Annotated in this window: 62 protein-coding genes and 1 tRNA gene (2 of these 63 running past the window's edge); 29 read left to right on the plus strand and 34 right to left on the minus strand. The window is 59.1% G+C overall.

Annotated elements, in window-relative coordinates; translation table 11 throughout:
• Window positions 1-866 carry the 5' portion of a glycosyltransferase family 2 protein gene (locus NBG89_RS04190; RefSeq protein WP_088704480.1) on the minus strand. Its footprint begins 151 nt before the window's first position, so 866 of the gene's 1017 nt are visible here — the first part of the coding sequence; the start codon lies at window positions 864-866; its stop codon lies off the left edge, out of view.
• Window positions 867-935: 69 nt separating this feature from the next.
• On the opposite strand from NBG89_RS04190, the gene NBG89_RS04195 reads away from it, so the two are divergent.
• Window positions 936-1898: a lysylphosphatidylglycerol synthase domain-containing protein gene (locus NBG89_RS04195; protein ID WP_431321849.1), complete on the plus strand. Its 963-nt coding sequence runs from the start codon at window positions 936-938 to the stop codon at window positions 1896-1898.
• Here the strand turns inward: NBG89_RS04195 and NBG89_RS04200 are convergent.
• From NBG89_RS04200 to NBG89_RS04215, 4 genes are read right to left on the minus strand one after another with little or no spacing between them, the layout of a single operon-like run.
• Window positions 1866-3110, minus strand: coding sequence for an RNA polymerase sigma factor (locus tag NBG89_RS04200; protein WP_431321850.1), 1245 nt, complete (start codon window positions 3108-3110; stop codon window positions 1866-1868). The genes NBG89_RS04195 and NBG89_RS04200 overlap by 33 nt on opposite strands.
• 3 nt (window positions 3111-3113) lie before the next feature.
• Window positions 3114-3473 (minus strand): YciI family protein, encoded by a 360-nt coding sequence (locus NBG89_RS04205; RefSeq protein WP_431321851.1) that lies wholly within the window; start codon window positions 3471-3473, stop codon window positions 3114-3116.
• A gap of 4 nt (window positions 3474-3477) precedes the next feature.
• Window positions 3478-3837, minus strand: coding sequence for a YciI family protein (locus NBG89_RS04210; RefSeq protein WP_431321852.1), 360 nt, complete (start codon window positions 3835-3837; stop codon window positions 3478-3480).
• A gap of 10 nt (window positions 3838-3847) precedes the next feature.
• On the minus strand, window positions 3848-4207 hold the full coding sequence (locus NBG89_RS04215; RefSeq protein WP_431322773.1) for a YciI family protein: 360 nt from the start codon (window positions 4205-4207) through the stop codon (window positions 3848-3850).
• Between the two features lie 237 nt (window positions 4208-4444).
• On the opposite strand from NBG89_RS04215, the gene NBG89_RS04220 reads away from it, so the two are divergent.
• On the plus strand, window positions 4445-4579 hold the full coding sequence (locus tag NBG89_RS04220; RefSeq protein ID WP_431321853.1) for a hypothetical protein: 135 nt from the start codon (window positions 4445-4447) through the stop codon (window positions 4577-4579).
• Between the two features lie 9 nt (window positions 4580-4588).
• On the opposite strand, the gene amn is transcribed toward NBG89_RS04220, so the two are convergent.
• Both amn and NBG89_RS04230 read right to left on the minus strand, forming a co-directional pair.
• Window positions 4589-6085 (minus strand): AMP nucleosidase, encoded by a 1497-nt coding sequence (gene amn / locus NBG89_RS04225; protein WP_431321854.1) that lies wholly within the window; start codon window positions 6083-6085, stop codon window positions 4589-4591.
• Window positions 6086-6184: 99 nt separating this feature from the next.
• Entirely contained in the window at window positions 6185-6361 is a 177-nt protein-coding gene (locus NBG89_RS04230; RefSeq protein WP_189637183.1) for a hypothetical protein, read from the minus strand.
• Between the two features lie 154 nt (window positions 6362-6515).
• Between NBG89_RS04230 and NBG89_RS04235 the strand changes: the two genes are divergently transcribed.
• Window positions 6516-7214 carry a glutathione S-transferase N-terminal domain-containing protein gene (locus tag NBG89_RS04235; RefSeq protein ID WP_431321855.1) on the plus strand — a complete coding sequence of 233 codons (699 nt, stop codon included), beginning with the start codon at window positions 6516-6518 and terminating at the stop codon, window positions 7212-7214.
• A 59-nt stretch (window positions 7215-7273) separates the two neighbouring features.
• Here the strand turns inward: NBG89_RS04235 and NBG89_RS04240 are convergent, their stop codons facing one another.
• Window positions 7274-7612: a DUF2147 domain-containing protein gene (locus NBG89_RS04240; RefSeq protein WP_431321856.1), complete on the minus strand. Its 339-nt coding sequence runs from the start codon at window positions 7610-7612 to the stop codon at window positions 7274-7276.
• Between the two features lie 434 nt (window positions 7613-8046).
• Between NBG89_RS04240 and NBG89_RS04245 the strand changes: the two genes are divergently transcribed.
• Complete coding sequence (locus NBG89_RS04245) at window positions 8047-8313, plus strand: SEL1-like repeat protein (protein ID WP_431321857.1); 267 nt, start codon at window positions 8047-8049, stop codon at window positions 8311-8313.
• Between the two features lie 134 nt (window positions 8314-8447).
• Here the strand turns inward: NBG89_RS04245 and NBG89_RS04250 are convergent, their stop codons facing one another.
• Together NBG89_RS04250 and NBG89_RS04255 are read right to left on the minus strand one after the other, a co-directional pair.
• Window positions 8448-9560, minus strand: coding sequence for a pyridoxal phosphate-dependent aminotransferase (locus NBG89_RS04250; protein ID WP_431321858.1), 1113 nt, complete (start codon window positions 9558-9560; stop codon window positions 8448-8450).
• A gap of 95 nt (window positions 9561-9655) precedes the next feature.
• Complete coding sequence (locus NBG89_RS04255) at window positions 9656-10051, minus strand: PilZ domain-containing protein (protein ID WP_431321859.1); 396 nt, start codon at window positions 10049-10051, stop codon at window positions 9656-9658.
• A gap of 378 nt (window positions 10052-10429) precedes the next feature.
• On the opposite strand from NBG89_RS04255, the gene NBG89_RS04260 reads away from it, so the two are divergent.
• A complete protein-coding gene (locus NBG89_RS04260) occupies window positions 10430-10876 on the plus strand; it encodes a host attachment protein (protein WP_431322774.1) in 447 nt (148 codons plus the stop codon).
• A 53-nt stretch (window positions 10877-10929) separates the two neighbouring features.
• Here NBG89_RS04260 and NBG89_RS04265 read toward each other — a convergent pair whose 3' ends face one another.
• Window positions 10930-11262, minus strand: coding sequence for a hypothetical protein (locus tag NBG89_RS04265; RefSeq protein ID WP_431322775.1), 333 nt, complete (start codon window positions 11260-11262; stop codon window positions 10930-10932).
• Between the two features lie 336 nt (window positions 11263-11598).
• On the opposite strand from NBG89_RS04265, the gene NBG89_RS04270 reads away from it, so the two are divergent.
• Entirely contained in the window at window positions 11599-12039 is a 441-nt protein-coding gene (locus NBG89_RS04270) for a glyoxalase superfamily protein (protein ID WP_431321860.1), read from the plus strand.
• A gap of 64 nt (window positions 12040-12103) precedes the next feature.
• Window positions 12104-13471 carry an MATE family efflux transporter gene (locus tag NBG89_RS04275; protein WP_431321861.1) on the plus strand — a complete coding sequence of 456 codons (1368 nt, stop codon included), beginning with the start codon at window positions 12104-12106 and terminating at the stop codon, window positions 13469-13471.
• Window positions 13472-13515: 44 nt separating this feature from the next.
• Here NBG89_RS04275 and iolB read toward each other — a convergent pair whose 3' ends face one another.
• The 5 genes from iolB to NBG89_RS04300 form a co-directional block, all read right to left on the minus strand.
• Entirely contained in the window at window positions 13516-14313 is a 798-nt protein-coding gene (iolB, locus tag NBG89_RS04280; RefSeq protein ID WP_431321862.1) for a 5-deoxy-glucuronate isomerase, read from the minus strand.
• A gap of 44 nt (window positions 14314-14357) precedes the next feature.
• The gene (gene iolE / locus NBG89_RS04285; protein WP_431321863.1) at window positions 14358-15275 is read right to left on the minus strand and encodes a myo-inosose-2 dehydratase; all 918 of its coding nucleotides are present in this window, start codon (window positions 15273-15275) and stop codon (window positions 14358-14360) included.
• 62 nt (window positions 15276-15337) lie between these two features.
• Window positions 15338-17188: a 3D-(3,5/4)-trihydroxycyclohexane-1,2-dione acylhydrolase (decyclizing) gene (iolD, locus tag NBG89_RS04290; protein WP_431321864.1), complete on the minus strand. Its 1851-nt coding sequence runs from the start codon at window positions 17186-17188 to the stop codon at window positions 15338-15340.
• 23 nt (window positions 17189-17211) lie between these two features.
• Window positions 17212-19146: a bifunctional 5-dehydro-2-deoxygluconokinase/5-dehydro-2-deoxyphosphogluconate aldolase gene (locus NBG89_RS04295; RefSeq protein WP_431322776.1), complete on the minus strand. Its 1935-nt coding sequence runs from the start codon at window positions 19144-19146 to the stop codon at window positions 17212-17214.
• A 104-nt stretch (window positions 19147-19250) separates the two neighbouring features.
• The gene (locus tag NBG89_RS04300; RefSeq protein ID WP_431321865.1) at window positions 19251-20114 is read right to left on the minus strand and encodes a MurR/RpiR family transcriptional regulator; all 864 of its coding nucleotides are present in this window, start codon (window positions 20112-20114) and stop codon (window positions 19251-19253) included.
• 205 nt (window positions 20115-20319) lie between these two features.
• Here NBG89_RS04300 and NBG89_RS04305 point away from each other — a divergent pair, with 205 nt between their 5' ends.
• The 4 genes from NBG89_RS04305 to NBG89_RS04320 all read left to right on the plus strand — a co-directional run bounded on the left by NBG89_RS04305 (window position 20320) and on the right by NBG89_RS04320 (window position 24514).
• Window positions 20320-21435 (plus strand): Gfo/Idh/MocA family protein, encoded by a 1116-nt coding sequence (locus tag NBG89_RS04305; RefSeq protein WP_431321866.1) that lies wholly within the window; start codon window positions 20320-20322, stop codon window positions 21433-21435.
• An 83-nt stretch (window positions 21436-21518) separates the two neighbouring features.
• Entirely contained in the window at window positions 21519-22736 is a 1218-nt protein-coding gene (locus tag NBG89_RS04310) for an NAD(P)/FAD-dependent oxidoreductase (protein ID WP_431321867.1), read from the plus strand.
• A gap of 80 nt (window positions 22737-22816) precedes the next feature.
• A tRNA-Ser gene (locus NBG89_RS04315) sits at window positions 22817-22907 on the plus strand.
• 566 nt (window positions 22908-23473) lie between these two features.
• Window positions 23474-24514 (plus strand): porin, encoded by a 1041-nt coding sequence (locus tag NBG89_RS04320; protein ID WP_431321868.1) that lies wholly within the window; start codon window positions 23474-23476, stop codon window positions 24512-24514.
• A 98-nt stretch (window positions 24515-24612) separates the two neighbouring features.
• On the opposite strand, the gene NBG89_RS04325 is transcribed toward NBG89_RS04320, so the two are convergent.
• Window positions 24613-25503, minus strand: a complete 891-nt coding sequence (locus NBG89_RS04325) for an alpha/beta fold hydrolase (RefSeq protein WP_431321869.1) — start codon at window positions 25501-25503, stop codon at window positions 24613-24615.
• 59 nt (window positions 25504-25562) lie between these two features.
• A complete protein-coding gene (locus NBG89_RS04330) occupies window positions 25563-27635 on the minus strand; it encodes a lytic transglycosylase domain-containing protein (protein ID WP_431321870.1) in 2073 nt (690 codons plus the stop codon).
• A 213-nt stretch (window positions 27636-27848) separates the two neighbouring features.
• On the opposite strand from NBG89_RS04330, the gene dapA reads away from it, so the two are divergent.
• The gene (gene dapA, locus NBG89_RS04335; RefSeq protein WP_431321871.1) at window positions 27849-28733 is read left to right on the plus strand and encodes a 4-hydroxy-tetrahydrodipicolinate synthase; all 885 of its coding nucleotides are present in this window, start codon (window positions 27849-27851) and stop codon (window positions 28731-28733) included.
• Window positions 28734-28836: 103 nt separating this feature from the next.
• On the plus strand, window positions 28837-29316 hold the full coding sequence (gene smpB / locus NBG89_RS04340; RefSeq protein WP_088694132.1) for an SsrA-binding protein SmpB: 480 nt from the start codon (window positions 28837-28839) through the stop codon (window positions 29314-29316).
• Between the two features lie 60 nt (window positions 29317-29376).
• Here the strand turns inward: smpB and NBG89_RS04345 are convergent, their stop codons facing one another.
• Window positions 29377-29958, minus strand: coding sequence for an NYN domain-containing protein (locus NBG89_RS04345; protein ID WP_088694133.1), 582 nt, complete (start codon window positions 29956-29958; stop codon window positions 29377-29379).
• A gap of 285 nt (window positions 29959-30243) precedes the next feature.
• On the opposite strand from NBG89_RS04345, the gene rpoZ reads away from it, so the two are divergent.
• The 11 genes from rpoZ (at window position 30244) to NBG89_RS04400 (ending at window position 39484) form a co-directional block, all read left to right on the plus strand.
• The gene (gene rpoZ, locus NBG89_RS04350) at window positions 30244-30648 is read left to right on the plus strand and encodes a DNA-directed RNA polymerase subunit omega (protein ID WP_088694134.1); all 405 of its coding nucleotides are present in this window, start codon (window positions 30244-30246) and stop codon (window positions 30646-30648) included.
• Window positions 30649-30748: 100 nt separating this feature from the next.
• Complete coding sequence (locus tag NBG89_RS04355; RefSeq protein ID WP_431321872.1) at window positions 30749-32992, plus strand: RelA/SpoT family protein; 2244 nt, start codon at window positions 30749-30751, stop codon at window positions 32990-32992.
• 184 nt (window positions 32993-33176) lie between these two features.
• Entirely contained in the window at window positions 33177-33326 is a 150-nt protein-coding gene (locus NBG89_RS04360) for a DUF3563 family protein (RefSeq protein WP_081930954.1), read from the plus strand.
• Between the two features lie 141 nt (window positions 33327-33467).
• Window positions 33468-34052 (plus strand): DUF2062 domain-containing protein, encoded by a 585-nt coding sequence (locus NBG89_RS04365; protein WP_431322777.1) that lies wholly within the window; start codon window positions 33468-33470, stop codon window positions 34050-34052.
• A complete protein-coding gene (gene acpS / locus NBG89_RS04370; protein WP_431321873.1) occupies window positions 34049-34465 on the plus strand; it encodes a holo-ACP synthase in 417 nt (138 codons plus the stop codon). Before NBG89_RS04365 ends, acpS begins: the two co-directional genes overlap by 4 nt.
• A gap of 102 nt (window positions 34466-34567) precedes the next feature.
• Entirely contained in the window at window positions 34568-35311 is a 744-nt protein-coding gene (lepB, locus tag NBG89_RS04375; protein WP_088694137.1) for a signal peptidase I, read from the plus strand.
• Complete coding sequence (gene rnc, locus NBG89_RS04380; RefSeq protein WP_431321874.1) at window positions 35308-36027, plus strand: ribonuclease III; 720 nt, start codon at window positions 35308-35310, stop codon at window positions 36025-36027. The genes lepB and rnc overlap by 4 nt, the downstream gene beginning before the upstream one ends.
• A gap of 8 nt (window positions 36028-36035) precedes the next feature.
• Window positions 36036-36974, plus strand: a complete 939-nt coding sequence (gene era / locus NBG89_RS04385) for a GTPase Era (protein WP_431321875.1) — start codon at window positions 36036-36038, stop codon at window positions 36972-36974.
• Window positions 36975-37189: 215 nt separating this feature from the next.
• Window positions 37190-37552 carry a response regulator gene (locus NBG89_RS04390; protein ID WP_431321876.1) on the plus strand — a complete coding sequence of 121 codons (363 nt, stop codon included), beginning with the start codon at window positions 37190-37192 and terminating at the stop codon, window positions 37550-37552.
• Between the two features lie 67 nt (window positions 37553-37619).
• Complete coding sequence (recO, locus tag NBG89_RS04395) at window positions 37620-38378, plus strand: DNA repair protein RecO (RefSeq protein ID WP_431321877.1); 759 nt, start codon at window positions 37620-37622, stop codon at window positions 38376-38378.
• 107 nt (window positions 38379-38485) lie between these two features.
• On the plus strand, window positions 38486-39484 hold the full coding sequence (locus tag NBG89_RS04400) for an aldo/keto reductase (RefSeq protein ID WP_431321878.1): 999 nt from the start codon (window positions 38486-38488) through the stop codon (window positions 39482-39484).
• On the opposite strand, the gene NBG89_RS04405 is transcribed toward NBG89_RS04400, so the two are convergent.
• The 3 genes from NBG89_RS04405 to NBG89_RS04415 all read right to left on the minus strand — a co-directional run bounded on the left by NBG89_RS04405 (window position 39481) and on the right by NBG89_RS04415 (window position 42936).
• Complete coding sequence (locus NBG89_RS04405; protein WP_431321879.1) at window positions 39481-40335, minus strand: MOSC domain-containing protein; 855 nt, start codon at window positions 40333-40335, stop codon at window positions 39481-39483. The two genes, NBG89_RS04400 and NBG89_RS04405, sit on opposite strands and share 4 nt — an antisense overlap.
• A 9-nt stretch (window positions 40336-40344) precedes the next feature.
• On the minus strand, window positions 40345-40989 hold the full coding sequence (locus NBG89_RS04410; RefSeq protein ID WP_431321880.1) for an HD domain-containing protein: 645 nt from the start codon (window positions 40987-40989) through the stop codon (window positions 40345-40347).
• A 66-nt stretch (window positions 40990-41055) separates the two neighbouring features.
• Entirely contained in the window at window positions 41056-42936 is a 1881-nt protein-coding gene (locus NBG89_RS04415; RefSeq protein WP_431321881.1) for a putative bifunctional diguanylate cyclase/phosphodiesterase, read from the minus strand.
• A gap of 451 nt (window positions 42937-43387) precedes the next feature.
• Here NBG89_RS04415 and NBG89_RS04420 point away from each other — a divergent pair, with 451 nt between their 5' ends.
• Both NBG89_RS04420 and NBG89_RS04425 read left to right on the plus strand, forming a co-directional pair.
• Complete coding sequence (locus NBG89_RS04420; protein ID WP_431321882.1) at window positions 43388-43702, plus strand: hypothetical protein; 315 nt, start codon at window positions 43388-43390, stop codon at window positions 43700-43702.
• A gap of 118 nt (window positions 43703-43820) precedes the next feature.
• The gene (locus NBG89_RS04425; RefSeq protein ID WP_431321883.1) at window positions 43821-44336 is read left to right on the plus strand and encodes a superoxide dismutase family protein; all 516 of its coding nucleotides are present in this window, start codon (window positions 43821-43823) and stop codon (window positions 44334-44336) included.
• Between the two features lie 25 nt (window positions 44337-44361).
• Here NBG89_RS04425 and NBG89_RS04430 read toward each other — a convergent pair whose 3' ends face one another.
• The 8 genes from NBG89_RS04430 to NBG89_RS04465 all read right to left on the minus strand — a co-directional run bounded on the left by NBG89_RS04430 (window position 44362) and on the right by NBG89_RS04465 (window position 49035).
• Window positions 44362-44937, minus strand: a complete 576-nt coding sequence (locus NBG89_RS04430) for a hypothetical protein (protein ID WP_431321884.1) — start codon at window positions 44935-44937, stop codon at window positions 44362-44364.
• A 36-nt stretch (window positions 44938-44973) separates the two neighbouring features.
• The gene (locus NBG89_RS04435) at window positions 44974-45510 is read right to left on the minus strand and encodes a tyrosine phosphatase family protein (RefSeq protein WP_431321885.1); all 537 of its coding nucleotides are present in this window, start codon (window positions 45508-45510) and stop codon (window positions 44974-44976) included.
• Complete coding sequence (locus NBG89_RS04440) at window positions 45507-46112, minus strand: YfbR-like 5'-deoxynucleotidase (RefSeq protein ID WP_431321886.1); 606 nt, start codon at window positions 46110-46112, stop codon at window positions 45507-45509. The genes NBG89_RS04435 and NBG89_RS04440 overlap by 4 nt, the downstream gene beginning before the upstream one ends.
• A complete protein-coding gene (locus NBG89_RS04445; protein ID WP_431321887.1) occupies window positions 46109-46942 on the minus strand; it encodes a YgfZ/GcvT domain-containing protein in 834 nt (277 codons plus the stop codon). Before NBG89_RS04445 ends, NBG89_RS04440 begins: the two co-directional genes overlap by 4 nt.
• A gap of 62 nt (window positions 46943-47004) precedes the next feature.
• Window positions 47005-47751, minus strand: coding sequence for a hypothetical protein (locus NBG89_RS04450; protein WP_431321888.1), 747 nt, complete (start codon window positions 47749-47751; stop codon window positions 47005-47007).
• 17 nt (window positions 47752-47768) lie between these two features.
• Window positions 47769-48026, minus strand: a complete 258-nt coding sequence (locus tag NBG89_RS04455; RefSeq protein ID WP_018857413.1) for a hypothetical protein — start codon at window positions 48024-48026, stop codon at window positions 47769-47771.
• 100 nt (window positions 48027-48126) lie between these two features.
• Window positions 48127-48555: a TIGR02301 family protein gene (locus NBG89_RS04460; RefSeq protein ID WP_431322778.1), complete on the minus strand. Its 429-nt coding sequence runs from the start codon at window positions 48553-48555 to the stop codon at window positions 48127-48129.
• Between the two features lie 60 nt (window positions 48556-48615).
• Window positions 48616-49035, minus strand: coding sequence for an NUDIX hydrolase (locus NBG89_RS04465; RefSeq protein ID WP_431321889.1), 420 nt, complete (start codon window positions 49033-49035; stop codon window positions 48616-48618).
• A gap of 82 nt (window positions 49036-49117) precedes the next feature.
• Between NBG89_RS04465 and NBG89_RS04470 the strand changes: the two genes are divergently transcribed.
• From NBG89_RS04470 to NBG89_RS04480, 3 genes are read left to right on the plus strand one after another with little or no spacing between them, the layout of a single operon-like run.
• Window positions 49118-49438: a YnfA family protein gene (locus NBG89_RS04470; protein ID WP_431321890.1), complete on the plus strand. Its 321-nt coding sequence runs from the start codon at window positions 49118-49120 to the stop codon at window positions 49436-49438.
• Between the two features lie 57 nt (window positions 49439-49495).
• A complete protein-coding gene (locus NBG89_RS04475; protein WP_431321891.1) occupies window positions 49496-50257 on the plus strand; it encodes an SOS response-associated peptidase in 762 nt (253 codons plus the stop codon).
• A 37-nt stretch (window positions 50258-50294) separates the two neighbouring features.
• The gene (locus tag NBG89_RS04480) at window positions 50295-50918 is read left to right on the plus strand and encodes a LysE/ArgO family amino acid transporter (protein ID WP_431321892.1); all 624 of its coding nucleotides are present in this window, start codon (window positions 50295-50297) and stop codon (window positions 50916-50918) included.
• On the opposite strand, the gene NBG89_RS04485 is transcribed toward NBG89_RS04480, so the two are convergent.
• From NBG89_RS04485 to NBG89_RS04500, 4 genes are all read right to left on the minus strand, one after another.
• Window positions 50915-51055, minus strand: a complete 141-nt coding sequence (locus tag NBG89_RS04485; RefSeq protein ID WP_189637182.1) for a hypothetical protein — start codon at window positions 51053-51055, stop codon at window positions 50915-50917. The two genes, NBG89_RS04480 and NBG89_RS04485, sit on opposite strands and share 4 nt — an antisense overlap.
• A gap of 159 nt (window positions 51056-51214) precedes the next feature.
• On the minus strand, window positions 51215-52063 hold the full coding sequence (gene pssA / locus NBG89_RS04490) for a CDP-diacylglycerol--serine O-phosphatidyltransferase (protein ID WP_088693528.1): 849 nt from the start codon (window positions 52061-52063) through the stop codon (window positions 51215-51217).
• Between the two features lie 17 nt (window positions 52064-52080).
• Window positions 52081-52779 (minus strand): phosphatidylserine decarboxylase, encoded by a 699-nt coding sequence (locus NBG89_RS04495; RefSeq protein ID WP_431321893.1) that lies wholly within the window; start codon window positions 52777-52779, stop codon window positions 52081-52083.
• A gap of 240 nt (window positions 52780-53019) precedes the next feature.
• Window positions 53020-54319, minus strand: the 3' portion of a protein-coding gene (locus NBG89_RS04500; RefSeq protein ID WP_431321894.1) for an ABCB family ABC transporter ATP-binding protein/permease. It continues 578 nt past the right edge of the window; only the last 1300 of its 1878 coding nucleotides appear in the window; its start codon lies off the right edge, out of view; its stop codon occupies window positions 53020-53022.

The raw sequence follows: 54319 nt of genomic DNA on the forward strand, positions 1-54319 counted from the left end.
ATCGGGCGGGTGCCGATATCGTTGCCGAGGATGAATTTGTCGACGAACAGATACAGCATGATCAGCGCCGAGATTGCGCCAAGGCCAAGGCCCAAAGAGCCGAAGAAGTGGCCTGGCCGTGCCTTGTAGCGCATGAAGAACATGACCGAGAGCAGGTCGAGGATAACACGGAACGTGCGCGAGATGCCGTACTTGGACTGTCCGTGCTGACGGGCATGGTGGGTCACGACCATCTCGCCGATGCGCGAGCTCGGCACGACGCCAGCGACCCAAGCGGGGATGAAGCGATGCATTTCGCCCATCAGCTTCACCTGCTTGATGATCGAGGCACGGTAGATTTTCAGGCTGCAGCCGTAGTCGTGCAATTTCACGCCGGTAATACGTCCGATCAGGTAGTTGGCGCACCAAGACGGGATCTTGCGCAGCAGCAGACCATCTTGACGGTTCTTGCGCCAGCCAACCAGAAGATCGAGCTGGCGGCGCTCGAGTTCGGCAACCATCGACGGAATGTCCTTCGGGTCGTTCTGCAGGTCGCCGTCCATGGTGGCGATCAACCGCCCTGTGGCGGCGTCGATGCCTGCCTGCATAGCGGCGGTCTGGCCGAAGTTGCGCTGCAATTCGACGATCCGCAGGACAAGCCCCTCGCGGCCGATATGCTTGCGGGCATTTGCTAGCGTCGCATCCGTGCTGCCATCGTCCACCAGGATAAGCTCCCAGCGGTCGGGATAATTTGCCATGGCCAAGCAGATACGATCGATAAGGGGGCCGACGCTCTCTTCTTCGTTGAAGACAGGCACAACCAACGACAATTCGACCGGCCGCATCGCTTCCACGAGGCCTTGACGCGAGTCTACCGTTGTCTGCACGTTTGATTTCTCCTACAAGGCGCACGGCCGCAGGCGGCTTTCGCCGCGATAGTCAGGAAAGCCTACTATATGAAGTTTCCGGTTGTTGCCAGCCGACAATCCTGGTTTATCCGCAATCGGATGACGCTGCTCACGATCGCAATCGTGGCGGCTTATGCGCTTTTCATCCAGTGGTTCTGGGGCTGGCCGGTCATTCTCGGTCAATGGGCAGAAGTGGGTGCAATCCCGGTTGTCAGCGCCCTGATTTTGCTCACCAGCACCTACTTCCTCAGGACCTGGCGCATCTACGATTATTTCCCGCGGGAGACGGCCGGCCGCTTCAAGGTGCTTTTCCGAGTTACGCAGATTCACAACCTTCTGAATATCATGCTCCCGTTTCGAACGGGCGAGACGAGCTTTCCGATCTTGATGCGTACCGAGTTTGGTATCCCACTGGCGCGTGGTACGTCTGCGCTCTTGGTCATGCGTTTGCTCGATCTGCACGCCTTGCTGGCTGCCGCCGGCATAGGCTTTGCAATCGCGTCCCCGCACCAGATCATCGCATGGCTTGTTTGGACCATTTTCCTGGCGCTTCCAGTAGCTGCTTTCGCATTCAGGCAACCGTTGTTGCGGCTTTCGAGTCGGCTGCTGCCAATCAAAGCGCAGAAGCTCGTGGTCGAAATCGAGAGGGGACTTCCAGTGGATGCAGCGGCCTTCACCCGTGCCTGGGCAATGACCGTCATCAACTGGCTCGTCAAGGTGCTGGTCCTTGCTTGGGCTCTAAACCTCATGGGTGTCTTGCCGATGGCCGCAAGCTTCGGCGGGGCATTGGGCGGCGAACTCTCTTCAGTGCTCCCGGTGCACGCTCCGGGTGGCGTCGGAACGTATCCTGCCGGGATAACCGCCGGAGCCGTCGCCCTCGGTGCGTCCAGTGAAAAGACCGCCCTCGCTGCCTTGGCGCAGGCAAGCATCAATGCACATCTGCTGATCATCGTTTCGGCCCTGACAGGGACGGCAATATCACTGCCGCTCGGTCGCAGCCGAAAGCTCTGAGATTCGCTTCTTCAGGAATGCCCGCTCGGGCGCCTGCTGACATAGCCTCAGGGCTGCCTCGTACGCAGCAATCGCATCCGCCTTCAGTCCCAGTTGCCTTAGAAAATCGGCACGAGCCGAATGCGCAAGGTGGTAGCTCTCCAGCTCACCTGCCTGCAGGATCGCGTCAACGAGTTGCAGACCTCTTTCGGCTCCCTCCACCATCGCCACTGCGACTGCCCTGTTGAGTTCGGCAATCGGCGATGGCTGAGCCGACAGCAAAAGATCGTAGTAGCTGACGATACGCCGCCAGTCCGTCTTCTCAGGCGTTTCGGCCTGCGCGTGCTCTGCGGCGATGGCTGCCTGCAGCGTGTAGACGCCCACCTCGCCATTCCGCATCGCTCCCTCGAGGCGTGCGAGACCCTCGCGAATCTTCTCTCGGTCCCAAAGCTTGCGATCCTGATCGGCCAGAAGAATGAGAGTTCCCTCCGAGCCTCGCCTGGCGGCGCGGCGCGAATCCTGGAGAAGGAGAAGAGCAAGCAATCCCGAAACGTCGGGATGCGGCAGGAGGCGCGCCAGCAACCGTGTCAGGCGGACGGCCTCTGAGGTCAGGTCGGCCCGGACGACTTCGTTACCGGACGATGCGGAATACCCCTCGTTGAAAACCAGATAGATGACATGCAGCACCCGGTCGAGCCGCTCGGGCAATTCGTCGCGCTCGGGGACTTCGTAAGGAATTTTCGCCGTGCGAATCTTGTTCTTCGCCCGCACGATACGCTGTGCCACGGTGGGGGCGGGGACGAGAAACGCGTGTGCGATCTCTTCGGTCGTCAGTCCGCATATTTCCCTGAGAGCCATCGCCATTTGCGCCTCAGCCGGTATGATTGGATGGCAGCACGTGAAGATCAGGCGGAGCATGTCGTCTTCGATCAGGTCCATGTTGCCGATCTCCGTTTCGTCGAAAGATCCGTACAGACTCTCCTCGATATCTTTTACAGACATATCGAAACGGGACCGGCGCCTGATATGGTCGATCGCGCGAAACCGTCCGGCGGAAACAAGCCAGCCGAAGGGGTTTGCCGGAACGCCATCGCGAGGCCATGTGCGGGCAGCGGCCGCAAACGCGTCATGCAAAGCCTCTTCGGCTCGGTCAAAGTCGCCGAGGAGACGGATGAGCGTTGCCAGCACCCGGCGAGACTGCGATCGGTAGATATCCTCGATCAGACGTTCCAAGGTCTACTCCGGTAGCGTCAATATCCTCACCGGGCGGACTTCCACGGCACCAATTCGTGCGCAGGGAATTCCAGCGGCGATTGCGGTGGCCTCATCCATGTCCGAGGCATCGATAACATAGACGCCAGCCAGATGCTCCTTCGTTTCGACGTAAGGACCGTCCGTCATGCTGATCTCGTTCGTACGTACCCGCAATACGACCGCCTTGTCGGGCGTTTCCAGAGCATCGGCATGGATCAGCGCGCCGCGATCGCGCAGGTCTTCATCAAAGCTGAAATGGGCGCGAACGACAGCTTCGGTTTCGGCCGCCGTCTGGCGGCCGTCGATATCAGCCGAATTGTAGATTAGGCAAACATAGCGCATGACATCACCTTCCGTCTTTAATGGAATAGCCGGGGCGAATCTCGATCGAGGCATACTTCAGTATCGGGAGTGTCGAGACGATCGCCTTCGCTTCCTCCATATCCGCGGCTTCGATCAGCACGAAGCCGCCGAGGTGTTCCTTGATTTCGGCAAAGGGGCCGTCGGTTGCCGTTGTGACGCCTTGCTTCAGACGCAGGGTTACGGCCGTTTCGGGCGCGTGTAGGGCAAGCGCGGCCTGCATGACGCCGCGGTCTCGCCAATCGTCATCGCTTGCGATGCACTCTTGCGTCAGCGCATCCCACTCTTCCTGCGGTACGAGCTTGCTCTTCTCGGTATCGAACCAGATCTGGCAGAGATATTTCATGACGTCTCCCTCAATCGTGGACCGGAATATCGTAGATCGGCCGAACCTCGATTGATCCCAGCTTTGCGAGTGGGATGCCGGCCGCAACGCGAATGGCATCGTTCAGATCTTTCGCGTCGATCAGAATGAAGCCGCCGAGCTGCTCTTTCGTTTCCGCGTAAGGTCCGTCAGTCACAGACATCTCGTCGTTGCGGACGCGGACAGTTACGGCATTCTTCGGTGATTGCAGCGCGTGCGCGGTAAGCATATGCCCGCTGGCGACTAGATCGTCGTCATAGGCAACGGACGCCCTGTCGAGGTTCCTCTTCTCCTCATCGGTCATGGCTTCAAGCGTCGCGGGCTCGAACCATACCTGGCAGAGATATTTCATCATTCGTGCTCCCTGGCTGTCACAATCATTGGACGATCAGCCTAGGGCGATTTCGACAGGAAGCGAAAAAATCTTTTTGCTGAAGTTCAGGTCGAAACGAGCATGCCGGCTTCGACCAAGTGTCGTCAACAATGTGGAGTGACGACGATGGGTCTTTTCGAGATTGTGCTGGCGAACTGCATCCGAGCAGGCCGCCAACAGAGCAAAACACGTCATCGGACCGATACGGAATTGCCGATGACGAAGGCCGTGATCACCCGGTTTGCCGCGGCTGCAGCCTTTCTGGCGGTTGCTACCCTCGTGCTTGATACTGCCAGCGAGCGTTATGAGCGTCAGCTCGCTACCAATGCGGTTGCCGCCACACGCCAGTAACGAAACGGCCTATTGAAAGGCCGTTTCGAAGAAGCTTCTGAGCTTGCGCGAATGCAGCGCTTCCGGCGGCATTGCGGCAAGCTTCTGGATCGCACGGATGCCGATCTGCAAATGCTGGTTGACCTGTGTGCGATAGAACGCGGTGGCCATACCCGGCAGCTTCAGTTCGCCGTGCAGCGGTTTGTCCGATACGCAGAGCAGGGTGCCGTAGGGCACGCGGAAGCGGAAGCCGTTCGCAGCAATCGTCGCGGATTCCATATCAAGCGCGATAGCGCGAGCCTGGGACAGACGCTTCACGGGGCCGCGCTGGTCGCGCAACTCCCAGTTCCGATTGTCGATCGTGCCGACGGTTCCGGTGCGCATGATGCGCTTCAGTTCAAAGCCCTCGTAACCCGTGATTTCTGCAACGGCGCCCTCAAGCGCGACCTGCACTTCCGCCAGCGCCGGAATCGGCACCCAGACGGGCAGATCGTCGTCCAGGACATGGTCTTCGCGCATATAGGCGTGTGCCAGCACGTAGTCGCCCAGGCGCTGGCTGTTGCGCAGGCCCGCGCAGTGGCCGAGCATCAGCCAAGCATGCGGGCGAAGCACTGCCACGTGGTCGGTAATCGTCTTGGCGTTGGATGGGCCGACGCCGATGTTGATCATGGTGATGCCGGCATGCCCCCTCTTTTTCAGATGGTAGGCAGGCATCTGTGGCAGGCGTGAAAGCGTAACGTCGGTCTCGGGCTGATTGGAACCCGCATGCGTGACGATGTTGCCTGGTTCGACGAACGCCGTATAGCCGTCGCCCCCCTCCGCCATCAGCTTCCGTGCCCACGCGCAGAACTCGTCGATGTAGAACTGGTAGTTCGTGAACAGCACGAAATTCTGGAAGTGCTGGGCGCTGGTCGCGGTGTAGTGCGAAAGGCGGGCAAGCGAATAGTCGATGCGCTGCGCCGTAAAGGCAGCAAGCGGCGAAGGTTCCCCCGGTGGCGGAATGTATTCGCCGTTGGCGATTTCGTCGTCCGTCGTGTTGAGGTCCGGCGTGTCGAACAGGTCGCGCATCGGAATGTCCATGAATGCCGCGGCGGATGCCTCGACATGCGCGCCCTCTCCGAAAGCAAAGTGCAGCGGAATTGGCGTTGTCGATTCAGAGACGATGACGGGCACGTTGTGATTTTTCATCAGCAGGCCAAGCTGCTGCTTCAGATAGTGGCGGAAGAGCTGTGGTCGCGTGATCGTCGTCGTGTAGATTCCGGGCGCGGTGACATGGCCGTAGGACAGTCGGGTATCGATGTGGCCGTAACTGGTCGTCTCGATGCTGACCTGCGGATAGTAGGCGCGATAGCGCGATGTTATCGGCGCGCCTTTGGCGAGCTTGGCAAAGCTTTCGATCAGGAAGGTAGTGTTGCGCTCGTAGAGTTCCGTCAGCACGTCGACAGCGTTGACCGGGTCGTCGAACGTTTGCGGAATGAAAGGAGAGGGGGACGAAATGTCGAGGGGGGAAGAGATTCGTTTGCTCATGCGCCATTATAGGGTGTTGTTTTTAACAAGCAAACGACGCGGCGGAGGAGATTGCATGGATTTCTTGGCGGCGCCCCTTGGCGCCGCAGAGGGGCGGTATTAGCGGATTGTTCTGCAGAACGGGCTGCTTGTGTCGACGCAGGTATAGTTGGCTCCGAAGTGAGACTGCACACCGCCGCCCGCATTGCGGTTGACGACCGCCGAAAAGCTGACGGCGAAGACCGCCGCAAACAGCGTGATGATGGTGAAGCGTCTTGCCAAAATGAGCATATCCATGACTTTGCCCCGGTATCGCCTTAGCGTTGAGACAGTTTTGCCACGTTGTGGCTGAACCGGTGCTGAGATCGCAATTCATCAGGCGTTCAGGAAATCGGGCGCTTGAAGCGTGGCCGAGGCTGCTTATGTCAGGAGTCCCGCAATGGAGACTTTCATGACCGCACCGATTGAACTTTATTATTGGCCGACGCCGAATGGCTGGAAAATCAGCATCATGCTCGAGGAGCTCGGCGTTCCCTACGAGGTCAAGTACGTCAATATCGGCCGAGGAGAGCAATTCGCGTCTGAATTCCTGAAGATCGCGCCAAACAACCGCATGCCGGCGATCATCGATCCGGATGGCCCGGGCGGAGAGCCGATCTCCGTTTTCGAATCGGGCGCTATCCTCCAATATCTCGGTCGCAAGTTCGGGAAATTCTATTCGGCAGACGAGCGCATACGCGTCCAGATCGAGGAGTGGCTTTTCTGGCAGGTGGGCGGATTGGGTCCGATGGCTGGCCAGGCGCATCACTTCCGCGGCTATGCGCCAGAGAAGATCGAGTACGGCATCAATCGCTATACCAACGAAGTGAACCGCCTATACGGCGTCATGAATAAACGGCTAGCCGAGCGCGAATATCTCGCCGGCGAGTATTCGATCGCCGACATGGCGAGCATCGGTTGGGTAATCCCCTACGAAAGGCAGGGGCAGGATCTCAACGAGTTTCCCAATCTCAAGCGCTGGTTCGACGCAGTGATGGCGCGTCCAGCCGTCATCCGCGGTACGGCGATCGGCAAGGAGGAGCGCGAGCGCAGCAATCTAGCCGATGACAAGGAAGCGCAAAAGATCCTTTTCAATCAGCGCGCTCGCTGACAACGGATAAGACAAAGCGCCCGGCTAGTTCCGGGCGCTTCTTCTTGATGTTTGTCCTTTTATAGGCGGGTCCAGGTCTGCGATTTGCAGAGCACGTTGAGGACGCACCCTTTCATCTTCAGCGAATTTCCGAGAACGTTGCCCGATCCGCTATAGGTCTTGTCATTGGCCGGATCCGTGATCTGGCCGGTATAAGTGACGCCGCTTCCCGCGAGCGTTCCAATCTTCTTGCCGGCATACTTGCCGGACTTGAGTACGATGCAGTAGCTGCCGCCACAGGATGCAATATGGGCGGTATCGCCCGAAGCCGTCTTCCAATTGCCGACGATCGGTTCGTCTGCAAATGCTGCTCCGGCGGCAAACACCACTGCGCCAGCGAGAATAAGTGTGCGGATCATTCGTTCCTCTCCAATGTCCCGGCGGGAAAGTATATGACGCGAACGTAAACGTAAATGCGTTTCTGCCGCTAAAAACGAGTGTTTTTTGTGACCGCAAGGCGGTGAAATCTTCCGTTTCAGCTATTTGAAGCTGATTTCGTGGTGAACGGAAGGTTAATTTTCAGATCTGAATATTCCGTAAAATTGTGTCGAAAATCCTTAATCGGCAAGGAATTCGATGTTTAACAAAAATCCAATTTTACCAAGCATTTGCACTTTGTTTGTCTCAAATTAATCATGCATTTTAGGCGTTTTTTGAAGGCGCGTTGGCATAGTGGAACCATCAAACGAGCGAGGCAAACTCGCCGAACCGAAGGGTACCAAAGCCGCGATAGACGGCAGGCCCGAAGGTAAGACAGGGTAAGTCGACAACAGGCTAAACAGGGACAAAACCGATGGCACGCTTTGAAATGCACAATGTTGAAATGGCCACCATGGGTGGCGAGAACAACGCCGACATCTTCTGCGAAATGGGTCTGATGTATGCGACCGGCCGCGGCTGTGCCGTGGATCTGGTCGCCGCTCACAAGTGGTTGAACATCGCGGCGATCAAAGGCAACGACCGCGCCGCCGAGCTTCGCGCTGATGTCGCTGCGGGCATGGACAAGATGCAGATCGTAGAGGCACTACGGGCTGCTCGCGAATGGATGACGGTCCACTAAGGACTGTTCCCCGCCAACGCGGGGCGCGAAACCAATAACAACCTCAAAAGAGGGGGCCGGCGGGCTTTGGACAAGGCCTATGCCACGAACAGTAACCGTGACCGGCAGGAACAAGGCCCGCGCGGTTCTTTGCGTTAGCCCAGCGTTTTGAGCACTTGCGGTAGTGCTTCCTCGAACAGCGCCATGTCGGCATCCGGTCCGACACTGACGCGGATGCAGCGGTTGAGCGGAGCAACACCTGGCATGCGAATGAAGACGCCGTGCTGCATCAGGCCGTCGACGATGGCGCGGGCATAGGTGCCGTCGCGTCCGGCGTCGATCGCAACGAAATTTGTTGCAGAAGCAAGCGGAAGCAGGTTGTTGGCCTTGGCGATACCAGCGATCCGGTCGCGCGCGCGGTGAATATTTCCCACCACCTCGGCGAGATATTCCTGATCCTTGAGCGCCGCGACTGCTGCGACCGTCGCCAGCCGGTTCATACCGAAATGATTGCGAATCTTGTCGAACGCGCGGGCGGTGCCGGGTGTCGAAATCACGTAGCCGACCCTCGCGCCGGCCAGGCCGTAGGCCTTCGAGAAGGTGCGCGTGCGCACAATGTTGGGCAGATCGATGAGCGCGTCGATCGAAGGCAGAGATCCGGCCGGACCGGTCTCGCTGTAGGCCTCGTCGAGGATCAGCATCGTGGTTTCCGGTAGTGCGCGAGCAAAGGCGACGATGCTTTCTGCATCCCACCAGCTTCCCATCGGATTGTCCGGATTGGCGAAATAGACCAGAGGCGCGCTCTCGCGCTTGACGGCTTCCAGAAGGCCGTTGAGATCTTCGCGATCACAGGCATAGGGCACGGTGACGAGCCGCCCGCCGAAGCCTGCAACGTGGAAATTGAAGGTCGGATAGCCACCGAGCGACGTCACGACAGGCGCCCCCGGCTCGATAATGAGGCGTACGATCTGGCCGAGCAGTTCGTCGATGCCGCCGCCTATCGCGATGGAGTCGATTCCGACGCCAAGATGGTTGGCGAGTGCCGCCCTAAGCGCATAGTTTTCCGGGTCGTTGTACTTCCAGATATCGCCAGCTTGATCGCGCATGGCCGCTAGCACCGACGGGGCAGGGCCGAAGCCATTCTCGTTGGCCCCGATGCGCGCTTTGACCCGAAGGCCACGTTCGCGCTCGATCGCCTCTGGGCCGACGAAAGGAACTGTGGAGGGAAGGGCGCTAGCAAGCGGCGTGAAGCGCGAGAAGGCGGACATGCTGGAGCGATTTCCTGAGTGATGTGAAAAATCGAACCGACAATAGGCCCTGCGGCTGCCAAGGCAAGAAACATTATTCCCCTAGTATAGGCGATTTACATGCGAATGGATCCGCGGGCTTCGAGCGCTTCCACGTTGCCAGCCATAAAGTCGGCGCGCACCACCCGGCGGAGGACTTCTGGGTCGATTGTATTGATGAACCGTACGCCGATGCGCTCGTTGTTGCGATAGACTTCCGCGCAACCTATCCGATAGGCGAGGCCAAGAATATTGAGGTAGTAGTGCTTTGGCAGACCGGCGGTCGATGACACGACAAACGTGGCGCCACCGCGTGAGATGTCGACGATCTCGGCACTGCGGATGGAAATGCCAGTGAGGCAGGGTCGAACCGCAACGATTCGCGCGGGCCGTCTTACGTTGAATTGTTCCCAGCGCGTCTCGTAGACCGCGGATTTCACGGTCGCAAGGTGGGTGGCGCGAAGCATCGACATCCCGCGTGTCTCCGTTGAACCAAGCTCATCCCGGTCCTCTTCTATGGGAGCCTCACACGAATGCTTTGCGCAATTGTCAAAGAAGAAAATACAATTTTAACGAAACAGCCCTTTTTGCGGCCGTTGCGCGCCCTAACTGAGTGTTCGAGCGGTCAAGCGGACAGGCGGCGAGAAACGCGCTTCAGCAGAGATCCAGTTTGGTCATCGCCGCGGTCGCCTCCTAGGGCCGCAAGATTGGCTTGCGCGCGCGACGATGATTGGATCGCCAAGTGCCGCAATTGTCGCGAAGTGTTCATCGAACTCTTTGCGAGTTTGCACGTTTGCCTAATTGTCGGCGGCGCGTCTGGCGCTCCAGAATCGCAGAGCGAGGAAATCAAAATGATAGATGTCAGAGTTCCGTCAAAATCGTGGGTGGTCGTTTGCGATGGCGCCAAGGCATTGATCCTGCGAAATGCGGGCGATGTGGAATATCTGAACCTCAAGGTGGAGGAAACCTTGTCTCAGCCGAATGAACCGGATCGGGAAATCGGCTCGGACAAGCCCGGTCGAACTCATGCCTCAGATGGTTTGAGTGGCAGTGCCATGCAGCAGACAGATTGGCACGAGCACGCCGAAACGGAGTTTCTGAAACAAGTTGCGGCAAAGATGGACTTGCTGGTGCGCGAGAAACAGGCGCGTCGCATCATCTTAGTCGCGCCACCGCGGGCGCTCGGCGCGCTGCGCGGCAATCTGAGCCCAGATGTTCAGGCTGCAATTTCGGCTGAGGTCCCCAAAGACTATATCAATTTGCCCGTCGAGCAGATCGAACGACATCTGGTGGCCTAGTCAGACTTCAAGCGGTGGATGTGGATACGGACCTCGCCGTTCGTACCCGCTTTTCAGCTCTCGAAATTCAGCCGCAAGACGTGATGCAGGAATTCCGGATTGATCAGCATGTTGAAGCTGATCGTTACAAGATCTCCCTCACGCTTGACCACCGTCGAGCCGATCTCGTCGTGAATACCGAAAATCTCAAGGAAGAAGTGGTTCGGGACCTCGAGGTTCGGGTTGACCTCCAGCACTGCGCCGGCCAGCGTGATCGTGCGGATCAGGCAGCGGACTTGCGTTCCTGTGCTGAGGTGGTGCCCGACGAAAATGATCTTGCCGGGGCGATCGAGCGAAAATTCCCGGTAAGCCTGCTCGGGCTGCGGGTGCTCTGTGTCGAGGTGCATTTGAAAGGCCATGCTAGCCTCCGCTTGTTATACGCTTCGAGATTAGCGCAAGATTGCTGACAATTTCTGAACAATCCCTCTACAATCCGAATCTTACGCCTGTCTGGAAAGCAGAATGGCTCATTATTGGGCAGGGCGGGACGGATCGGTTCGGCTTGACACGCCGCCGCCCTTCGAGCATATCGAACTCGGCTCGAGGCGCCGGCCGCTCGCGGACGAAGTCCATGGTGAAGTCCTCGGCAAAATTCAGTCACAGCCATTTGGTGCATGCTGACTGCGGGCAACGCGAGCTCCTTGTAACGGTCGAAATGGCATGCCTTCCGAAAGGCTGAATCCGTGACCACCGCATACCCAACAATTGAAGAACTAAAATCGCAGGCCAAGCGCCTTCGCCAGGCGATGGAAGCACGCGGCACTGCGATCTCTCACAGCGCTGCCCTCGAACTCGTTGCTCACCAGCATGGTGTTCGCGACTGGAACACACTTTCCGCGCTCGCGACGCGGCCGAACGAGGAGCCGATCGCTGCCCTTTCCGTCGGCTCCCAGGTGCGCGGCCGCTACCTGAACCAGCCGTTCAGCGGCAGGATCCTGGCGCTCGCTGGTCAGCCGGGAGGCGGACTTTACAAGGTCACCATTCATTTCGACGAGCGGGTGGACGTCGTGACTTTCGAGAGCTTTTCCGCTTTCCGTCAGCGCATTAATGCGCAGGTCGACGGCAGCGGCGTGTCGCCGCGCAAGACGTCGAACGGTGTTCCCCACCTCGTTCTCGATATTTGAGCCGTCCGTTTTTCCTCCTTCGGCGCGGCGGGCCTTCGCTCGCGCCAGCACACTCGGATTCCCCATGCAAAACCATAGTGAACGGAACGCATTTCTGACCGCGCCTCTGTCGGTCGTCTTCGCTCGCACTGCAGCGCCGATCATCATGATCACCGCGATCAACGGTCTTTTCGCCGTCGTCGACGCCTGTTTCCTCGGTGCCTATGTCGGACCCGCGGCGCTCTCGGCCGTCACGCTGATCTTTCCCGGGCTGATGATGATCATCGCCCTGCAATCCCTGGTCTCAAAAGGCATGGCGAGCATCCTCGCCCGCCAGTTCGGCGCCGGAGACACGCTGACCGCGCGCCGGACTTTCACCACGGCACATCTTTTGGCGATCGCCGTCGTCGGGCTGATCAACGTTGCCTATTGGAGCTTCGGCTGGCGGATCATCGGGGCCGCCGCCGAGGGTGACATGGCGGTTGCCGCAAATGCCAGGCTCTTCATGGGGATCATAGTGGGTTCGTCCGCCATCGCCTTCTGCCTGTCGCTGAACATCGATGCGCTCCGCTGCGAAGGTCGGATCGGCTTCATGACGGCGGCGACGCTTGCCGCATCGCTCCTCAACATCGCCGCCAACTGGTTTTTCATGGCGGTGATGCAATGGGGCGTTGCCGGCTCGGCGATCGGTACTGTCTCGGCACAGGCGATCTGCCTCGCCGCGATCCTCGCCTATCGCTGGCGGAGAGCCGAAGTTCTGCGGCCGGCGCCCCGGTTTGCCGCAGGCGAGTGGAAGACCATTCTCGCCCTGGGCATGCCCATGAGCCTCGGCTTCATCGGGATCTCGCTGAGCTCGGCGGCCGTCATCTTCAATCTCTCGCTCTGGGGCACGTCCGACTACGTGGCGACTATCGGCGCCTACGGTATCATCACGCGGATCATGACCTTCGCGTATCTGCCGTTGCTTGGCCTGAACATCGCCTTCCAGACGATATCAGGCAACAATTTCGGGGCAGGGCTTTCCGATCGCGTCGGCCGCAGCCTGCTGATCGCACTGGTTGCGGCGCTTGTCTATTGCGCATCGGTCGAGTTGCTCGTTGAGCTTCTGGCCGGACGATTCGGTTTGATCTTCGTCCGTGATCCTGTCGTGATCGGGGAGGTGGCGCGCATTTTGCCCTGGACGGTCGGCTGCTACTTCCTATTCGGCCAGATGATCGTGCTCTCAGGCTACTTCCAGTCGATCGGCGACGCGAAACGCGCAGCGATCTTCGGCCTGCCGCGGTCCTATCTCTTCACACTGCCGCTGACCTTCCTCCTGCCCAACCTCTTCGGTGAGATGGGCATCTGGATGGTGCCGGTCTTCGCGGAAGTCTGCATGCTCCTGCTTGCGGGCTGGGTGCTTCTTCACCTCGCGAGAAGCAAAGGCTGGCACTATGGCTTACTGCCCGTATGACAGACGAAAGCCGCGCCTCGTGGGGCGCGGCTTTGTTGCCTTTACTAGGCCTTCAGCAGCCATTCGTGCTCCGGCTGGTTGTGGAACTTCCACACCCGGTTCGGGCCGGCCATGACGTTGAGATAATAGAGATCATAGCCGTGGATGGTGGCGCAGGGATGGTAACCCTTCGGCACCAGCGTCACGTCGCCATTTTCCACCGCCATCGCCTCGTCGAGCGAGCGATCGTCTGTGTAGACACGCTGGAAGGCGAAGCCTTGCGGCGGGTTCATGCGGTGGTAGTAGGTTTCCTCCAGCAGGCTCTCATTCGGCAGATTGTCCTGGTCGTGCTTGTGAGAAGGGTAAGAGGAGGTGTTGCCGTTCGGCGTGATGACCTCAACCACCAGCAGCGAGTGGGCGGAGTTGTCGTCCTCGGGCATGATGTTGGTCACGAGACGCACATTCGAGCCCTTGCCGCGCTGGAATTGCGGATGCACGCCGGGGGGGATGAGCTTCGCCTTGTAGTCGCCGCCACCGGGCGCCGAGCAAACGGCAAGTTCCAGATCAGTCTCGGCCGTCACCGACCAGCCGGGGCCGGCCGGCACATAGAGCGAATGCGGCGCCCCCTCGAATGGGCTCATGCGCCCGCCGACTGAACCGAAATCCTCTCCTGCGGCGGTTGCCTTGCCTTTGCCGGACACCCAGACGAGGCAGACTTCGCGGTCGCTGGCTCCGCCGGAGACCGTCTCGCCCGGCTTCAGGCGGTGCAGGTCGAAGCCGACATAGGTCCACCCGGCTGTTTCCGGTGTGACGTGGGTGACGTGGCCGCGGTCACCCTTTGGTTTTACGAGAAGGTTCGGCATGAACGTATCCTTCATTTCATTCAATGCTTTTGCGCGGGCGGATGTTATCCCTTCGGGAAGCCTTCGGTTTCTACCGTGTAGCCCGCAGCGGTCATGACACGCATCAGTTCGGCATGGCCGATCTCCGCCATCTTCTGCGGGGGGGCCTTACGCGGATCCTGTTCGGCCTCGACGACGAACCATCCTTCATAGCCGTAACCGGCGAACCGCTTGACGATTGCGCCGAAATCGAGCGAGCCATCGCCCGGCACGGTGAAGGCGCCGAGCGCTACCGCATCGAGGAAGGATTGTTTGCTGCGGTCGAGCCCGTCAACGACGGCCTTGCGGATGTCCTTGACGTGGACGTGGTTGATGCGGGCGTGGTGATTGTCGATGGCGCGCAGCACGTCGCCGCCGGCAAAGGCCAGATGACCGGCATCGAGCAGAAGCGGAATGCCTTCGCCCGAGTTGCGCATGAAGGCGTCGAGTTCCGGCTCGGTCTCGACGACGGCTGCCATGTGGTGGTGATAGGATAGCGGCATACCCTGCTCGGCGCACCATTCGCCGAACTGCGTGACCTTGCGCGCATAGGCCTTCATCTCGTCATCCGACAGGCGCGGCTTGGTCGCGAGCGGCTTGGAGCGGTCGCCCTGGATCGAACGGCCGACCTCGCCATAGACGATGCAAGGCGCGTTGACGGCCTTGAACAGCTCGATCATCGGCGCGATGCGGTCCTTATTGGCGGAAAGATCCTCGCCAACGAGCGTGCCGGAGAACCAGCCACCGCAGAGCGTCACATCGGCGGCGCGCAGGATCGGCAGCATCTCGGCCGGATTGTTCGGAAAGCGGCGGCCCTGTTCCATGCCGGTGAAGCCAGCGCTGCGCGATTGGCGCAGGCATTCTTCCAGGGATACGTCGTCGCTGAGTTCAGGAAGATCGTCGTTCCACCAAGCGATCGGCGACATGCCAAGTTTGGCCTTCATCAATAGTCTCCTCAAAGGCATTGTTGGAAGAGCGGGGCCGCTCTTCCCGTGAAATCAGTCGATCAGCCGATGCGCTGGGTGGCGCGCGCCTTGACGTAAGCTGCGTGCGCCTTGTTGACCTGCTCGCGCGGGCTGACTTCGGGAACGGCAACGTCCCACCAGTAGCCGCCGGCTTCCGTCGTGATCAGCGGATCGGTGTCGATCACGAAGACTGAGGTGCGATCGTTCTTTTTCGAGTCGGCAATCGCCTTCTCGAGCTCGGCGATCGATGCAACCTTGACCGCGATCGCGCCCATGCTCTCGGCATGGGCCCTGAAATCGATATCCGGCATGACTTCGTAATGCGCGTCCTTCAGCAGGTTGTTGAAGTTCGCGCCACCAGTCGCCATCTGCAGCCGGTTGATGCAGCCATAGCCACGGTTGTCGAGCAGGACGATATTGAGCTTTAGGCCGAGCATGACCGATGTCGCGAGCTCGGAGTTCAGCATCATGTAGGACCCGTCACCGACGAGGACGAAAACTTCCTTCTCTGGATGCGCCATCTTAGCGCCAAGGCCGCCCGCAATCTCGTAGCCCATGCAGGAGAAGCCATACTCCATATGGTAGCTGCCCGGAGCGGTCGCCGGCCAAAGCTTGTGCATCTCTCCCGGGAGGCCGCCTGCAGCGCAAAGGCCGATTGCCTTTTCAAGGTCGATCGAACGGGTAACGGCGCCGATCACCTGGGCGTCGGAGGGCAGGGCGGCATTGGTGCTCGCCATCGCCTTCGCGGCGGCGTCCATCCAGACCTTCTTTTCCCGTTCAGCCCTCTCCGCTAGCGCGGCCGGTGCTTTCCAGCCGGCGAGCCCGCTCGAGATGGCCTTCAACCCTTCGCGGGCATCTGCCACCAACGTCTGGCCGTCGTGCTTGGCCGCGTCGTATGCGGTAATGTTGAGGCCGAGAATTTTCAGCTTCTCGTTCTGGAAGAGCGCCCAGGAACCTGTCGTGAAGTCCTGGCAGCGCGTGCCGACGGCGATGATCAGGTCCGTTTCCGTTGCGATGGCATTGGCAGCCGATGTTCCGGTAACGCCGACGGAGCCGAGCGCCAGCGGATGCCGCTCGTCGATCGCTGACTTGCCGGCCTGCGTGACGACGACGGGGATCCGGTGTTCTTCGGCAAATGCCGTGAGTTCCTTGGTGGCCCGCGAATAGAGCACACCACCGCCGGCGATGATGACCGGCTTTTCGGATTTCTTGATGAGTGCGATGGCGTTTGCCAGCTCATCGGCATCCGGACGCGGACGACGCGTGGTCCAGACGCGCTCCTCGAAGAAGCTCTCGGGATAGTCGAAGGCTTCAGCCTGTACGTCCTGGCACAATGACAGCGTGACCGGGCCGCAATCATAGGGATCGGTCAGCACCTGCATGGCGCGCTTCAGCGCCGAGATGATCTGTTCCGGCCGCGTGATGCGGTCGAAATAGCGGGAAACCGAACGGAAGGCGTCGTTCGCCGAAACCGTACCGTCGCCGAAATCTTCGATCTGCTGCAGCACCGGATCCGGTGCACGGTTGGCGAAAACGTCGCCAGGCAGGAAGAGAACCGGGATGCGGTTGACGTGGGCGACACCAGCGGCCGTCACCATATTGAGCGCGCCGGGGCCGATGGAGGTCGTGCACGCCATGAAACGCTGGCGGAAGTTCGCCTTGGCATAAGCGATGGCCGCATGCGCCATGCCCTGCTCGTTATGGGCGCGATAGGTCGGCAGTTCGCCACGCACTTGGTAAAGCGCCTCGCCGATGCCGGCCACATTGCCATGCCCGAAGATCGCCCAGACGCCGCCGAAGATCGGTATCTTCTTGCCATCGACGACCGTCACCTGCTTCTCGAGGAAATGCGTAACGGCCTGAGCCATCGTCAAACGTACAGTCTTGCCCATGAGGCACCTCCCAAATGCTTTAATTAATGTAGACCGCGGGTTTTCAACCAGGCCTCGGTCAATTGGCGGAAGCGTCCGGCCATGTCTGATATCGCTTCTTCATCATTCAACTTGCCGGAAAGCCAACCGCGTGCAGCCTCGGCAAAAATCGTGCGGCCGACAGCAAAGCCCTTGACGGAAGGAGCCGCCAACGTCGCCTCGAAGCCTTTCACCAGCTCGTCCGCCGGAGCCTCGAGGCCGAGTAGCACGATCCCGCGGCACCATGGGTCGTTCTTGACGATCACGGCTTCAATCTTTTTCCAGGCAGCCGTCGAAGCCTGCGGCTCGAGCTTCCACCAGTCGGGTTTGATGCCGAGCGCGTAAAGCTCTTCCATCGCCGTCGAGATGGTATCGTCGGTCAGCGACCCGTTCTTGCTCGCGATGATTTCGATGAGCAATTCGCGTCCAACCTTGCGGGCGGCTTCAAAGAGCGTGCGCAGTTTCTCCTGCTGCTCGGTCTTCAGTTCTGCCGGGTCATCTGGATGGTAGAAGCACAGGCACTTGATGCAATGATCAAGCGGCCATTCGACGAGCTGCGATCCGATATCCTGGCTGAACTCGAAACGCAGCGGCTTGGACCCCGGCAGTTCCACCGGCCGGCCGATCCAGCCGAAGTTCTTGGTCGCCGCATCAAAGAAGGCGTCACGCCCGAAGCGCTCATCGATCAGCATGCCGTAGCCGTTGCGGCCACCGGCAACACGCGCGGCGGCTTCCACCGCAAGGCGCTTGAAGGCGACGATCTTCTTGTAGTCGACGCCGAGTTCGTCACAGACGCTGGTGAGCTGCGAGCGATGGTCGATGGCAAGCGCCATGAGAAGCGGAATGTCGCCCTTGCGCGTCGAAGCCCAATGGATGTGGTTGATCGCCTCGTCCTTGCGCAACGCGCGATGCTTACTGCCGTGCTTCAGGAAGAAGTCGAGTTCGGCCCAGGTCGGATATTCCGGCGAGCAGAGCAGGCGGGAGACGGCGAAGGCGCCGCAGGCGTTGGCCCAGGTCGCGCAGGTTTTCAGCGGCTCGTTCTTCAGCCAGCCGCGCAGGAGGCCGGACATGAAGGCATCGCCGGCACCGAGCACGTTGAACACCTCGATGGGGAAGCCTTCGCCGACAATGCCATCTTCCAGATTGTCGCTGATCGGACCGTCATAGACGATGCAGCCCATGGCGCCGCGCTTGAGCACGATCGTTGCTGGCGACAGGCGACGGATTTCCTTGAGCGCGCCGAGCACGTCATCGGCACCGGAGGCAATCAGGATTTCCTCTTCGGTTCCGACGATCAAGTCGCAGTCTGGAAGCGTTTCCTTCATCTTGGATGACACGCGGTCGGACTTCACATAGCGCTCGAAGCCTTCGGCGTGGCCCGCAAGGCCCCAGAGATTCGGCCGATAGTCGATGTCGAAGATCACCTTGCGGCCGTTGGCCTTGGCGATGCGGATCGCTTTGCGCTGTGCGGCTTCCGTGTTCGGTCGGGAGAAGTGCGTGCCCGACACCAGGACCGCGCGCGACGATTTGATGAAGCCTTCATCGATATCGTTCTCGTCGAGCGCCATGTCGGCGCAGTCCGAGCGATAAAAGATCATCGGCGACACGCCTTCAGCCTCGACGGCCAGCAGCACCAGCGCCGTAAGGCGCTCCTTATCGGTCTTGATGCCTTTCGTCTCGACCCCTTCGCGGGCCGACTGCTCGATTATGAAGCGACCCATCTGCTCGTTGCCGACCCGGGTGATCAGGCCCGACCTGAGGCCCAGGCGGGCCGTCCCGATAGCGATGTTGGCAGGGCAGCCGCCGACAGACTTGGCAAAGGAGCCGATGTCTTCGAGCCGCGAGCCGATCTGCTGCCCGTAGAGGTCGACCGATGAGCGTCCGATCGTGATCACGTCAAGCGACGGTTCCGGCTGTGAGCCCGAGTTCGGTTGTGCCATCATGTCCTCCCGCTAGATTTTAGCTACGGCTTGGCGCCTGCTGATTGCGAGTAATGAAACATCGGTTCCGTATTGTTGTCAATTCGGAATGTTTGTTCCATTTTTCATTTTGTCGATTTTGCGTGGGTTCGTTTGCGCCGCCGCTCGGCAATGGCGACGGGGAGCGCCATCGTCAGTGCCATCGAGGCGGAGAGCGAGCGAAAACCGGCAAAGTCCGCCTCCGCTACCTCGAACCAGCAAGTGGCACGGGCGGCAAGCGGTGAAAAAGCCGAATCGGTGATTGCAACGACTGGCACGCCCCGATCCGCCAGCGCTTCGGCCTGGCTCAGGCTGTCAGCGGCATAGGGAGAGAAGCTCGCTGCGATTGCCGCATCATTCTGCGTCGCGAATTGCACCATTTCCGGATCGACGCCGTTCGGCGAGGCGACGATCTGGTGGCGGATGTTCAGCTTCGAGAAGGCATAGGTCATATGCGCGGTCAGCGGATAGGAGCGTCGCTTGGCAATCAGATAGATCGTCTCGGCAGCCGCGAGAATGTCGACGGCCTTGGCAAAGGTATCCGTCTGCACGGTGGCCGCCAGCCGGTTGACCGATTGGCTCGCGGCCGAAATGAAGCCGGAAAGCAGGTTGGCGTCCTCGTCCTCGCCGCTTGCCTGCTCCAGCGTCACCAAGCGCTCTTCATATGTCAGCGTGCGATCGCGCAGGCGCTCGCGAAAAATGCTCTGCAGGTCCGAGAAGCCCTCATAACCCAAATGATGCGCGAGGCGTACGAGCGTCGACGGCTGCACGTCGGATGCCGCAGCGATGCTGGCCGTCGTGCCGAAGGCGATTTCGTCGGGGTTACCGAGTGCGAAAGCTGCGACCTGCGCAAGTCGCTTCGGCATGGTTGCTTTCCGTTCAATGATGATGCTGCGCAGGCTCTCGAAGTCGCGCGGAACCCTGGTGGGCGTTTTGCTGTCACTGTCCATGCACGCTATCCGTCGAACGAAATAAACATTCCATAATTACAAGCATAGATGATTTTCATGCGCGAGCCCAATTGTTTTTATTGCATTGAAATCCAAGTGTTTTGAACAGTTTTCGGGGTCACCGCAGCAAAGATATGTGGGAAGGGCCGCTTGTCAAAATGATCTAAATATTCCAAAAATCCGGCCGGCATCTGGAGGAGATACGATGAAATCACTGGGAATCGGTCTGATTGGCACCGGCTATATGGGCAAATGCCATGCTCTCGCATGGAATGCGGTAAAGACCGTATTCGGCGATGTCGAACGCCCGCGCCTGGTCCATCTGGCGGAAGCCAATGCCGACCTTGCCGATAAGCGCGCCTCCGAATTTGGCTTCGAAAAGGCAACAGCCGATTGGCGCACCTTGATCGCCGATCCCGAAGTCGATGTCGTGTCGGTCACCACGCCGAACCAGTTCCACGCCGAAATGGCGATTGCTGCGCTCGAAGCCGGTAAGCATGTCTGGTGCGAGAAACCGATGGCGCCGGCATACGCTGATGCCGAGCGGATGTTGAACACCGCGAGGGCCGCGGGCAAGGTCGCCGTTCTCGGCTACAATTATATCCAGAATCCCGTCATGCGGCATATCAAGGTCTTGATCGAGGAAGGAGCGATCGGTGCGGTCAATCATATCCGTGTCGAGATGGACGAGGACTTCATGGCCGATCCCGATGCTTTCTTCTATTGGAAGAGCGAGCTTTCCGCCGGTTACGGGGCGCTGGATGATTTCGCCGTGCATCCTCTGTCGCTGCTTTGGTATCTGTTCGGCCACGTTGAGGCTGTTATCACTGACATGGTGAAGCCCTACGGTAGCCGGCCGCTGAAGGAAGGCGGTCGCCGAGATGTCGAGAATCACGACGCGGCCAACGTTCTGATGCGTCTGGGCGGTGGAATCTCTGCTGTGCTGATGGCAAACCGCGCCGCCTGGGGGCGTAAAGGGCGAATCGCGCTGCAGATCTTCGGCTCGAAGGGCTCGATCGCGTACGATCAGGAGCGCATGAACGAATTCGAACTCTATCAGGCGGAAGGCCGCGGCTCAGAACAGGGCTTTCGCAAGATACTGGCCGGCCCGGCGCATCTGCCCTACGACCGCTTCATTCCGGCCCCCGGGCACGGGCTCGGTTTCAACGATCTCAAAATTATCGAATGCCGCGAACTGATCCGCGCAATTTCCGGTGAGCCGTCGTCGATCGTGACATTCGAAGACGGTCTTAGGATAGAGAAGTCTGTTCACGCCATGGCACAGTCATTCCACGAGCGCCGCTGGATCGAGATCGCGTAGGCCGATCCGCTTCAGGTTGACGGCGCTGGAGGCAGGGGGTAGGCCTTTGCTGGAACGCGCGGCTGTATGCTGGGAGTGAGAACGTGACGGACAGACTGGTGATCATCGGCGCGGGGCAGGCGGGCTTTGCATTGGCCGCGAAATTGCGTGCACTCAAGGATACACGCCCAATCACCATCATCGGTGCGGAAGACGCGCTTCCCTATCAGCGGCCGCCGCTCACAAAGAAGTATCTGCTCGGTGAGATGACGTTCGATCGCCTGCTGTTCCGACCGGAGCACTGGTACGCGGACAACGATGTTGAGATCAGGCTTTCGACCTGGGCGGAACAGATCGTGCGCGATAAGAAGCAGGTCCTCCTCCAAGACGGCTCGGCGTTGGATTATGGCACCCTGGCACTGACGACCGGATCGACGCCGCGCGCGCTGCCGGCATCAATCGGTGGAGAACTCGAAGGCGTCTATGTGGCACGCGACAAGCGCGATGCCGACCTCTTGGCTGACGAGATGCGGCCGGGTCGCCGAGTCCTTATCATAGGAGGAGGCTATATCGGACTTGAGGCTGCGGCCGTCGCCCGTCACCGCGGCCTCGAGGTCACGGTAATCGAAATGGCCGACCGAATCCTCCAGCGCGTCGCCGCCAAGGAGACGGCCGATATCATGCGGGTGATTCATGAAGCGCATGATGTCGTCATCCGTGAGAAGACCGGACTGAAGCATCTAGTCGGCCACGAAGGCAGAGTGGTCGCTGCCGAACTCTCCGACGGCTCTACGATCGAGGTCGACTTCGTCATCGTCGGCATTGGGGTCGTCCCGAACGACCAGCTTGCCAAGGAGGCCGGTCTCGAGGTTGCTAACGGAATCATTGTGGACGAATTCGCCCGCACGTCCGATCCGTCGATTTTTGCTGCCGGCGATTGCGCGGTCCTGCCGTGGCAAGGCGGACGCATTCGTCTCGAATCGGTGCAGAACGCCGTCGATCAGGCGGAGGCTGTTGCCACCATCATTGCCGGCGGGAACGAAGCATATGATCCCAAACCCTGGTTCTGGTCGGACCAGTACGATGTGAAGCTGCAGATCGCCGGCTTCAATATGGGCTATGACGACACGATTCTGCGCCCGGGCGCGCGCGACGGCGCGCATTCCATTTGGTATTTCAAGAACGGGTCGTTCATCGCCGTCGATGCGATCAATGACGCCAAGGCCTATGTCAGTGGCAAGAAGATGCTGGAATCGGGGATCAATCCCGACAGGGCGATCATCGCGGACGCGTCTGCTGATCTCAAGCAGCTATTGAGCTGAGGCCGGTCGCCTTAGCATCAGGTGAAAAAGCCGAAAAAGCGCTTGCGTCACCTGCCGAATGACTCTATCAGGCTCCCACCGGAGAGGTGGCCGAGTGGTCGAAGGCGCTCCCCTGCTAAGGGAGTATACGTCAAAAGCGTATCGAGGGTTCGAATCCCTTCCTCTCCGCCATTACAATCATTGTACAATCTGTTTTGATGTGGTTGCCCCATAGGGTGCTATCCTTTTTGCGCGATGACTACCACCTTCGCGCTCGGCGTGCCGAATCTCGCGTCAACAGAATCGAAGTGAGAATCATCGTCAGTCAGCGAAACTGATTCTGCAGCGATCGCGCCTGCCGCCCGGCGGAGGCGCCTACTAGCTATCCGCCACATCTCCGACAAAAGACGCGAATCCGGCGAGAAACTGGTTCCAATGTGGCACAATCCACAGCCCCAAGCCGTTGTCCAACGCCGGTAAACTCCCGCAGAATCAGGGGTTTCTTAACAAAGTATAAAGAAACGGCAGGGGCGCGTGCCGCATTTGTGACCTTTCGGCAACAGCGCATGCGGAAGGCTGTCGCAAATACCCCAAACGGGCAAGTTGGTGATTGCGTGACAGTCCCGGTCTTGTATTTTCAACTTCGGAAGCGAGGGCGGTTGATCGTCCGACTTCTTGAAACATGGGGATGGGGCAGGGAACGCTGCTCTAACGGCGAAAAACCCAGACCCGATCGAAACTTTGAATTGGAGGTCAATATGAACATCAAGAGCCTTCTTCTCGGCTCCGCTGCTGCTCTCGCAGTAGTTTCCGGTGCTCAGGCTGCTGACGCTATCGTTGCTGCTGAGCCGGAACCGGTTGAATACGTCCGCGTCTGCGACGCTTACGGCACCGGCTACTTCTACATCCCGGGCACGGAAACCTGCCTGAAGATCGAAGGTTACATCCGTTTCCAGGTTGACGTTGGTCCGGACCAGTCTGGCCACAATGGTGGTAGCGGGTTGATCGGTACGTCTGACTGGGATGCCTTCACCCGCGGTCAGGTTCAGTTCACGGCCAAGAGCGATACCGAATATGGTCCGCTTACCGGCGTGATCGTTCTGCAGGCAAATGCAGACGATGCTGAGAACCAGAACACCAAGCTCGACTCGGCCTACATCGACATCGCCGGCTTCCGCGCTGGTCTGTTCTACAGCTGGTGGGACGATGGTCTCTCGGGTGAAACCGACGTTCTCGCAAGCCACGAGACGCTGCATAACTCGATCCGTTATCAGTACGAATCTGGCGATTTCTACGCCGGTATTTCGGTTGACGAGCTCGAAGACGGTGCCTTCAAGGACGGCGAAAACCCGAACAACGTCGGCGTTGCGCTCGGCCTAGGTGGCAAGGCAGGTGCCTTCACCTACCAGGTTATCGGCGGCTATGACACCGACAACGAAGAAGGTGCGATCCGTGCTATGGGTACGGTTGCAATCGGTCCTGGCACCCTCGGCCTCGCAGCTGTCTGGGCATCTGGCACGAACTCTTACTACGATCAGTCTGAGTGGACTGTCGCAGCTGAGTACGCGATCCAGGCCACCGACAAGCTGAAGATCACCCCCGGTGCCCAGTGGTTCGGTAACTACATGGAAGACGAAAGCTCCAACGACTTCTCCAGCGACGACGCTTGGAAGGTTGGTCTGACGGTTGATTACCAGATCACCGACAACTTCTACGCCAAGGCTTCGGTTCAGTACCTCGACGGTGACAACATCGACGACGTGACGAGCGGTTACTTCCGTCTGCAGCGTGCGTTCTAATCTGATCTGACTTCGGTCAATCAGGAGAGCCCGGCTTTCGAGCCGGGCTTTTTCTTTGTGTGGATATCGCAGGAGCGAACTCCTCTGTTGCGTAGCCTCTATGCTTCTGCAACGAAGCGCCGGATATGTCTGAAGATCGGCTCCAGATGAAGCAGCGGCGGGTGCCCCTGGCCAGGCGCCTCCAGTACGGCGAGCGGTAAATCTCGGGCCTTCATTTCGGCAAGCGTCTCGTCCGAGAGAAGATCCGAGTATTCTCCCTTGATGACCATCAGCGGCTTTTTGGCCAACCGGATGTAGTACGGCCAGAGATCTGGCTGCGGCTGGTCGAAATCAATCATCTGCAACTGAGCGGCGATGGCGGGATCGAAGTCGGCCACCGGCCTGTCATCGACGTCGCGATAGACCGCCGACGCCATCTCCCGCCAGTCATGCTCGTTAAGGGCAGGGAAATACCGGCCATGACAGGCCTTGAGGAGCGTGACCGCCTCCGGCCAGTCGCTTGGGGTGGCGCCGGCATTGAGATAGTCTCGAATGCGCTTGAGGCCGCTTGCCTCGATCTTCGGCCCGATGTCGTTGAGGATCGCCGCGGCAATCAGATCTGGCTGCATCCCAGCCAGAAGATGAAGAATCAACCCGCCACGCGAGGTGCCGATGAAGATGCCGCGATCGATGCCGAAATGCTGGCATGCCGAGATGACATCCCGCGTTTCGACGCCGAGATTGTAGTTTGCCTTGTTGGCATCCCTATCGGAGCGGCCTCGTCCACGATAGTCGAGCGTGATAACGCGTCTTGGTGTCGCCGGGTCGGTCGACAAGAGCAGTGCCAGTTGGTGAAAGTCGCGCGAATTCCGCGTCAATCCCGGGAGGCAAATGATTGGCAGCTGGTGCGTGATCTCGGGGCCGTAGTCTCGCGCATAAAGTGCCAGTCCATCACCGCTCCGGTAGGTTGTTGTCCGGAAGCCATCGTCTCTTGCCGTATCCACGCTCATCGTCCTTCCGCTTTTCGCGGATACAGATTAGCGAGGCGGGCAGTAATCGCAAATCGCGATTAGAAGGGGCGACCGCCGGTCAGGTCACGGACAATGTCGCTCGGCTGGCCGAGACGTGCCTTGTAGACTTCGTAGTTCTCCATCACCCGCTGTACATAGTTGCGCGTTTCGGGGAAGGGGATCCGCTCGATCCAGTCGACGATCGTGTCGATCGATTGGCCGCGTGGGTCGCCATAGCGGCCGATCCATTCGGGCACACGCTTGGGACCTGCATTGTAGGCGATGAAGGTCATGATGTAGGAGCCGCCAAAGGCGTCGATCTGTTCGCCGAGATAATGCGCCCCGAGGGTTGCATTGTAGCCGGCATCCGCCGTCAGCCGGTCCTTGGAATAGGCGATATTGTGGCGCTTGGCGACGGCCTTTGCGGTTCCCGGCAAGATTTGCAGCAGCCCCCGCGCATCAGCCGCCGAAACCGCGGCGGGATCGAAGGCGCTTTCCTGGCGGGCAATCGCGTAGGCGAGTGCCTTACCGGAACCCGAGATATTGGCATTCGTCGGAATCACGCCGAGCGGGAATGCCAACGCGGCAACATCGACGCCTCGCGAGTAAGCGATCTTGCCAACCTGCAGCGACAGATGGTGGTCGCCCGAGCGCTCCGCCTGCGCACTCAGGACTGCGAGTTCTCCCGGGCTTTGCAGTTGCTCGGCAAGGGCGAGATACAGGCTCTTGGCCCGCCAGCCGTGGCCGGCCGCATCGAGACGGGCAATGGCCTGTACCGCTTCCCGCGACAGGTAGCGCTCGCGGTCGGCCGTCGTCGGCGACGGGTAACTCACATTCAATGTCTTGCGGCCAAGCTTGTCGCTGGCAAGCTGGCCGTAGAAGGTCGTCGGATAGCTCGCGGCCTTGGCGTAGAATTCGGAAGCCTTTCCAGGTCCGCCGGCCTCGGCGGACCGCCCGATCCAGTACCAGGCGCGCGACACGGAAATCGGTCCATTGGAGAAATCGAGAATCTTGCGGAAATGCGTCTGCGCCGCAGCGGGATCCTGCAGACCGCGCAGCGCGTACCAGCCCGCATGGAACTCGGCCTCGACGATGTCGGTCGGTGTCGTTGCGGCATAGTTGGCAACGATCCCGTAGGCGGCCCTGAATTCTCCTTGGTCGACGAGGCCGCGACTGACAATCCGTTGCTCGTTCCACCACTCGCCGGCATTGACCAATTCTTCCCGATTGCGAGGCGCCTTCTGCAGCAGCTTGGCGGCTTCCGCATACTTGTCCTGTTTCCGCAGGTATTCGATGCGTGCGAAGAGGTAACCGGCATCGCCTTTCCATTGGCCGTCGACCGCGGCAAGAAGTGCGCCAGCGTTCGGCGCCTTGTTTACGACGGCCGCCCAGGCCTTGTAGAGTGATTGAGCCTGGCCCATGTCGCCAAAGCGCTTGGCCTGTGCCGCGCGATTGCGATACATCAGGTAGTCCATTCGCGCCTTATGATCGGCTGGCGTTAGCAAGCCGGAAAACTCCGCCAGAATCTTATCTTCGGTCGGCTTGTCTAGCGTCTCACCGCGCCAGACCTTGCGAATGTACTTAGCGGCCTGGCTCTGCTTGCCTGTTGCAACGAGTGCGCGCGACAGGATCATCGCGCCGGACGTCGTCTCGGGCGCGGTCTGTCCGAAGGCGGTCAAGACGGAGCTTGGACCAGGGTTTTCGTCGTAGAGGGCGCGTTCGGAATAGGCACGCAATTTCGCGAGCCCTGGCCATCCCTGCAATTCCTGGGACGCTGCTGCGATCTCCGTGGAGGGAATGCCCTTCTGTCCGGAGACCGCTATCGCCCAGGTCAGAATATGGCGGTCAAGCGTCCCGCGCCCCATGCGGTCGCGAATGGAAAGCGCCTGCATCGGATCATTGTCCGAAAGCGCATCAAGCCCTGACTTCAAATCGCTGTTGACGGGTGTGATGGGCGGGCTGCGCGGAATCGAACCGGTGACGATCGATTCCGGCACCGACGTTTGCGGGACGAAACCGATCGGCTTCACGTCGGGAACAGGGGTGTTCTCATTGGGAAGCGACGACGCGACGCTGCTCCACGCGGCGGCGGTAAAGCCGAGGGCCGACACGATCAGGACTGCTCTCTTCATGGGACACTCACAACGAAAACACGCCCAACCATTTGGCGGGAGCCATCTTAACGAAAGCTTACTAACGCCAGTAAACTTCGTTCACATTTGCTATCGGAATTTGCCCTAAACCGATCCATGCGCGCTTGTCGCGGCGATTTCGCCGCACTATGGTGCCCCACCAATATTCAAGGAATGCGGCCGAAGCGTGAATTTGGCCATGAGGAGTTTTGCATGTTCCAGGGATCCATTCCCGCTCTCGTCACTCCCTTTACCGATGCCGGACAAGTGGATGAAGCTTCGTTCGCGAGCCATGTCGACTGGCAGATCAAAGAAGGCAGTAGCGGTGTCGTTCCGGTCGGCACGACCGGCGAATCTCCGACGCTGTCGCATGCCGAGCACAAGCGGGTGGTGGAGCTCTGCATCGAAGCGGTAGCCAAGCGCGTCCCCGTCATGGCAGGCGCCGGTTCGAACAATACGCGCGAAGCAATCGAGCTTGCTCAGCATGCCGAGAAGGCAGGGGCGGATGCGATCCTCGTTGTCACGCCCTACTATAACAAGCCGACCCAGAAGGGTTTGATCGCGCATTTTTCGGCGATCGCCGAGGCTGTGAAGCTGCCGATCTACATTTACAATATCCCCGGCCGCTCGGTGATCGATATGACACCCGAGACGATGGGCGTGCTTGCCAAGGCACACTCCAACATCGTTGGCGTCAAGGATGCGACCGGCAAGATCGAACGAGTGTCCGAGCAGCGTCTGACCTGCGGCAAGGAGTTCAAGCAGTTGTCCGGCGAGGATGCGACCGCGCTCGGCTTCAATGCCCATGGCGGCGTCGGCTGCATCTCGGTGACGGCCAATGTGGCGCCGCGCCTTTGCGCGGAGTTCCAGGCAGCGACGCTTGCCGGTGACTACGCGAAGGCGCTGGAATATCAGGACCGCCTGATGCCGCTACACAAGGCAATCTTCCTGGAGCCCGGCCTTTGCGGAGCAAAGTACGGCTTGGCAAAGCTGGGGCGGATGAGCCGCAATGTCCGTTCGCCGCTCGTATCGACGCTGGAGCCTGCCACGGAAGCGGCGATCGATGCCGCCATGCGCCATGCCGGCTTGCTGAACTAAGGCAAGCCGCTCGACCTGCCTTCACAGGCGGCCGATGTTCCCTTACATACAAGGTACGAGATAAGGGCGCGACAGTCGCGCCCTCAAGCATTTGGAATGTGTCATGGCCCCCAAAGGCAGCGAGCGCGTCGTCAAGAAGATCGTTGCGGAGAACCGCAAGGCGCGCTTCAACTATGAGATCATCGATACCTATGAAGCCGGCCTCGTGCTCAAGGGCACCGAGGTCAAGTCGCTGCGCGAGGGGAAGGCCAATATCGCGGAATCCTATGCCTCGGATGAGGACGGCGAGATCTGGCTTATCAATTCCTACCTGCCCGAATATCTGCAGGCAAACCGCTTCAATCACGAGCCGCGTCGGCGCCGGAAGCTGCTCCTTTCCGGCCGCGAGATCAATCGCCTGAGGGCGGGGATCAATCGCGAAGGCATGACTTTGGTCCCGTTGAAGATCTATTTCAACGATCGCGGCCGCGCTAAAATGGAACTGGCGCTCGCCAAGGGCAAGAAGCTGCACGACAAGCGCGAGTCCGAGAAGGAGCGCGATTGGAACAGGCAGAAGAGCCGTCTTCTCAAGGACAATGGCTAGCTATAGCTAGAGTCCAGACCGGTATTTCCACCCGTATATCACGGTCCCGGATTATTTGGCTTAAGCGTCCAGATCGGTTGGCGTCGCGGTTTCGGTCGGCCGCGGTGGCCGCTCTGAGGGATCGCGCCCGATCTCGCTCTTCAAGGAGAGAAGGTCTATGAAATGATCGGCCTGGCGACGCAGGTCGTCGGCAATCATCGGCGGTTGTGTTGCCATCGTTGAGATGACCGAAACCTTTCGGCCCTTGCGCTGCAGTGCCTCGACGAGTGTCGTGAAATCTCCGTCGCCGGAGAAGATGACGAGATGATCGACGGTTTCCGATTGCTCCATGGCATCGATCGCAAGCTCGATGTCCATGTTGCCCTTGATCTTTCGGCGGCCCATCGAATCCGTGAATTCCTTCGCCGGCTTTGTGACGACCTTATAGCCGTTGTAGTCCAGCCAATCGATCAGGGGGCGAATGGAGGAGTACTCCTGATCCTCGATCAGCGCCGTGTAGTAGTAGGCGCGCAAGAGATAGCCGCGTTTCTGGAATGCCTTCAACAGCTTGCGGTAGTCGATATCGAAACCAAGGCTTTTGGACGCAGCGTAGAGATTGGCGCCATCGATAAAAAGAGCAATTTTTTCGCGTGGATCAAACATCGCGTACCAATCCAATGTGAGCAATCTTGGTGCTACCGTCAAAATCCAAGGAAACAATGGGTTATGCGGCCGCTTGGAACAATTCTTACTTTATGAACTATTCATATAAGAGAGATTTAGGGCACGATTCGGGATATTCCAAGCAACTTTTGGTGGAAACCCGTTTTCGGTTTCAAAATTCACCGCGTTGCCCGTTGGGGCTTCGCGCAATGAAAACTTGAATTTGTCCGGTTTTAATTGTATCGGGCGTGTTAATCCCGAGATCACGACCGCAAAGGACAGGCAATGGCCCGTGTCACCGTAGAAGACTGCATTGATAAAGTTGAGAACCGCTTCGAGCTGGTTTTGCTTGCCAGCCACCGTGCTCGGCTGATTTCCCAGGGCGCCTCGATCACCATCGATCGTGACAACGATAAGAACCCGGTTGTGGCGCTTCGCGAGATTGCCGATGAGATGCTGTCTCCGGACGATCTAAAGGAAGACCTGATCCACTCGCTGCAGAAGCATGTCGAAGTCGACGAGCCCGAGCCCGATGCGGCGAGCCTCATCGCAGCCGGCGGCGTCGCTGCAGCCGACAGCGAAGAGCAGGACGATCTGCCGGAAACGATCACCTTCGACCAGATGTCGGAAGAAGAACTTCTGGCTGGGATCGAAGGCCTCGTACCGCCGGAAAAGAGCGACGATTACTAATCGTCAACCTTGCACCATTATAGCTTCGGCATATTATCGCATATCATGTGCGCCAATCCGTGATTGGCGCGCTTTTCTTTTGTAATGGAGTGGTTTCGGGATGATGCGGCAGTACGAGCTCGTGGAGCGGGTTCAGAAATACAAGCCCGACGCCAACGAAGCCCTGCTGAACAAAGCCTACGTCTATGCAATGCAAAAGCATGGACAACAGAAGCGTGCCAGCGGCGATCCCTACATCTCGCATCCGCTGGAAGTCGCCGCCATCCTCACCGACATGCATCTCGACGAGTCGACGATCGCGGTCGCGCTGCTTCACGATACCATTGAGGATACGACTGCCACCCGCGCCGAAATCGATGAGCTCTTCGGCGAGGATATAGGTCGGCTGGTCGAAGGGCTGACTAAGATCAAGAAGCTCGACCTCGTCACCAAGAAAGCCAAGCAGGCTGAAAACCTGCGCAAGCTGCTGCTCGCCATCTCCGACGACGTGCGCGTGCTGCTGGTCAAGCTCGCCGATCGCCTGCACAACATGCGCACGCTGGATCACATGTCGCCGGAAAAGCGGGCCCGCATTTCCGAGGAGACCATGGATATCTATGCGCCGCTGGCTGGCCGCATGGGTATGCAGGATATGCGCGAGGAGCTGGAAGACCTCTCGTTCCGCCACATCAATCCCGAAGCCTACGAAACGGTAACCGGGCGGCTCGAGGAACTGTCGAAGCGCAACGAAGGGCTCGTCAAGAAGATCGAGACTGAGTTGGGTGATCTGCTCGTTGCGAACGGGCTGACCGGCGCCATCGTCAAGGGGCGCCAGAAGAAGCCCTATTCCGTGTTCCGCAAGATGCAGTCGAAGTCACTGTCGTTCGAGCAGCTTTCGGACGTCTACGGCTTCCGCATTCTCGTCGATGATATTCCGGCCTGTTATTGGGCGCTTGGTATCGTCCACACCCGCTGGCGCGTGGTCCCCGGACGCTTCAAGGACTATATCTCGACGCCGAAGCAGAACGACTACCGTTCGCTGCACACCACGATCGTCGGCCCCTCCCGCCAGCGTATCGAGCTGCAGATCCGTACCAAGCGCATGCACGAGATCGCGGAATTCGGTATCGCCGCACACACGCTCTACAAGGATGGCGCTTCGACGTCAGACAACGATATCCTTTCGCGTGAATCCAATGCCTATTCCTGGCTGAGGCACACGATTGAGGCGCTTGCAGAAGGGGATAGTCCCGAGGAATTCCTGGAGCACACGAAGCTTGAGCTCTTCCAGGACCAGGTCTTCTGCTTCACGCCGAAGGGCAAACTGATTGCGCTTCCGCGTGGCGCAACGCCGATCGACTTCGCCTATGCCGTTCACACCAACATCGGCGACACGACCGTCGGTGCCAAGATCAACGGCCGTATCATGCCTCTCGTGACCCGCCTGGCAAATGGCGACGAGGTGGAGATCATTCGCTCGGGCGTGCAGGTGCCACCCGCAGCCTGGGAAGAGATCGTCGTGACAGGCAAGGCGAGGGCAGCGATCCGACGCGCCACGCGATTGGCGATCCGGAAGCAGTATGCTGGCCTCGGTCATCGCATTCTGGAGCGCACCTTTGAGCGAGCCGGCAAGATTTTCTCACGCGAAGCCATGAAGCCCGCGCTCCATCGCCTTGGCCAGAAGGATGTCGAAGATGCCATCGCTGCTGTCGGTCGTGGTGAAATGTCGTCGCTCGACGTATTGCGCGCCGTTTATCCGGATCATCTGGAAGAACGCGTGACGGCCAAGCCCAGCGGCGACGACGGTTGGTTTAACGTTCGCAGTGCGTCGGGCATGATCTTCAAGATTCCCGGTAAGCCGAAGTCGGGCATTGATGGCGCAGAGCTCAAGACCGATCTTGACATGGATACGATGCCGATCCGTGGTATTTCGAGCAATGTCGATGTGCAGTTTGCGCCGACAGGCGCCGTACCGGGCGACCGTATCGTCGGGATAATGAACTCCACGGAGAAGGGTAACGCGATTACGATCTATCCGATCCAGTCGCCGACGCTGCAGCATTTCGATGATCAGCCTGACCGCTGGATCGATGTTCGCTGGGATCTCGATGAGGCCAACAAGTCGCGCTTTCTGGCGCGGATCATGGTCAATGCTTTGAACGAGCCAGGTACATTGGCGAAGCTCGCCCAGACTGTTGCCGGCGTTGACGTCAATATTCGCGTGTTCAACACGGTGCGCGTTGCAACCGACTTCACCGAAATGACGCTCGATGTCGAGGTTTGGGACCTCCGGCAGCTGAATCAGCTGCTTGCCCAGCTGAAGGATCTGGAGTGCGTTGCGACGGTTCGCCGGCTTTACGAGTAAGCCGGCGAAGCCGATCGGCGAGCTATCTGCACATTTTGTGATCGCTTCGAGACAAAAATCGCACTGATATAAGGCTAGATATGCACGCAGCGCATGGCTGCGCCTACCTTAGAGCGTTGGTAATTGTTGCTGTGAGCGCCTATCTTCCAGTCATCAGGAAATGAACAGAAGATGAGGTAAAGAAATGTTTACACCTATCAAGAAGATCGCTCGCGCACTGCGCGCTCCGACTGCCGAAGAACGTGAAATCGCTTACCTGAACGGCTCGTTTGACCGTATCGATCTTGAATATCGTCAGCGTCAGGTTGATCGCGGCCTTTTCCGCGCCCGTTAACATCGGGTCTATACTTGAAGAATGGGAGGGGCGTATTGCATATCACGCCCCTGGTGAATGCTCAGTCTGCGGTGATCAAATAATGACTGAGATGGTTTGACGCTCTTGTCACGCTGGTGCGGGTTGCACTACATACGCGCCATGTTGTTCCGACGTCGAAAACCTGCTGGATTTCGTGAAAAGTTGCGTGAGTTGTTGTGGCCTCGCAAGGGATTCTTGCGGCCGCTCCGCTACCTCACGATGCGTGTTCTACGCCTGACGGCGTCTCCGCATGCCGTCGCCATGGGTGTTGCCGCCGGGATTTTCGTGTCGTGGACGCCTTTTATCGGCGTTCATTTCATCATGGCCTTCGTGCTCAGTTATCTCTTCTCCGGCAATATGGTCGCCGCCGCGCTTGGCTGCGCGGCTTTCGGTAATCCGTTGACCTATCCGTTCATCTGGGGCGCGACTTGGGAGATCGGTCACCTGCTTCTTGCGCGTCAGGATACGATGCAGGGGCAATCGATCGATCTTGGCGCTCTGTTTCATGAGCTGCATTTCAGCGAGCTCTGGCGACCCGTGCTTGAGCCCATGCTTGTCGGCTCCATCCCACCCGCACTTTTGACCTCGGTCATTGTCTATTTCGCGACCTTCTACACGGTGAGAGGTTTCCAGGCGCGCCGCCGCGAACGCCTGATGGCGCGTGCCCGAGTGCGGCTGTCACATCCAGTACAGGAAACCGTATGATTATCGGCATCGGCAGCGATCTCATCGATATCAGGCGGGTGGAAAAATCCCTCGAACGCTTCGGCGAGCGTTTTACCAATCGCTGCTTCACCGAGATCGAGCGGGCAAAATCCGATCGGCGTGCCAATCGCGCCGCGTCCTATGCCAAGCGCTTTGCCGCCAAGGAAGCCTGTTCCAAGGCTCTTGGAACAGGCATGGCGCAAGGGGTGTTCTGGAAAGATCTGGGCGTCGTGAACCTGCCGAGTGGCAAGCCGACGATGAAGCTGACAGGCGGGGCGGCCGAGATGCTGCAGTCGCTGCTGCCAGTTGGCCACAAGGCTGCCATTCATTTGACGATAACGGATGATTATCCCTTGGCGCAGGCTTTCGTCATTATTGAAGCGCTTCCGGAAAATGCCCGATCAGCGACGTAGAGTCGCTTTTAATGTTGGCGCCATTGCCGCAATCGGCCGAAGCCGCTAGAGAGAAGCAAACAAGAGTTGCGCCCTTGGGGTGCATTGAAGGAATAAGACTGCGTGTCCGAAAAAGTCGAAACCAAGCCGAACGCCCTCTGGGAAAACATCAAGGTCATCGCCCAGGCGCTGATTTTGGCGATGGTTATCCGAACGGTGTTTTTTCAGCCGTTCACCATTCCGTCCGGCTCCATGATGCCGACACTTCTCGTTGGCGACTACATATTCGTCAACAAGTTCGCCTACGGCTATTCCAAGTATTCGCTGCCTTTCTCGCCGAACCTTTTCAGCGGTCGCATCTTTGCGAGCGAGCCGAAGCGCGGCGACATTGTTGTTTTCCGGTTCCCGCCGAACCCGGACGTTGACTACATCAAGCGTCTGGTCGGGCTTCCCGGCGATCACATTCAGGTCAAGGAAGGCGTTCTTTATGTGAACGGCAAGCCGGTTCCGAAGGTGCCGGATGGCACGTTCAATTCCGACTACGCGCAGGACCCGGGCCAGGACGTACCAGTGTTCCGCGAGACGCTGGATAACGGTGTCAGCTACGATACGCTGGATCAGTCCCCGGTTTCGCGTGGCGACAACACCCGCGAGTTCATCGTTCCTGAAGGTCACTACTTCATGATGGGCGATAATCGCGACAATTCGCTCGACAGCCGCTTCGATGTCGGATTCGTGCCGGCTGAGAACTTGGTCGGTCGCGCCAGCGTTATCTTCTTCTCGCTCGGCAACGACACCTCGTTCCGCGAGGTCTGGAAGTGGCCGACGAACATGCGTTGGGATCGTCTTTTCAAGGGCGTTGAATGAGCAAGGCGCAGACGCTCTCGGCGGCGGATCGGACACGGCTTGAAGCCCTGATCGGTCATGCGTTCGCCGAGAAAGAGCGGCTGGACCGGGCCCTGACGCATGCGAGTGCTCGCACGCAAAAAGGCGGCAACTACGAGCGGCTGGAGTTTCTTGGCGACAGGGTACTTGGCCTCTGCGTCGCCGAACTGCTCTTCCGCACGTTCGGCGCGGCGACCGAGGGTGAACTTTCGGTGCGGCTCAACCAGCTTGTTAGTGCCGATACTTGCGCGGAAGTCGCCGATGAACTCGGTTTGCATCTCTTCATTCGCACGGGTGCCGACGTCAAGAAGCTGACTGGCAAGCGCATGATGAACGTGCGAGCCGACGTGGTCGAAAGCCTTATCGCTGCGATCTACCTCGATGGAGGCCTTGAGGTTGCTCGACGTTTCATTCTGAAATTCTGGGAAAAGCGGGCAGCACGCGCCGACGGGGCGCGGCGGGACGCGAAGACCGAGTTGCAGGAATGGTCGCACGCCAAATTCGGCATCACGCCGATCTATCGGGTTGAAGAACGCACTGGACCGGATCATGATCCGCGCTTCACGGTGACTGTTGAGGTCTCCGGTGTTAAGCCTGAAACGGGCATTGAACGCTCAAAGCGGGCCGCAGAGCAGGTCGCAGCCACTCGAATGCTGGAACGCGAAGGCATTTGGCAGAAATCGTCTGCCGGAAACTGACGGGATAAATGACGGAAGAACACGATATGGCGGATGACGCCGCTGAAACTGCGGGTGCGACTCGGTCGGGCTTCGTCGCGCTGATCGGGCCGACCAACGCCGGCAAGTCGACGCTGGTCAATCGCCTGGTCGGCGCTAAGGTCTCGATTGTCAGCCACAAGGTGCAGACAACGCGAGCCATCGTGCGCGGCATTGCGATCCATGACAATGCGCAGGTCGTGTTTATGGATACGCCTGGGATCTTCAAGCCACGTCGGCGGCTCGACCGCGCAATGGTCACATCTGCTTGGGGCGGCGCAAAGGATGCAGACCTGATCATGTTGCTGATCGACAGCGAACGCGGTCTTCGGGGGGATGCGGAAGCTATTCTTGAGGGTCTCAAGGAGGTGCATCAGCCAAAGATTCTTGTCTTGAACAAGATCGATCGGGTCAAGCGCGAAGATTTGCTGGCGCTTGCGGCGGCTGCCAACGAGAAGATTGCCTTCACGCATACCTTCATGATCTCGGCAGAGAATGGCTCCGGCTGTGAGGACGTCATGGATTATCTGGCAAAGACGCTGCCCGAGGGACCCTGGTACTACCCCGAAGACCAGATTTCCGATCTTCCGATGCGCCAGCTTGCGGCGGAGATTACCCGCGAGAAGCTGTTCCTGCGCCTGCATCAGGAGCTTCCCTATTCGTCGCATGTCGAGACGGAGAAATGGGAAGAACGCAAGGACGGCTCGGTCCGAATCGAGCAGGTGATTTACGTCGAACGCGACAGTCAGAAGAAGATCGCCCTCGGCAAAGGCGGCGAAACGATCAAGGCGATTTCGTCGGCGTCCCGACGGGAGCTTGCCGAAATCCTCGAACAGCCCGTCCATCTTTTCCTGTTCGTGAAGGTTCGCGAAAACTGGGGCGATGACCCCGAGCGCTTCCGCGAAATGGGGCTGGATTTCCCGAAGTAAGGTCGACGATCTCATCCGCCGGCCGGAGCCCACCTGCGTCACCCTGCCATCTTTCTTCTTGCTGTGCTTTTTATCGACCCGAAACGAAAAAGCGGCTATGCAAGCTAAGCGGTAAAAAGTCGTCGGCCAATGAGCCATGGGGCGTCATAGGTGGAAATCCGGGAAATGCAGGAGCCGAGCGTCTTGGGTGACACTCAGCGAGGGGCGTGTTGGGTATGAAGGCAAACCGTGTGCTGGTCCTTGAGGACAGTTTGATCATCGCGATGGAGGCCGAGGATATTCTTCGCCAGGTCGGCGTGGAAACGATCGGCATCGTCAGTAGCCTCGAGCAGGCGATGGAGGCGACCAAGAGCGAAACGTTCGATTTCGCCCTGCTGGACGTCAACCTCGGCGAAGTCATGAGCTTCGATTTCGCCCGTCATTTGGCGAGCATCCGCATCCCGTTCGGGTTTGTCAGCGGCTATTCTGACACAAAGGATTTTCCCGAAGACCTTCAGAATATACCACTACTCGTCAAACCCTTTGGCGAATCGGCAATGCGCGACTTCCTTCAGAAGCTGTTTCCGGCAGACGCCTGACGCCTTTTCATGACAGAGCGTCGGCGTTGCGGTAGAATCGAATCGTAGAGTTCAGAGTTCGCTTCCGATGCAGTGGCACGACCGGGCAATCATCTTGGGCGTCAAGCGCCATGGCGAGACCAGCGTTATCGCCGAGGTGATGACGCGCGAGCGTGGCCGTCATCTCGGCATGGTCCGCTCCGGCCGTTCCCGAGCCATGCAGCCTGTCCTTCAGCCTGGCAACGAGGTCGAGGTCACATGGCGCGCGCGTCTTGACGAGCATCTTGGCGAATTTCGTATCGAGCCACTGACGCTGCGCGCAGCACGTCTGATGGAAACCGCGACTGCCGTCTATGGTGTACAGGCCATGGGCGCGTTGCTGCGGTTGCTGCCAGAACGCGATCCGCATCCGCATCTCTTCGAGGCGCTTGAGGTCATTCTAGACAATCTCCACAATCCGGCGGACGCAGGCGAGCTTTTTGTCCGCTTTGAACTCGCCGTTCTGAACGACCTCGGTTTTGGCCTCGATTTGACCGAGTGTGCGGCGACGGGCGTTCGTTCCGACCTTGCTTACGTATCCCCAAAGTCGGGGAGGGCCGTCAGTCGGACTGCAGGTGCTCCCTGGGCGGACAAGATGCTGCTCCTACCGCTATTTCTGAACAGTGAGGCAAACCGCGCAGCGGATATCGAAAGCCTCAATGCCGCGTTCCGACTGACTGCATTCTTCCTTCATCGCCATGTCTATGAGCCGCGTGGAGTGGAAGCAGCGGCCGCGCGCGAGGGCTTTGTGCAGGCCGCGCTGAAAGCACTGAAGGCAGCCGCCGCGCAGGACGAGCTGTCGATCTGATCGACTGTTTTTCATTGGTGAAAAATATCATGCAGAGCAGGCGCTTTACGAGCCTCGCTCGCCTGCCTATTTCGATCGCATGCACCCAGCGATCGGAGGAGTAGACGATGCTGACCAAGCCCGATGTGATGACGACGATAACGCTCTGGAATGATTATGAAATACCCCGATTGGGTATGGGCTGCTGGGCAATCGGCGGCCCCTTCTATGCCGGCGATACACCGCTCGGGTGGGGCGAGGTCGATGACGACGAGTCCATCGCAGCCATTCATCGCGCCATCGAGCTCGGTATCTGCTTCTTTGATACGGCCTCGAACTATGGGGCAGGACATTCAGAGGAAGTGCTCGGCCGCGCGATCGGCAACCGGAGCGATCTTGTCATCGCGACCAAGTTCGGCTTTGCCACCGATCCCGAGACAAAACAGGCAACCGGCGCCTTCGCGGATCCGGCCTTTATTCGCCGCTCGGCCGAGACGTCGCTACGTAGGCTGAAGCGGGATCGCCTAGATCTGCTCCAATTCCATCTGAACGACTTTCCGCTCGCGCAGTCGGACGATGTCTTCGAAACCCTGGAGAATTTGCGCGGCGAGGGCAAGGTCGACGCCTTCGGATGGAGCACGGATTATCCCGATCGTGCAGCGCGACATGCCGACCGCGTCGGTTTCGTTTCCGTCCAGCACACGATGAATGTCTTCGAGCCTGTGCCAGACATGATCTCGGTGATCGAACGGCATGGACTGATCTCGATCAACCGTGGGCCGCTCGCGATGGGGTTGCTCAGCGGAAAGTTCCGCGCCGACACCAAAGTCGGAGACAAGGATGTTCGCGGCGCGAGCCTCGACTGGATGGTCTATTTCAAGGACGGCCGGATCGCGCCCGAATTTGCGGCGCGATTGGAGGCGGTTCGCGAGCTGCTGAAGTCTGACGGTCGAACTCTTACGCAAGGTGCTCTGGCATGGCTCTGGGCGCGCTCTCCCCGAACCCTGCCGATCCCGGGTTTCCGCACCGTTGCCCAGGTTGAAGAAAACGCCGGCGCGTTGGCCAAAGGCCCGCTATCGCCAGCGGTGATGAGTGAGATCGATGAGGCGCTTATGCTTCGAGCCTAAGCGCTGTTGCGCACCTTGAAAGCCCAGCCTTCGGGCCTCTCCTCGATGACCTTCACCGGATCGCCGACAGCAATCCGACCGGTCCCGCGAGGGGTGACATTCCAGCCGAAGAGCGGACCGGGTACACGCCGGTCCGCAGACATCCGAATGCGGCCCATGGCCGGCATCGGATTGGGGACGTCGCGGGATCCGCTTGATTGATCCTGCGTCGTCATGATGCAGCGTGAGCAGGGCTTGACGAGATCGAAACGAATTCCGCCGATCTCGATGGCCGCCCACCGGTCCTCAGCCCAGCTTTCCTCGGTGTCGACGACGATGTTGGGCCTAAACCGCTCCATACCGACGCGACCTTCGCTGTGCGCCTCGAGATCAGCATTCAATGCTCGCAGGGAGCCCGTCGTCGTGACCAGTATCTGATAACCGTCGGTAAATGTAACGGGCGTGCCTTCGCCGGCCCATTCCGTGCTGGCGGAGCGCTCTGCCTGATGATCGAAGAAAACCAGTTTTACGTCGCGCCCGAGCCAAGTTGAGAGCGCATCGTTGGTCGTATCGTCAGCGACGGCGGCATTGACGATGGATTTCCAGATCGAGACGTCCATCCGCGTTGTAGCTGCTGGAATTTGTGCCGTCATTTGCCTGTCGCCCATGGTGAAATGGAAGGTCGACGGTCCGACCTGTACGGCGATACGAGCGAGGTCGGGCAATTCACGCTGCGTGATGAAGTGTCCGTCGCGATCTGTGATCATCGCCCGCCGGTCGCCGGGCAACCCGAATGCGTCGATCTCTGACGATTGCAGCGCGATACCCCGAGCGCTCTTGAGCGGATAGATGAAAAGGTCGGTAATGCGCATTAAGTGCTCCTAGATTTCGTCCATGAACGCCGCGAGGAAGTCGCGCAGTCGTTGGTCGCGTGTCGCCGCAAGCGCGCGCCCGGCTTTTGTCTGAAAGCCATCAGCAAGTTTGAAAAGCTTGGTCTGGAAGTGGTCGATCACATATCGCTTGTCGTCAAGCTCGCGGTCGCTGCCGGCCGGATCGAACGGATCATAGAGCGCCGACGACATTCGGCCGCCGATATAAAAGCACCGGCCCGCGCCGACCATGCCTATCGCATCCAACCGGTCGGCATCCTGCAGTATCTTGGCTTCCAGGCTCTCCGGCGTGACGTTTGCGGAGAAGCTGTGCGCGACAATGGCATGTGCGACCGCTGCGATATCGTCATGATCCCAGCCAAGCTCGGCGAGTATGGCCGATGCCTTCTCTGCCGCTAGCGCTGACGCTTGCGACCGCATGGGGGAGTTCTTCTCCACGGCAACGCAGTCGTGCAGCAGGACGGCAGCAGCCAGGATCCTTGCATCACCACCCTCAAGAGCCTGGATTCGCATCGCGTTCTTGAAGACACGCAAGACATGCGCGATGTCATGCGAGCCGTCGTCGCTCTCCGATGAATGCGGCCCGAGTTGAATGGCTAGGTTTTCAAAAGGAGCGAAAGCTCTCGCCTGGAACATGGGATCACCCCGTTGGAAAGATGGGTCCTTCCATAAACGCGAGAACCACGAGTCGCAACGAGCACGCTAGGTCGCGCGGGCGCTGGGTTGCTCTTGTAGCGACAGGTCCAGCAGGTTCGCCACGTCGGCGGCGGGCCGCGGCGGACTGATGTGATAGCCCTGGATCTCGTCGCAGGCTTCGCGCCGGAGCAGGGCCAATTGCTCGGCGGTCTCCACACCCTCTACCGTGACGCGCATGCCGAGCGCGTCACCGAGAAGGATGATGGCGCGCATGATCGCAAAGGCTTCCTCGTCTTCGGCGATACCGTTGACGAACGACTTGTCGATCTTGATCTTGTCAAACGGGAAACGCCGGAGGTAGCTCAACGACGAATAGCCGGTGCCGAAATCGTCCATGGCGATGAGAATTCCGCTTTGCTTCAGCGCGTGCAGGACAGGCAGCGCCTCATCCAGATTTTCCATCAGCACGCTTTCGGTGATCTCCACCTCCAAGCGGTTCGCGGGAAGTCGTGCTGCGGCGAGAGCCGCGGCCACGTCGCTCGGTAGGTCGCTATCGGTGAACTGGATGGCCGATACGTTAACCGCGACCTTGATGTTGTCGGGCCAGTGGAGTGCATCGTGGCAGGCGCGGTGCAGCACCCAGCGTCCGATGTCGACCACCAAGCCGACCTCTTCGGCCAGAGGGATAAATTCCATCGGCGGGACGCGACCCCGTGTTGGGTGGTTCCATCGGACGAGTGCCTCGAAACCGCAGACCTTGCGCTGGCCCAGATCATAGAGCGGTTGATAGTGAAGTTCGAACTCATCCCGCTCAACGGCCTTGCGCAGATCCGCTTCCAGCGCATGCCGCGCATCGATTTGTGCTTCCATCTCGGCGGTGAAGAAACGCTCTCCTTTACCGCCGTTGCTCTTGACGTGCGAGAGAGCGACCCCGGCGTGTTTCAGCAGGGTGTCCGTCTCGGTTCCGTCCTGTGGACTGATCGCGATACCCATCGACACGCTGAGTTCGACGGCCTTGTCTCCGCGAAAGAATGGTTCTGACAGTTCACGCCGGATCTGATCGACAAGCGCCATGACATTCCACGGCTGCTGCCGGCCAGACTGGAGAATGGCGAATTCGTCGGAGCCGAGGCGTGCCAGTACATTGCCACCGCCGGCCGACATGCGGATACGTTCGGCTACCTGCCTCAGGATGTTGTCGCCGGTCGAAACGCCGAGCGTGTTGTTGATCGATTTGAAGCGGTCAAGATTGAGATGCACAAGAGCAATCGGTTCGTCGGGTTTGCGGCTTGCCAGCGCTGCATCGATGCGTTCCCGCAGGCTGATGCGGTTTGGCAGGCCTGTCAGCTGATCGTGATGGGCGAGATAAGCGATGCGCTCTGCCGCCTTTCGATCTTCGGTGACGTCGGCGTGGATGGAAATATTGCTCCCATCGGGCAGCACGGTGATAACGCTCTGGATGGTGCGGCCGTCTTCCATCACCCATTCGCGGTGACGGATGTGTCCTCCCTCCGAGGCGGCGTCCAGCAAACGGGAAACCTTCTTCTCAACGCGCTCGGTGCCGCGGATCCTTGCGATCAAAAATCCCATCGAAGCGCCGGGAGAGGCCTCCTCCGGGCTGATTCCGAAGAGTTGCCTGAAGCGGATGTTACAGACGATCAACCGCTGCTCCGAGTCGAAGACACTCAAGCCTTGCGGCAGGTTGTCGAGAACGACCCCGAAAAGGCGTTTCTGCTCCGCGAGATCTTCCTTTGTGGCGATGAGGCGGCCCTTCAGTTCACCGTTTTCCTTGGCGAGGCGTTGAGACCGAAATTCGGCGGCGCGTTTCTTTCCGGCCTGCAGCCGATACGTTTCGACGACAAGAGCCATTAGACGTTGCGCGTTGGCAGACCCGTCCTCATTGACAGCCGTCGTGCACTGTTGCCGAAAAAGGGCCTCAGCGTCCATTTGCAGCAATCTCCACCTCGGGAGAGAGGCGAGCATGAGCGGAGTCGAGGGCTCCTAAGCTGCAGTTTCGACGCGGCGCGTCAGACATGAAAAGACCTTCTGAAACAATCGAAAAAATATCGTCTATGTAATCTTAAAACTCGATCGGCGATGTGCCAACGTGGCAAGATAATCCGTTGGTCGCATTAAAATTCTATTGCAACGCAAACGAATGTATCGCGGGCACTATATTTGATCTGCTTCGGCTGCAATGCCCGCAAATGCAGGCAATCTGAGTCTGCGCGACATGTCGCCGGCGCGCCTCGATTACACTTTGTCAATCATGGTTAATGGGGTATTAACAGCTTATTGACGCAGTGCGCAAATCAGTTTAACGACCGATTAGTCTTTGATTTTCCCCGTTTCGTATTGCGTACAAACATCACCGAAAAGACGGTGAATGGAGGTTTGTATGAGCCAAGTTTCATCGATTAGTGATACATCCTATGCGTATCTCGCGACGTTGTCGCGGCTGGACACAAATGGCGACGGCGTGCTGAGCCGTGGCGAGCGGGCGGCTGATGATAAGCCGGGCATTTTGAAGCAACTGGGCGAAGAAGATGGCACGCAGGAATTTGCACCAAAACTCTCGGACAGCGTGCTTCAGTTCATGATGGCGACGCGTGAGAGCGGAAGCGTCAATTTCTACCAGCAGTCCCAGCAGAACACTTCTTACGATCTGTATAAGAGCACGTACGGTCAATACGATCTCGACGTCGTCGCTTGATGTATCCTGTGTGAATTGTGAAAGCCGGCCCTCGCGGCCGGCTTTTCTTTGTTGCCAATTCAGGAACAGCTTCGCGCCTCGGACGTTGGAAGCAGCGATGCAAAGGAAGGAAGCTCCAATGAAAGCAATTCCCTCGATTGCCGCTCTGACGTTCATTGCGGTCTCTTCAGTCGGGCTGGCTCAGGACAAGCAGACAGCCACCGCGGACTTCGTGGGTGCCGATGGAAAGGCAAGCGGTCGGGCTACTCTGACGGCTGCAGCTAGTGGTGGCGTCCTGATCGAAGTCGAGTTGACTGGATTGCCTGCAAACAAATGGGTTGCATTTCATATTCACGAGACCGGTAAATGTGACGCCGCCGGGCACCATGAGTCCGCTGGAAAGCACTTCAATCCGACGAAAGCCGAGCACGGGCTGCTGTCCGCAAAGGGACCACACGCCGGCGACATGCCCAATCAGTATGTTGACCAGGATGGCGTTCTACGGGCACAGGTGTTTGACAGCATGGTCACCCTGGACGGCAAGACCGACGGCATCCGTGGCAGAGCACTGATCGTTCATTCCAATTCCGATGATTATCGCAGCCAACCCGCAGGCGACGCAGGCGAACGTCTCGCATGCGGTGTCATTAAGTAAGTTGTTTCTGTCTGACGTCCGTCAGTCAGTGATAGTAGTATCGTTCGGCGTACCATTCGATTGACGCCATTGGCTTATCCGTCGCGATCCATTGCCCGACTCTGCTCGTTTCGAGCAGGTCGGCCGTTGTGTGGTCTTCCAGTCCAATGAATATGATGTTTGTGTTCTCGCGCAGACGAGGATCGGTGGCAAAGCCCATCCGGCCTTCGTTTCCTATATGCATCAGGCTTATCCTGACGTAGAAGAACTCGGCCCGATAATCCTCCATGCCTTCCTCGTTGAAAGCATGGGCAACGTCGATCACCGACTTCTGTGGTCCACTATAGACGGCGATCGTCTCGTTGAGCCCAAATGTTGCTCCGTAGAGCGCGATCGAGCTTGCAAGAACTGGAGTTGTGGCGCCGGTGGTCATGTCCATCTGCTGGCCGAAGAAGCTGGCTTTCCCGACATTCAGGTCGCCGCGAAAGAAATAGGAAAATCGATCACGCGTCAGATAAATCGCCTGCCATCGAAACCGCATATACGCGTCCGATGCACCGGTCAGGCCCTTTAGCGTTGCCAAGCAGCTTACAAACGTATCGCGATAGTTCTGTAGCGACATCGATCAACCTCCTCTAGGAGGTTAACCGGCACCGACTCAAAACGTTCCGGCGCTCGGCTCTTCCAGGTTCAGCATAAACGGCGCATTTCCGTCCGCATCAACACCCCTGCCAATGGCGCGAACCGAGTCCACCAACCGCCCGCCGCGACCGAGCATGTCGTCACCGATTTGAACGAGCCGGGCATTGGGTGTCGCATAAGGCGAGGCGGCGCGTAGTCGACGAGCCAGCGCGCTGTCGTCTTGCTCGGGGGACAGCGAGAGAGCGGCAATCAAAGCGGCCGCGGGCGAGCGGGATACGCCCATCCAACAGTGGATAAGAAGAGGTGCACGTTGATCCCAGTCGCGCGCGAAATCGATGATCGCTCGAACATGGGTTTCATCAGGCGCGATGAGATTGCCGGTTCCCTTGAAGGCGATGTCGTTCATATTGAGGAGAAGATGCCGATGTGCCTGGATCACCCTGGGCCGGTGGAAGGCGTGCTCGTTCGCCATCAGGCTGATCATCTCACGCGCACCATGCCTGACTGCCATCTCGGCGATCCGGGCAAGAGGCGCGACAATGATGATAGTCATGCTCTGCCGCTCCGCATGGCCTCGATTGCCTCGAAGCGCTCGCAAAAAAGGCGCTGGGCCTCGACAGCCGGCAGGGGCGTCATCAGCAGCATGTCTTTGGTGATCCCGCGTGGCTGACCGAAGAATTTCTGTGCCTCCGCCGAGGTGAAGCCGGCAAGCTGTGTTGCCTCGAAGTAGGCGGCGATGGTGTCGGCCTTCTTGATCTTCTCCTTGAGTTCTCGCGTCGGGTGAGGCGGCAGGCCAAAGCGAAGGTGGACGGCTGCTTCCAGCCGCTTTTCGACGGCTTTGTATCCACCGCCGACGACCGACTTGAACGGCGAAATCATGTCCCCGATGACATATTCCGGCGCATCGTGCAGCAGTGCCAGGAGACATTGATCGGCAGTTGCCTCATTCAGGCGGCGGAAAATATCCTCGACAACGAGACAGTGCTGGGCGACAGAAAAGGCGTGATCTCCCGAGGTTTGCCCATTCCAACGGGCGACCCGGGCTAGCCCGTGCGCGATGTCGCTGACCTCAACGTCAAGCGGAGACGGATCGAGCAGGTCGAGCCGGCGGCCAGAAAGCATGCGTTGCCACGCGCGCGGCGCCTTTGTGGTCACGCGCTGGCCTCATCCGCCGTCGATGGGAATATCAACCCTGTCCAAGCTGGCAGTTCGAGGGTGACGGGCGTCTCGCCAGCCAACAGAGGCGTACCTGTCGCGATGGCCTCGCCGGCACGGTCGATGCGAACGATCGCAAGGCCCCTTCTTCCCACGACCGAGCCGAGCGCGCCGACCGGCTTGCCCGCGGCAGTGATCTCCGTCCCAGAGGGCGGCAGCGCCGTCGAGGTCGTCACAGTGACGACGCGGCGGCGCGCTGTTCCGCGATGCTGCATGCGCGAGACGACCTCCTGACCGACATAGCAGCCCTTCTTGAAGGAGAGCCCGCCGTTGAAATCCATCAGGGCATCGTGCGGGAAGGCGTCCTGGAGCGCATAGTCCCGCCCGGACACGGCAACGCCGTTTGTTATGCGCAACGCATCGTAAGTGTCGGGATCATCAGTGCCGTGCTGCCCTGCTTGGCGGACAAGCCTAACGCCTGCCTTGGCAAAACGGCTGTCGGCTGGTCCGGTATTTGTGCTCTCCCAGGAAACCGTTACGCCTTCGCCCGCAGGCGACAGGTCGACGACTGCCCGGAGCTTATACATCGTCAGTCGCTTGAGCAGCGCATCCCGCTGATCGTCGTCCGTTTCGATGACGAACCCGTCAGCGTCCTGCCAGATCATGAAGTCGAACAGGATTTTGCCCTGCGGAGTCAACAGCGCACCCGGTCGCGCTTCATCCGCCGCGAGCGCGGCAAGATCTGTCGTGACCAGGTTCTGTAGAAAGGATTGTGCCTCCGAGCCGCTGACCCTTATGAGCGAGCGGTTCTTCAGAAATACGGCTGGCATGGCGGCACCTGTCGCGTTCGTTATCGCTCAGAAGTATGTCTTCGCAAATGGGATCGCAAGCCTCAGTCGCCGGCGGTGAAATACTTCCACTTGCCGTCAGGGGTGATCCCCAACCGATAGAAATTATAGCCGCCGAATTCCTGCATGTCGGCTAGGTCGCCCGCCGTGACGATGCGCAGCAATTCTACCCGTTCGGGGGGCGTTAGTGCCTTCAGATCCTTCTCGGCGAAATAAGGCCAGACATACATCTCGTCAGCCGTGCCTTGGCCAACGTGGACAAAGCCCGTGGAAATGACGTCGAGCATAATCGCCAGGATTTCATCGCCCTCGGGATCGCCCGAAAGATCTTTCAGCGCACTGATCGGGTCGTCTGTCGGCTCTCCGACCGTCACCTGGGTCTGGCTCGAGCCGGTGCCGAGTAGGGGGCGCAGGCGCTCGAGGTCGCCGGAAGCGGCAGCTTCGACAATCTGCTCGCGCATCTTGCGAACCGGTTCGGGAACCTTGCTGATATCGTAGATGACTTCGACAGGCTTCGAGCTGTCCTGAGCGCCGGGCGTCTTGTCGTTGCCCTGGCCGGCCTGCGAATTGACCAACGGGTCTGGCATCGGAACGCCGGGCGTGGTTGGGGACGGCGCCGGCTTGTCGCTGCCTTGCGCTGGAGCGCTCTTCTCAGCCTGTCCCGGGGTCTTCTGCAACTCGGAAAGCGCCAGGGCCGAGGTCCCGGTCAAGAAGCTGCTGGCGCTAAGGCCGATTGCAAGCAAAAGCGGCGCGATGGCGGGCCGCGAAGCATTGTCCCTAGCGGTATGCATGAAACTCTCTGTGATCGTTATTGCAAGGTGCGGTTCGGAGAAAACTCGCCGGCAAGCATACGCTCGCGCAAGGAATCCAGCAGCGCTTCGGCACTGTTTTCGCCATGAAGGCGAATGGTCTCACGTAGCGCGTGGATGATTGCTGTATCGGCGATGATCTCAGGTTCGATTCCGTCTGCCATGCCGTCGGCCCAGGCTTCGTTATGGTACTCCAAGGCCGCCTGAGTCTTCTCATGAACGATCATGTCGTCGATGTCATTGAGGCTTGGTTCCATTGTCATTTCCTCAAACTGCATGCCTTACTGCCTAGTTAACAACCTTATCAGCCTTTTCCCAAAACGACACGGCCGGGTGCGAAAAGAGGTTAATTAACCGTTAATTTCCGAACCGTGACGTAATTTCTGTGGCAAGTGTTGCACCTTCGGCACGGTATCGCTCTTCTGCCACGATGGCTGCCTGCGTGCAATCCGTATAAACAGACGCAAAGGCGCGATAGCCACGATTGAAGGCCGCGGTCAGTTGTTCCTTCCGCTGCGGCTCGTCTTTGGCCTCTGAATCAAGCAATTGCTGCATGCGTCCTCGCCATTCGCCGCTGTTTTCCGCCTTGCACAGTGTCCTTAGATAGTGAACCGACCCCAACACTTCGGCAAGCCGGGAGAGCTTGTCGTCATAGGGTACGGTGACCGTTTTTGGCGCATTCTCCTCCGGCAGTGTCGGCGTTGGGCCCTGTGCCCATACGGGGGCAGATAGGGCGGCGCTTGCGCACAATGCAAGAGACAGGAACACGCATCGAACGGGAATCATGCCCATAGTTGATACCCTGACGGTGACGGGAGCAAGGCGCTTGCCGGAATTTCCACCTGCTTATTCGTTGCTGGACGCCAAGCGTTCGGCACATTCAAGCACGCTTTGAGGGACGGGCAGCCGGCGGATCTCTTCTACGGTGAACCAGCCGAGGTCGGCAGCATCGTCGGCTGCGTGGGCGGCGGTCGTGTCGTCTGCCTCGACCCGAAACACGGAAAGGAAGAAGTGGCTGACGACGCTGCCGTCGGCGGCGTGTGTCTTGAGGTCATACGTTGCGAAGAGTTGAGGGCTACGAGCTTTTATGCCTGTTTCCTCCTCAAATTCACGCAGCGCGGTTTCCTCGGGCGTTTCGTCAGGCTCGGCCCGTCCTCCCGGGAAGGCATACATATCGGCTGACGGCGGATTGCGCCGGAGCACGAGGAGGAACCGGTTGCCACGCTGGAGGATGGCGGAGGAGGCCGCCTTCGGAATGGAACTCATGGATGCCGCATTGATCTCTATTGGTTGTGTTTGGCGCTGCCGTCGTTCCACCGGATATTGAGGGCGATTCGAAGGAGCTCTCGTGACTTATATCATCTATGCCGCTGCCGCTGTTTTCGAGATTGCCGGTTGCTTTGCCTTCTGGACCTGGCTGAGAATGGCAAAGCCCGTATGGTGGCTGGCGCCCGGCATGGTGTCCCTGGCGCTATTTGCATGGCTCCTGACCTTTTTACCAAGTGAAGCGGCAGGTCGCACCTTCGCCGCCTATGGCGGTATCTATATCGTGTCTTCCCTGATGTGGCTGTGGATCGTCGAGAGCCGCGTGCCTGACCGCTGGGACATCGGCGGTGCGTTCGTCTGCCTTTGCGGCACGGCCATGATTCTCTTCGCGCCGCGTGGCTGAGCTGGAACCGAAAGGCTCTAGCTTGACCGCTGCCTGTCGGAGTGCAAAGACAACCTCATGTGTGGACGTTATGCGTTGACGATATCCCCTGAAGAACTCAAGGAAATCCTCGGAATCATGGATCTCGAGGACTTTCCCGCGCGCTACAACATTGCCCCGACCCAGCCTATTCTGGTTGTCGTTTCGGACGAAACGCGGGAAAAGGGCAGCAACCTTCCGGAGCGCAGAGCCGTGCTCGTGCGCTGGGGCTTCACGCCGGGATGGGTGAAGGATCCCAAGCAATTCCCGCTGTTGATCAATGCCCGCGCAGAAACTGCGATCGGCAAGGCGTCGTTTCGCGCCGCGATGCGCCATCGGCGCGTTCTTGTGCCCGCCTCGGGCTTCTATGAATGGCATCGTCCGAGCAAGGAGAGCGGCGAGAAGTCCCAGGCCTATTGGATCAAGCCGCGCGGCGGCGGCGTTGTCGCCTTCGCAGGCCTGATGGAAACGTGGTCCTCCGCCGATGGTTCGGAAGTCGACACCGGCGCGATTCTGACGACTGCGGCAAACGCCGCCATCGCTCCGATCCATGACCGCATGCCCGTCGTCATCAAACCGGAAGACTTTTCGCGCTGGCTGGATTGCAAAACACAGGAACCACGCGACGTGACCGACCTGATGAAGCCGCTCGAAGAGGATTTTTTCGAGGCGATCCCCGTTTCCGACAAGGTCAACATAGTGACCAATATGGGGGCCGATCTGCAGGACAGGGTGACTGTCGAGAAGCCCCCATCGCCGCCTAAGAAAAAGCCGGACGACGGCCAGCTGAGCTTCTTCTAATTCGATAATCCCACCGCTTCATTCTCCGGAAAATCCCATGATCTCCATCTCGGCCGCGCTTGCGGGCTTCTTCCTTGGCGCCTCGCTCATTATCGCAATTGGCGCACAGAACGCGTTCATTCTACGTCAGGGTCTGCTGCGGTCGCACGTCTTCATCCTGTGCCTGATATGTGCGTTATCGGATGCCGTGCTTATTGCTGCCGGCGTTGCTGGGCTCGGAACGCTCGTCGCCCAGTCGCCGACGCTCATTTCGGTCGTGACGCTGGGGGGCGCTATCTTCCTTGGCTCATATGCGGTGATGGCATTTCGCCGCGCCCTTCATCCAGGCGCGATGCAGGCCGGCTCTCCACAGGCAGTGGGCCTGAAAGCCGCTGTGGCAACCTGTCTGGCCTTCACCTTCCTGAACCCGCATGTCTATCTGGACACGGTCGTTCTGCTCGGCAGCCTGTCCGCCGCTTATAGCGGCGCGGACCGTGTGGCCTACGGCCTCGGTGCGGCTACCGCGTCGTTCGTTTGGTTTTTTGGTTTGGGGTACGGCGCTCGGCTGCTGCAGCCGGTCTTTGAAAAACCCGCCGCTTGGCGGGTTCTCGACGTCATCATCGGCATTGTGATGGGACTGCTGGCAATCAGCCTGATCGTCCGCTTTTTCGGAGGGGCTTAGGCCGGCTTCTTGATCAGCGGGGGCTTGCTCTTGAGCATCAGTGCCGCCGCAAGGACGGCCTTCAGGCCGAGCGGGCGGTAGTTAGCGCTGAGGTCGGACTTTGCCGGCTGTTCGACGCCTGTCTTCTTCGGGGTCACAATACTCTCCTCACGTGCTGTCCCTAGACTCTTATATTTATTGCTCTTTTGCCTGCAATAGCGACAAAATCGAGGCGCCGCATATCAGGAATTATGTATCCGATGCATAATTCGCGAGGCTTGAGTCAGGCATTCTTCGGCAAGGAAGGTCGGGAAATATCAGATGTGGCGGCCGATATCGTCTTCGCCGACACCGGGTTCCTCGATCGTCAGGGTGCCGTATTTGCGCTTCCATTTACGGGCGCCGAAGGGCAGTGTGAGGAGGTATATCACCGCGGTCACGACCATGACTTCCCAGGTGAAACTCGACAGCAGCGCGACATAGAGGACAACGCCGAGCATCACCGGCAGGACCAGATCACGCCGCAGCCTGCTGCCCTCGGATTTGCCAGACCAGACGGGCAGGCGGCTGATGAGCAGAAATGCAATCAGAACCGTGTAGGCAGAAGAGAAATAGGCGAAGGTGCGATCCGTCGTCAGGCCGAGGAAGCCGAGATAGACGGGCAGCAGAACCAGCATCGCGCCGGCCGGTGCGGGCACGCCGACGAAATATTCCGACTGCCACGTTGCCTTGTTCTCGCGCTCGGCCATGACATTGAAGCGCGCCAGGCGAAGGCCCGCCGCAATGGAATAGATCAGGGCGGCGATCCAGCCGATCGAGCGGGCCTGATCCAGCGCAAAGACGTAGACGACAAGAGCGGGCGCGACGCCGAAGTTCACGATATCCGCCAGCGAATCCATTTGTGCGCCGAACTTCGACGTCGCCTTCATCAGCCGCGCAACGCGGCCGTCGATCCCGTCAAGGAATGCGGCGAGAAGAACCATACCGACCGCAAGTTCGTACCGGTTCTCGAAAGCCAGGCGAATGCCGGTGAGACCCGCGCAGATCGCCAAAATCGTGATGAGATTGGGAATGATGAGGCGAAGCGGAATCTCGCGAAGTCGCGGTCCGCGCCCCGAATCATCAGGAGGGCCGTTGGGTTCGAAGGGCGGGAAGGGCGTTTCCATGTCGCTCTCCAGTGTTATTAGCTTCGGCGGCTGACGACCGGGCCCTTGGCTGAGCCGAACTCGGCCAGCACGGTTTCACCGGCGATCGCCGTCTGGCCGAGCGTCACGCGGGGCGCTGCGCCTGCCGGGAGAAATACGTCAAGACGTGACCCGAAGCGAATGAGGCCGAAGCGCTCGCCGGCGTCCAGAGGTTCGCCCGTATTGGCCCAGCACAGGATGCGCCGTGCAACGAGGCCGGCGATCTGAACGACGCCAATCTGGCCATGCTTGGTTTCGATCACGAGGCCGTTGCGCTCGTTGTCCTCGCTTGCTTTGTCGAGTTCGGCGTTCACGAAGCTGCCCGACCGGTAGTTGACGCTGACAATGCGTCCGCGCACCGGGGAGCGGTTCACGTGGCAGTTGAAGACATTCATGAACACCGAGATGCGCAGCATCGGCTCGCTGCCGAGGTTCAGTTCGGCAGGTGGCACGACCAACTGAACGGAGGACACCTTGCCATCGGCGGGTGAGATGACGAGATCGTCATCCTGGGGCGTCATTCTCTCGGGGTCACGGAAGAAGTAGGCGCACCACAGCGTCAGGATCAGCCCGATCCAGAACAGCGGCTTGAAGATCCAGCCCAGGATCAGTGATGCGACGAAGAAGGCGGCGATGAAGGGGTAACCTTCCTTGTGCACCGGAACGATCGTGTTGCGCACCGTATTGAACAAGCTCATTTATACCGCTCTCCTAAAGCATGTCTCCCGAAAGCGGGAGCCGGTTTCGGCCAAAGACATGCGTGAAAACAAAGAACTAAAGCGCGACAAGCGAATCTGAAAGATCGCGCCGCGCTTTGGCGTTCTTTTCTCACCGCTGGTTACAGGGAAACCGCCGCCGGGGCAATGCTGCGCCTCCCTGACCTCACATTTATGACGGGCTTCTGAACAGCAAAGCAGCCCAAGTGCCCTGCATTGAGGTTAGCTCGCCGGCGCAAGCCTGTTCACGACGCCCATGTCGTCGCTCTCGCGGACCTGCTTCAGGTGCTCCTCAGCCTGCGTGGCTTCGCGCTGGCGGTTCCACATCGAGGCATATAGACCATTCTTCTGGAGAAGCGCGCTATGTGTCCCGCGTTCAGCGATTTCGCCGCTTTTCAGAACAATGATCTCGTCCGCGCCGATGACGGTGGACAGGCGGTGGGCAATAACAAGCGTCGTGCGATTCTTGGACACGACATCGAGTGCGGTCTGGATGTCGCGCTCGGTGGTGGTGTCGAGGGCCGAGGTTGCTTCGTCGAGGATCAGAATCGGCGGCGCCTTCAGGACCGTCCGGGCGATCGCAACGCGCTGCTTCTCGCCACCGGAGAGCTTCAGGCCACGCTCGCCAACCTTGGTATCAAAGCCCTCGGGTAGCAGATCGATGAAATGCGCGATCTGGGCTATCTCGGCCGCGGTTTTGACCTCTGCGTCGGTGGCCGATGGACGCCCGTAACGGATGTTGTAGGCGACCGTATCGTTGAAAAGGACGGTGTCTTGCGGAACCATGCCAATGGCCGACCGCAAGCTCTTCTGAGTCACTGTCCGGATATCCTGGCCGTCGACCGAGACCGAGCCGCTCTGAATGTCGTAGAAGCGGTAGAGGAGACGCGACAAGGTCGATTTACCGGCGCCTGAAGGGCCAACCACTGCAACCGTCTTGCCGGCAGGCACTTCGAAGGAAATGCCCTTCAGAATCGGACGGGCAGGATCATAGGAAAAATGCACGTCCTTGAAGGATATGGCGCCTTGCTTGATATCGAGAGGCGTTGCATCGGGGGCATCCCTCACTTCCGCCTTGACCTCAAGGAGATCGAACATCTGTTCGATATCCGTCAGCCCCTGGCGGATTTCGCGATAGACGAAGCCGATGAAGTTCAACGGGACGGAAAGCTGCAGAAGCATAGCGTTGACGAAGACGAAGTCGCCAACCGTCTGCTCGCCGCGTTGGACAGCAAGCGCCGACAGGATGAGCATCACCGTCGTGCCCAGTCCGAAAATCACGCCCTGGCCGAAGTTGAGCCAGCCGAGCGAGGTCCAGACATCCGTGGCCGCTTTTTCGTAGCGTTCCATCGACCTGTCGAAGCGCCGGGCCTCCATCTCCTCGTTGCCGAAATATTTCACCGTTTCGAAGTTGAGGAGCGAGTCGATCGCCTTGGTATTGGCGTCGGTATCGCTGTCGTTCATCGCGCGGCGGATGGCGATGCGCCAGTCGCTGGCGCGGATCGTGAACCAGATATAGGCC

It is taken from the genome of Rhizobium sp. YTU87027, assembly GCF_050644135.1.
Classification (GTDB): Bacteria; Pseudomonadota; Alphaproteobacteria; order Rhizobiales; family Rhizobiaceae; genus Rhizobium.

Excerpts from the sequence above, each read along its gene's own strand:
- NBG89_RS04495 (WP_431321893.1), bottom strand. The coding sequence starts at position 52,779 with ATGAGCTTGTTCAATACGGTGCGCAACACGATCGTTCCGGTGCACAAG.
- acpS (WP_431321873.1), top strand. The coding sequence starts at position 34,049 with ATGATTATCGGCATCGGCAGCGATCTCATCGATATCAGGCGGGTGGAA.
- NBG89_RS04400 (WP_431321878.1), top strand. The coding sequence starts at position 38,486 with ATGCTGACCAAGCCCGATGTGATGACGACGATAACGCTCTGGAATGAT.
- NBG89_RS04410 (WP_431321880.1), bottom strand. The coding sequence starts at position 40,989 with ATGTTCCAGGCGAGAGCTTTCGCTCCTTTTGAAAACCTAGCCATTCAA.
- NBG89_RS04450 (WP_431321888.1), bottom strand. The coding sequence starts at position 47,751 with ATGCATACCGCTAGGGACAATGCTTCGCGGCCCGCCATCGCGCCGCTT.
- NBG89_RS04425 (WP_431321883.1), top strand. The coding sequence starts at position 43,821 with ATGAAAGCAATTCCCTCGATTGCCGCTCTGACGTTCATTGCGGTCTCT.
- NBG89_RS04235 (WP_431321855.1), top strand. The coding sequence starts at position 6,516 with ATGACCGCACCGATTGAACTTTATTATTGGCCGACGCCGAATGGCTGG.
- NBG89_RS04430 (WP_431321884.1), bottom strand. The coding sequence starts at position 44,937 with ATGTCGCTACAGAACTATCGCGATACGTTTGTAAGCTGCTTGGCAACG.
- NBG89_RS04325 (WP_431321869.1), bottom strand. The coding sequence starts at position 25,503 with ATGAGCGTGGATACGGCAAGAGACGATGGCTTCCGGACAACAACCTAC.
- NBG89_RS04420 (WP_431321882.1), top strand. The coding sequence starts at position 43,388 with ATGAGCCAAGTTTCATCGATTAGTGATACATCCTATGCGTATCTCGCG.
- NBG89_RS04260 (WP_431322774.1), top strand. The coding sequence starts at position 10,430 with ATGATAGATGTCAGAGTTCCGTCAAAATCGTGGGTGGTCGTTTGCGAT.
- NBG89_RS04245 (WP_431321857.1), top strand. The coding sequence starts at position 8,047 with ATGGCACGCTTTGAAATGCACAATGTTGAAATGGCCACCATGGGTGGC.
- NBG89_RS04240 (WP_431321856.1), bottom strand. The coding sequence starts at position 7,612 with ATGATCCGCACACTTATTCTCGCTGGCGCAGTGGTGTTTGCCGCCGGA.
- NBG89_RS04215 (WP_431322773.1), bottom strand. The coding sequence starts at position 4,207 with ATGAAATATCTCTGCCAGGTATGGTTCGAGCCCGCGACGCTTGAAGCC.
- NBG89_RS04320 (WP_431321868.1), top strand. The coding sequence starts at position 23,474 with ATGAACATCAAGAGCCTTCTTCTCGGCTCCGCTGCTGCTCTCGCAGTA.
- NBG89_RS04300 (WP_431321865.1), bottom strand. The coding sequence starts at position 20,114 with ATGGACAGTGACAGCAAAACGCCCACCAGGGTTCCGCGCGACTTCGAG.
- NBG89_RS04265 (WP_431322775.1), bottom strand. The coding sequence starts at position 11,262 with ATGCACCTCGACACAGAGCACCCGCAGCCCGAGCAGGCTTACCGGGAA.
- NBG89_RS04330 (WP_431321870.1), bottom strand. The coding sequence starts at position 27,635 with ATGAAGAGAGCAGTCCTGATCGTGTCGGCCCTCGGCTTTACCGCCGCC.
- NBG89_RS04365 (WP_431322777.1), top strand. The coding sequence starts at position 33,468 with ATGTTGTTCCGACGTCGAAAACCTGCTGGATTTCGTGAAAAGTTGCGT.
- NBG89_RS04465 (WP_431321889.1), bottom strand. The coding sequence starts at position 49,035 with ATGAGTTCCATTCCGAAGGCGGCCTCCTCCGCCATCCTCCAGCGTGGC.
- pssA (WP_088693528.1), bottom strand. The coding sequence starts at position 52,063 with ATGGAAACGCCCTTCCCGCCCTTCGAACCCAACGGCCCTCCTGATGAT.
- NBG89_RS04460 (WP_431322778.1), bottom strand. The coding sequence starts at position 48,555 with ATGATTCCCGTTCGATGCGTGTTCCTGTCTCTTGCATTGTGCGCAAGC.
- amn (WP_431321854.1), bottom strand. The coding sequence starts at position 6,085 with ATGAGCAAACGAATCTCTTCCCCCCTCGACATTTCGTCCCCCTCTCCT.
- NBG89_RS04195 (WP_431321849.1), top strand. The coding sequence starts at position 936 with ATGAAGTTTCCGGTTGTTGCCAGCCGACAATCCTGGTTTATCCGCAAT.
- NBG89_RS04360 (WP_081930954.1), top strand. The coding sequence starts at position 33,177 with ATGTTTACACCTATCAAGAAGATCGCTCGCGCACTGCGCGCTCCGACT.
- NBG89_RS04445 (WP_431321887.1), bottom strand. The coding sequence starts at position 46,942 with ATGCCAGCCGTATTTCTGAAGAACCGCTCGCTCATAAGGGTCAGCGGC.
- NBG89_RS04415 (WP_431321881.1), bottom strand. The coding sequence starts at position 42,936 with ATGGACGCTGAGGCCCTTTTTCGGCAACAGTGCACGACGGCTGTCAAT.
- rnc (WP_431321874.1), top strand. The coding sequence starts at position 35,308 with ATGAGCAAGGCGCAGACGCTCTCGGCGGCGGATCGGACACGGCTTGAA.
- NBG89_RS04390 (WP_431321876.1), top strand. The coding sequence starts at position 37,190 with ATGAAGGCAAACCGTGTGCTGGTCCTTGAGGACAGTTTGATCATCGCG.
- NBG89_RS04255 (WP_431321859.1), bottom strand. The coding sequence starts at position 10,051 with ATGTCGATGCTTCGCGCCACCCACCTTGCGACCGTGAAATCCGCGGTC.
- iolE (WP_431321863.1), bottom strand. The coding sequence starts at position 15,275 with ATGAAGGCCAAACTTGGCATGTCGCCGATCGCTTGGTGGAACGACGAT.
- NBG89_RS04220 (WP_431321853.1), top strand. The coding sequence starts at position 4,445 with ATGACGAAGGCCGTGATCACCCGGTTTGCCGCGGCTGCAGCCTTTCTG.
- rpoZ (WP_088694134.1), top strand. The coding sequence starts at position 30,244 with ATGGCCCGTGTCACCGTAGAAGACTGCATTGATAAAGTTGAGAACCGC.
- NBG89_RS04345 (WP_088694133.1), bottom strand. The coding sequence starts at position 29,958 with ATGTTTGATCCACGCGAAAAAATTGCTCTTTTTATCGATGGCGCCAAT.
- NBG89_RS04355 (WP_431321872.1), top strand. The coding sequence starts at position 30,749 with ATGATGCGGCAGTACGAGCTCGTGGAGCGGGTTCAGAAATACAAGCCC.
- dapA (WP_431321871.1), top strand. The coding sequence starts at position 27,849 with ATGTTCCAGGGATCCATTCCCGCTCTCGTCACTCCCTTTACCGATGCC.
- NBG89_RS04210 (WP_431321852.1), bottom strand. The coding sequence starts at position 3,837 with ATGAAATATCTCTGCCAGATCTGGTTCGATACCGAGAAGAGCAAGCTC.
- NBG89_RS04435 (WP_431321885.1), bottom strand. The coding sequence starts at position 45,510 with ATGACTATCATCATTGTCGCGCCTCTTGCCCGGATCGCCGAGATGGCA.
- NBG89_RS04405 (WP_431321879.1), bottom strand. The coding sequence starts at position 40,335 with ATGCGCATTACCGACCTTTTCATCTATCCGCTCAAGAGCGCTCGGGGT.
- smpB (WP_088694132.1), top strand. The coding sequence starts at position 28,837 with ATGGCCCCCAAAGGCAGCGAGCGCGTCGTCAAGAAGATCGTTGCGGAG.
- NBG89_RS04455 (WP_018857413.1), bottom strand. The coding sequence starts at position 48,026 with ATGGAACCAAGCCTCAATGACATCGACGACATGATCGTTCATGAGAAG.
- NBG89_RS04250 (WP_431321858.1), bottom strand. The coding sequence starts at position 9,560 with ATGTCCGCCTTCTCGCGCTTCACGCCGCTTGCTAGCGCCCTTCCCTCC.
- NBG89_RS04480 (WP_431321892.1), top strand. The coding sequence starts at position 50,295 with ATGATCTCCATCTCGGCCGCGCTTGCGGGCTTCTTCCTTGGCGCCTCG.
- iolD (WP_431321864.1), bottom strand. The coding sequence starts at position 17,188 with ATGGGCAAGACTGTACGTTTGACGATGGCTCAGGCCGTTACGCATTTC.
- NBG89_RS04275 (WP_431321861.1), top strand. The coding sequence starts at position 12,104 with ATGCAAAACCATAGTGAACGGAACGCATTTCTGACCGCGCCTCTGTCG.
- NBG89_RS04295 (WP_431322776.1), bottom strand. The coding sequence starts at position 19,146 with ATGGCACAACCGAACTCGGGCTCACAGCCGGAACCGTCGCTTGACGTG.
- NBG89_RS04475 (WP_431321891.1), top strand. The coding sequence starts at position 49,496 with ATGTGTGGACGTTATGCGTTGACGATATCCCCTGAAGAACTCAAGGAA.
- era (WP_431321875.1), top strand. The coding sequence starts at position 36,036 with ATGACGGAAGAACACGATATGGCGGATGACGCCGCTGAAACTGCGGGT.
- recO (WP_431321877.1), top strand. The coding sequence starts at position 37,620 with ATGCAGTGGCACGACCGGGCAATCATCTTGGGCGTCAAGCGCCATGGC.
- NBG89_RS04205 (WP_431321851.1), bottom strand. The coding sequence starts at position 3,473 with ATGCGCTATGTTTGCCTAATCTACAATTCGGCTGATATCGACGGCCGC.
- NBG89_RS04230 (WP_189637183.1), bottom strand. The coding sequence starts at position 6,361 with ATGGATATGCTCATTTTGGCAAGACGCTTCACCATCATCACGCTGTTT.
- iolB (WP_431321862.1), bottom strand. The coding sequence starts at position 14,313 with ATGCCGAACCTTCTCGTAAAACCAAAGGGTGACCGCGGCCACGTCACC.
- NBG89_RS04305 (WP_431321866.1), top strand. The coding sequence starts at position 20,320 with ATGAAATCACTGGGAATCGGTCTGATTGGCACCGGCTATATGGGCAAA.